Annotated in this window: 49 protein-coding genes and 3 pseudogenes (1 of these 52 cut by a window edge); 26 read left to right on the forward strand and 26 right to left on the reverse strand. The window is 62.6% G+C overall.

Translation table 11 applies throughout. From position 1 onward, the window contains the following. On the forward strand, window positions 1-923 hold the 3' portion of the coding sequence (atzF, locus tag NKH19_RS03530; RefSeq protein ID WP_352981829.1) for an allophanate hydrolase. 895 nt of this gene lie to the left of the window's left edge; 923 of the gene's 1818 nt are visible here — the last part of the coding sequence; its start codon lies off the left edge, out of view; it ends in the stop codon at window positions 921-923. A 100-nt stretch (window positions 924-1023) separates the two neighbouring features. On the opposite strand, the gene NKH19_RS03535 is transcribed toward atzF, so the two are convergent. After that, the gene (locus tag NKH19_RS03535; protein WP_352981830.1) at window positions 1024-1206 is read right to left on the reverse strand and encodes a hypothetical protein; all 183 of its coding nucleotides are present in this window, start codon (window positions 1204-1206) and stop codon (window positions 1024-1026) included. Window positions 1207-1950: 744 nt separating this feature from the next. Between NKH19_RS03535 and NKH19_RS03540 the strand changes: the two genes are divergently transcribed. Next, window positions 1951-2382, forward strand: a complete 432-nt coding sequence (locus NKH19_RS03540; protein WP_352981831.1) for a hypothetical protein — start codon at window positions 1951-1953, stop codon at window positions 2380-2382. A 351-nt stretch (window positions 2383-2733) separates the two neighbouring features. Continuing rightward, window positions 2734-3108 (forward strand): annotated as a pseudogene (locus NKH19_RS03545) (thiamine pyrophosphate-binding protein); the annotation flags it as partial. A gap of 860 nt (window positions 3109-3968) precedes the next feature. Here the strand turns inward: NKH19_RS03545 and NKH19_RS03550 are convergent. After that, window positions 3969-4889 (reverse strand): LysR family transcriptional regulator, encoded by a 921-nt coding sequence (locus NKH19_RS03550; protein WP_352866642.1) that lies wholly within the window; start codon window positions 4887-4889, stop codon window positions 3969-3971. A 160-nt stretch (window positions 4890-5049) separates the two neighbouring features. Here NKH19_RS03550 and NKH19_RS03555 point away from each other — a divergent pair, with 160 nt between their 5' ends. Next, window positions 5050-5799 (forward strand): SDR family oxidoreductase, encoded by a 750-nt coding sequence (locus NKH19_RS03555; RefSeq protein ID WP_352866640.1) that lies wholly within the window; start codon window positions 5050-5052, stop codon window positions 5797-5799. Between the two features lie 161 nt (window positions 5800-5960). Here NKH19_RS03555 and NKH19_RS03560 read toward each other — a convergent pair whose 3' ends face one another. From NKH19_RS03560 to NKH19_RS03570, 3 genes are all read right to left on the reverse strand, one after another. Then, window positions 5961-6341, reverse strand: coding sequence for a DUF4267 domain-containing protein (locus tag NKH19_RS03560; RefSeq protein ID WP_352981832.1), 381 nt, complete (start codon window positions 6339-6341; stop codon window positions 5961-5963). 71 nt (window positions 6342-6412) lie between these two features. Further along, complete coding sequence (locus NKH19_RS03565) at window positions 6413-6637, reverse strand: putative quinol monooxygenase (RefSeq protein ID WP_352981833.1); 225 nt, start codon at window positions 6635-6637, stop codon at window positions 6413-6415. A gap of 200 nt (window positions 6638-6837) precedes the next feature. Continuing rightward, window positions 6838-7779: an alpha/beta hydrolase family protein gene (locus NKH19_RS03570; protein ID WP_352981834.1), complete on the reverse strand. Its 942-nt coding sequence runs from the start codon at window positions 7777-7779 to the stop codon at window positions 6838-6840. Between the two features lie 118 nt (window positions 7780-7897). On the opposite strand from NKH19_RS03570, the gene NKH19_RS03575 reads away from it, so the two are divergent. Beyond that, window positions 7898-8806 (forward strand): LysR family transcriptional regulator, encoded by a 909-nt coding sequence (locus NKH19_RS03575; protein WP_352866628.1) that lies wholly within the window; start codon window positions 7898-7900, stop codon window positions 8804-8806. Between the two features lie 151 nt (window positions 8807-8957). Here NKH19_RS03575 and NKH19_RS03580 read toward each other — a convergent pair whose 3' ends face one another. Beyond that, window positions 8958-9752 (reverse strand): MmyB family transcriptional regulator, encoded by a 795-nt coding sequence (locus tag NKH19_RS03580; RefSeq protein ID WP_352981835.1) that lies wholly within the window; start codon window positions 9750-9752, stop codon window positions 8958-8960. Between the two features lie 90 nt (window positions 9753-9842). Here NKH19_RS03580 and NKH19_RS03585 point away from each other — a divergent pair, with 90 nt between their 5' ends. Next, the gene (locus NKH19_RS03585; RefSeq protein ID WP_352981836.1) at window positions 9843-10451 is read left to right on the forward strand and encodes a glutathione S-transferase family protein; all 609 of its coding nucleotides are present in this window, start codon (window positions 9843-9845) and stop codon (window positions 10449-10451) included. Between the two features lie 69 nt (window positions 10452-10520). Next, window positions 10521-10805, forward strand: coding sequence for a putative antibiotic biosynthesis monooxygenase (locus tag NKH19_RS33520; protein ID WP_502910876.1), 285 nt, complete (start codon window positions 10521-10523; stop codon window positions 10803-10805). A 256-nt stretch (window positions 10806-11061) separates the two neighbouring features. Here the strand turns inward: NKH19_RS33520 and NKH19_RS03590 are convergent. From NKH19_RS03590 to NKH19_RS03610, 5 genes and pseudogenes are all read right to left on the reverse strand, one after another. Beyond that, window positions 11062-11420 (reverse strand): annotated as a pseudogene (locus NKH19_RS03590) (Arm DNA-binding domain-containing protein); the annotation flags it as partial. Between the two features lie 318 nt (window positions 11421-11738). After that, window positions 11739-13301, reverse strand: a complete 1563-nt coding sequence (gene guaA / locus NKH19_RS03595) for a glutamine-hydrolyzing GMP synthase (protein ID WP_352866622.1) — start codon at window positions 13299-13301, stop codon at window positions 11739-11741. A gap of 152 nt (window positions 13302-13453) precedes the next feature. Beyond that, complete coding sequence (locus NKH19_RS03600) at window positions 13454-14089, reverse strand: 5'-methylthioadenosine/S-adenosylhomocysteine nucleosidase (protein ID WP_352981837.1); 636 nt, start codon at window positions 14087-14089, stop codon at window positions 13454-13456. 4 nt (window positions 14090-14093) lie between these two features. After that, window positions 14094-14552, reverse strand: coding sequence for a PaaI family thioesterase (locus tag NKH19_RS03605; protein ID WP_352866618.1), 459 nt, complete (start codon window positions 14550-14552; stop codon window positions 14094-14096). A gap of 140 nt (window positions 14553-14692) precedes the next feature. Next, complete coding sequence (locus NKH19_RS03610; RefSeq protein WP_352981838.1) at window positions 14693-15982, reverse strand: RsmB/NOP family class I SAM-dependent RNA methyltransferase; 1290 nt, start codon at window positions 15980-15982, stop codon at window positions 14693-14695. A gap of 316 nt (window positions 15983-16298) precedes the next feature. On the opposite strand from NKH19_RS03610, the gene NKH19_RS03615 reads away from it, so the two are divergent. After that, entirely contained in the window at window positions 16299-16976 is a 678-nt protein-coding gene (locus NKH19_RS03615) for an MIP/aquaporin family protein (RefSeq protein WP_352866614.1), read from the forward strand. Between the two features lie 129 nt (window positions 16977-17105). Here NKH19_RS03615 and NKH19_RS03620 read toward each other — a convergent pair whose 3' ends face one another. After that, window positions 17106-17630, reverse strand: coding sequence for a DUF8737 domain-containing protein (locus NKH19_RS03620; protein WP_352879487.1), 525 nt, complete (start codon window positions 17628-17630; stop codon window positions 17106-17108). 101 nt (window positions 17631-17731) lie between these two features. Between NKH19_RS03620 and NKH19_RS03625 the strand changes: the two genes are divergently transcribed. From NKH19_RS03625 to NKH19_RS03635, 3 genes are all read left to right on the forward strand, one after another. Beyond that, window positions 17732-18640, forward strand: a complete 909-nt coding sequence (locus NKH19_RS03625; RefSeq protein WP_352981839.1) for a LysR substrate-binding domain-containing protein — start codon at window positions 17732-17734, stop codon at window positions 18638-18640. A 411-nt stretch (window positions 18641-19051) separates the two neighbouring features. After that, a complete protein-coding gene (locus NKH19_RS03630; protein WP_352981840.1) occupies window positions 19052-19690 on the forward strand; it encodes a hypothetical protein in 639 nt (212 codons plus the stop codon). Further along, complete coding sequence (locus NKH19_RS03635; protein WP_352981841.1) at window positions 19687-20385, forward strand: hypothetical protein; 699 nt, start codon at window positions 19687-19689, stop codon at window positions 20383-20385. The genes NKH19_RS03630 and NKH19_RS03635 overlap by 4 nt, the downstream gene beginning before the upstream one ends. A gap of 556 nt (window positions 20386-20941) precedes the next feature. Here the strand turns inward: NKH19_RS03635 and NKH19_RS03640 are convergent. The 5 genes from NKH19_RS03640 to hisS form a co-directional block, all read right to left on the reverse strand. Further along, window positions 20942-22045 carry a calcium:cation antiporter gene (locus tag NKH19_RS03640; RefSeq protein WP_352879494.1) on the reverse strand — a complete coding sequence of 368 codons (1104 nt, stop codon included), beginning with the start codon at window positions 22043-22045 and terminating at the stop codon, window positions 20942-20944. A gap of 43 nt (window positions 22046-22088) precedes the next feature. Continuing rightward, entirely contained in the window at window positions 22089-23861 is a 1773-nt protein-coding gene (locus NKH19_RS03645) for an AMP-binding protein (protein WP_352981842.1), read from the reverse strand. 230 nt (window positions 23862-24091) lie between these two features. Further along, entirely contained in the window at window positions 24092-24793 is a 702-nt protein-coding gene (hisG, locus tag NKH19_RS03650; protein ID WP_352981843.1) for an ATP phosphoribosyltransferase, read from the reverse strand. Beyond that, window positions 24790-25911, reverse strand: a complete 1122-nt coding sequence (locus NKH19_RS03655) for an ATP phosphoribosyltransferase regulatory subunit (RefSeq protein ID WP_352981844.1) — start codon at window positions 25909-25911, stop codon at window positions 24790-24792. The genes hisG and NKH19_RS03655 overlap by 4 nt, the downstream gene beginning before the upstream one ends. Before the next feature lie 178 nt (window positions 25912-26089). Then, window positions 26090-27595, reverse strand: a complete 1506-nt coding sequence (gene hisS / locus NKH19_RS03660) for a histidine--tRNA ligase (RefSeq protein WP_352981845.1) — start codon at window positions 27593-27595, stop codon at window positions 26090-26092. A 256-nt stretch (window positions 27596-27851) separates the two neighbouring features. Here hisS and NKH19_RS03665 point away from each other — a divergent pair, with 256 nt between their 5' ends. Continuing rightward, window positions 27852-28103 (forward strand): hypothetical protein, encoded by a 252-nt coding sequence (locus tag NKH19_RS03665; protein ID WP_352981846.1) that lies wholly within the window; start codon window positions 27852-27854, stop codon window positions 28101-28103. A gap of 3 nt (window positions 28104-28106) precedes the next feature. Here NKH19_RS03665 and NKH19_RS03670 read toward each other — a convergent pair whose 3' ends face one another. Continuing rightward, complete coding sequence (locus tag NKH19_RS03670) at window positions 28107-28745, reverse strand: DNA-3-methyladenine glycosylase I (protein WP_352981847.1); 639 nt, start codon at window positions 28743-28745, stop codon at window positions 28107-28109. A 212-nt stretch (window positions 28746-28957) separates the two neighbouring features. Here NKH19_RS03670 and NKH19_RS03675 point away from each other — a divergent pair, with 212 nt between their 5' ends. Together NKH19_RS03675 and NKH19_RS03680 are read left to right on the forward strand one after the other, a co-directional pair. Next, window positions 28958-29686 (forward strand): L,D-transpeptidase, encoded by a 729-nt coding sequence (locus NKH19_RS03675; protein ID WP_352981848.1) that lies wholly within the window; start codon window positions 28958-28960, stop codon window positions 29684-29686. Window positions 29687-29954: 268 nt separating this feature from the next. After that, window positions 29955-30876: pseudogene (locus tag NKH19_RS03680) on the forward strand (bifunctional 5,10-methylenetetrahydrofolate dehydrogenase/5,10-methenyltetrahydrofolate cyclohydrolase). A 17-nt stretch (window positions 30877-30893) separates the two neighbouring features. Here NKH19_RS03680 and glcF read toward each other — a convergent pair. The 4 genes from glcF to NKH19_RS03700 all read right to left on the reverse strand — a co-directional run bounded on the left by glcF (window position 30894) and on the right by NKH19_RS03700 (window position 36758). Continuing rightward, window positions 30894-32219, reverse strand: coding sequence for a glycolate oxidase subunit GlcF (gene glcF, locus NKH19_RS03685; RefSeq protein WP_352981849.1), 1326 nt, complete (start codon window positions 32217-32219; stop codon window positions 30894-30896). Window positions 32220-32229: 10 nt separating this feature from the next. After that, window positions 32230-33435: a glycolate oxidase subunit GlcE gene (gene glcE, locus NKH19_RS03690; protein WP_352981850.1), complete on the reverse strand. Its 1206-nt coding sequence runs from the start codon at window positions 33433-33435 to the stop codon at window positions 32230-32232. A 224-nt stretch (window positions 33436-33659) separates the two neighbouring features. Next, on the reverse strand, window positions 33660-35156 hold the full coding sequence (locus NKH19_RS03695; RefSeq protein WP_352981851.1) for an FAD-linked oxidase C-terminal domain-containing protein: 1497 nt from the start codon (window positions 35154-35156) through the stop codon (window positions 33660-33662). A 279-nt stretch (window positions 35157-35435) separates the two neighbouring features. After that, window positions 35436-36758, reverse strand: coding sequence for a DUF3422 family protein (locus NKH19_RS03700; RefSeq protein ID WP_352981852.1), 1323 nt, complete (start codon window positions 36756-36758; stop codon window positions 35436-35438). A gap of 210 nt (window positions 36759-36968) precedes the next feature. On the opposite strand from NKH19_RS03700, the gene NKH19_RS03705 reads away from it, so the two are divergent. Genes NKH19_RS03705 through NKH19_RS03715 form a run of 3 tightly spaced genes read left to right on the forward strand, consistent with a single transcriptional unit; the run spans window position 36969 to window position 39746 of the window. Further along, complete coding sequence (locus NKH19_RS03705) at window positions 36969-37772, forward strand: FCD domain-containing protein (RefSeq protein WP_183445146.1); 804 nt, start codon at window positions 36969-36971, stop codon at window positions 37770-37772. A 19-nt stretch (window positions 37773-37791) separates the two neighbouring features. Beyond that, a complete protein-coding gene (locus NKH19_RS03710; RefSeq protein ID WP_352981853.1) occupies window positions 37792-38928 on the forward strand; it encodes an alpha-hydroxy acid oxidase in 1137 nt (378 codons plus the stop codon). A gap of 38 nt (window positions 38929-38966) precedes the next feature. After that, a complete protein-coding gene (locus NKH19_RS03715; RefSeq protein ID WP_352981854.1) occupies window positions 38967-39746 on the forward strand; it encodes a metallophosphoesterase in 780 nt (259 codons plus the stop codon). Between the two features lie 57 nt (window positions 39747-39803). On the opposite strand, the gene NKH19_RS03720 is transcribed toward NKH19_RS03715, so the two are convergent. Next, complete coding sequence (locus NKH19_RS03720) at window positions 39804-39935, reverse strand: hypothetical protein (RefSeq protein WP_352871709.1); 132 nt, start codon at window positions 39933-39935, stop codon at window positions 39804-39806. 293 nt (window positions 39936-40228) lie between these two features. After that, a complete protein-coding gene (locus NKH19_RS03725; RefSeq protein ID WP_352981855.1) occupies window positions 40229-40927 on the reverse strand; it encodes a type 1 glutamine amidotransferase in 699 nt (232 codons plus the stop codon). A gap of 87 nt (window positions 40928-41014) precedes the next feature. Here NKH19_RS03725 and NKH19_RS03730 point away from each other — a divergent pair, with 87 nt between their 5' ends. From NKH19_RS03730 to NKH19_RS03750, 5 genes are all read left to right on the forward strand, one after another. Next, window positions 41015-41662, forward strand: coding sequence for a hypothetical protein (locus NKH19_RS03730; RefSeq protein WP_352981856.1), 648 nt, complete (start codon window positions 41015-41017; stop codon window positions 41660-41662). 31 nt (window positions 41663-41693) lie between these two features. Then, entirely contained in the window at window positions 41694-42428 is a 735-nt protein-coding gene (locus tag NKH19_RS03735) for a 16S rRNA (uracil(1498)-N(3))-methyltransferase (protein ID WP_352981881.1), read from the forward strand. A gap of 245 nt (window positions 42429-42673) precedes the next feature. Next, entirely contained in the window at window positions 42674-44047 is a 1374-nt protein-coding gene (locus NKH19_RS03740; RefSeq protein WP_352871631.1) for a glutamate--cysteine ligase, read from the forward strand. 101 nt (window positions 44048-44148) lie between these two features. Further along, window positions 44149-45087, forward strand: coding sequence for a DUF937 domain-containing protein (locus NKH19_RS03745; protein WP_352981857.1), 939 nt, complete (start codon window positions 44149-44151; stop codon window positions 45085-45087). Window positions 45088-45158: 71 nt separating this feature from the next. Next, window positions 45159-45380, forward strand: coding sequence for a type II toxin-antitoxin system HicB family antitoxin (locus NKH19_RS03750; RefSeq protein WP_352871705.1), 222 nt, complete (start codon window positions 45159-45161; stop codon window positions 45378-45380). A gap of 145 nt (window positions 45381-45525) precedes the next feature. Here the strand turns inward: NKH19_RS03750 and NKH19_RS03755 are convergent, their stop codons facing one another. Continuing rightward, complete coding sequence (locus NKH19_RS03755) at window positions 45526-45816, reverse strand: DUF1127 domain-containing protein (protein WP_352871633.1); 291 nt, start codon at window positions 45814-45816, stop codon at window positions 45526-45528. A 178-nt stretch (window positions 45817-45994) separates the two neighbouring features. Between NKH19_RS03755 and NKH19_RS03760 the strand changes: the two genes are divergently transcribed. The 3 genes from NKH19_RS03760 to NKH19_RS03770 all read left to right on the forward strand — a co-directional run bounded on the left by NKH19_RS03760 (window position 45995) and on the right by NKH19_RS03770 (window position 49788). Then, a complete protein-coding gene (locus NKH19_RS03760) occupies window positions 45995-46951 on the forward strand; it encodes a LysR substrate-binding domain-containing protein (protein WP_352981858.1) in 957 nt (318 codons plus the stop codon). 82 nt (window positions 46952-47033) lie between these two features. Continuing rightward, a complete protein-coding gene (gene xseA, locus NKH19_RS03765; protein WP_352981859.1) occupies window positions 47034-48665 on the forward strand; it encodes an exodeoxyribonuclease VII large subunit in 1632 nt (543 codons plus the stop codon). Between the two features lie 4 nt (window positions 48666-48669). Continuing rightward, a complete protein-coding gene (locus NKH19_RS03770) occupies window positions 48670-49788 on the forward strand; it encodes a DmpA family aminopeptidase (protein WP_352981860.1) in 1119 nt (372 codons plus the stop codon). Between the two features lie 198 nt (window positions 49789-49986). On the opposite strand, the gene NKH19_RS03775 is transcribed toward NKH19_RS03770, so the two are convergent. Then, window positions 49987-50241 (reverse strand): hypothetical protein, encoded by a 255-nt coding sequence (locus NKH19_RS03775; RefSeq protein ID WP_352731361.1) that lies wholly within the window; start codon window positions 50239-50241, stop codon window positions 49987-49989. A gap of 467 nt (window positions 50242-50708) precedes the next feature. On the opposite strand from NKH19_RS03775, the gene NKH19_RS03780 reads away from it, so the two are divergent. Continuing rightward, window positions 50709-50922: transposase family protein (locus NKH19_RS03780; RefSeq protein ID WP_352981861.1), on the forward strand; the 214-nt coding region annotated here is incomplete at its 3' end.

Here is a 50922-nt window from a genome sequence, read left to right on the forward strand (position 1 = left end):
ACCTTCTCTATGAGGGCGCCTGGGTGGCCGAGCGCTATGCGGCGATCCGCGATTTCATGGAGGCCAACGAAGCGGCCCTGCATCCGGTGACACGCAAGATTATCGGCGGCGCGCGCAACCTTTCGGCGGCGGACGCTTTCCGCGGTCTCTATGCCTTGCAGGCCTACAGGGCGAAGCTTGCTCCCGTCATCGCCTCGGTCGACCTGTTCTGCGTGCCGACCGCGCCGACGCACTACACCACCGCCGCCGTGCTCGCCGATCCGATCGAGACCAACAGCCGCCTCGGCACCTACACCAATTTCGTCAACCTGCTCGACATGTGTGGCATCGCCGTGCCGACAGGCAAGCGCGACGACGGCCTGCCGATGAGCGTCACCTTGCTGGCGCCGGCCGGCCGCGATGCGCTGACAGCGGCGCTCGCCCGCGACCTGCATGCGGCGAGCGGCCTTTCGCTCGGCGCAACCGGCTGGCAGCAGCCGGGTTTTCTGCCTGCAGCTTCATCAGCAGATGATGGCATGATCGATCTCGTGGTTGTTGGCGCGCATCTTTCGGGGATGCCGCTCAACGGCCAACTGAGCCAGCTCGGCGCACGGTTTTCGCGCTCGGCAAAGACATCCGCCGCCTACAGGCTCTATGCGCTGGCTGGCCAGTCCGTGCCCAAGCCGGGGCTGCTCCGTGTCGCCGAGGGCGGCGCTGCCGTCGAGGTCGAAGTCTGGCGACTTTCGGCCGATGCCTTCGGCCGCTTCGTCGCGGCCATCCCGCCACCGCTCGGCATCGGGACCATCGAGCTCGAGGATGGCAGTTCGGCCAAGGGCTTCCTGGTCGAAACCGCTGGCCTCAGCGGTGCGTCCGACATCTCGTCCTTCGGCGGCTGGCGCCGCTTCGCCGGCCCCAGCAAGAACTCGGCCCGGGCAAGAACATAGCAGACCAAAGCGATCAGCACCGAAAAGGCCACTGCCCGTCGCTCACACCCCAGTTGTTAGACTGGACGGATAGCGCCGCTCTTTAGGCTGAAGAGAGCTGTCAATCGCGTTGCCGCCAGCCCTCAGAGCCCTCGGCCTCGGAATTTTGCGTCGGGTGGCTCGGCAATACGCGCGGTTTGACACTCGTCACGCCATCGTTTTCGCGACCATGGTCGCTACGCACATATTGCCCTTGGGCGTCGTTCTCGACTTTCTTGCGCAGGGTCTCTTTCGCTTTCGACATTGGCGCATCCTCCTGCCAGTCTGTCGTTTGGTCGAAAAAATACAAAGCCGCGGACTCAACCCCCGCCCTGTTTAAGAAGCCGGGCCTCGCGCAGGATCGATGCCCTGTCCGTCCCGACCAATGAAACGATCTCACGGATTTGGCTCTCCGTCACTCCGCACTCGCGCGCCAGTGCCCGCACGGCTTGCGGGGTTATGACCGGGCGTCTGGTTTCTTCGTCAGCCACTGCTCATTCCTTTCAGTTCGAAAGGGAACGCTCCAGTTCATTCGGCAGGGGTGGGTTGCCGGATGAACCTCTCCTATAACTTGACCCTCGCTGTTACCTTCCGCAACCTGGTGCAGCTCTCCATCCCTGCCCTCGAACAAGGGCTTGGTCGTGGATCGTCGCGGCATTGGGATTGGGGGGAGTTGCTTTGCGCGCCATGCGGTCCTCCTTTGGGCCTGCTTTGCGACGGGTTGCTGAGCAACCCGCGGTAAGCCGACAGGTTCCATCGAACCGGGATTCCAAGCCAATTTCTTCGACGGGAGCCGCTTGTTTCGCGCTGCCGCGGTCCTTCGCCGAGTTTTTTAGGGTGTTTGCAAATGGGGACGCCGCAACGCACGACGTCCGAGTGCTGGAGGTTGTCTTGGGACCGACTGTTACGCGGTTAACGGAACTCCTTTTCGGCGACGCCCTTGTCAGGACATCCCGTCGCGATAGTTCGTAGAAAAAGGGGGAATGCCGCGACCAACAGGAGCCAAACCATGAAACACCAGACCCTCCACGAACTGCAGACAATCGCAGATGTTAAACCCACGGCGCAAAGCGCCGTCATGACCAAAACACAGAGGATCGAACGTTGGGCGGAGCTTCTCGAGCGGAACCCCTCGCGATCCCTTGGAGCGCTTGTTGGCACTGAACATCTTCATCCCAAGGTCCGTGAGGAAGCACGCACGGCTGGATCGGCTATTACCGTTGCATTCGAGGATCCGCTGCTGCGTGCATCGGGTCTCCAGGATGACAGCTATGGGGAGGCAAAACGCTTTTTCCAGCTGGGCGACTGGCAACTGCACGAAATCGTCTGCAGCTGTCACGTCGGGACTACGATGCAAGCGAGTTGGGCCGCCGTCAGGGTGCGCAGGACCATTCGCGGAAGCAGGTTCACGGCTTGGCTGAGAACTGTTCTGCTGCACTGAACCGGATGCGCGGCGTTTTCACGGACGTTCGGCGACCTGCCAAGGGAAGGACAGTTCCCTGCACGTTGTGACCCCCGGATGTCCTGCACGGGCCCAGAGCGACGAAACGGAACGCGGCAGAACCACCCGTTGGTTGATAATGAACCTGGCTCTCTAGGCGGCTCTCGTCGGGACCGTCATCCGGATGCAGGTGCCGCGGGCCGGACAGCCCTGCTGGTGATAACGCGCGGGATGGCACACGGGCGCATTGTCATCCTGTGGTTGGTTGGGCGGCGGCACAGACCAGCGGCACGCCGATACCGTCAGTGCACAGCGCGCTCGGGTTTGGCAAGCGACAGAGTGGAGGTTACGATGCCCAACACCGCCGAGATACTTGTCGACACGCTGATCGCATGGGATGTGCGCGTGATCTTCGGTCTTCCTGGAGACGGCATCAACGGGATCATGGAGGCGCTGCGCACCAGACAGGACAAAATCCGTTTTGTTCAGGTGCGGCACGAGGAGTCGGCGGCGTTCATGGCGACGGCCTATGCAAAATGGACCGGCAAGCTCGGTGTCTGTCTCGCCACTTCCGGACCGGGTGGCAACCATCTGCTGACCGGCCTCTACGACGCAAAGCTCGATCAGGTGCCGGTTCTCGCCGTAACCGGAATGCAGTTCCATGACCTGATCGAGACCTTCACGCAGCAGGATGTCGATCTGACCCGCGTCTTCAACGACGTCAGCGCGCCTTGTTGAAGATCCCGATTTGGCGCGGCGCGCCTTGTTGGGAATCAGTCTCCACCCGTTGGCGTGAAGACCGCGAACAAATTCCTCCAGGTAAGGGAGCAACTCGAACAAAAGAACGAGGATCATAATCGTGGCAACGTAACCAACGGGCAGTGGCTCGGGTTTCCAGGCAATCCCGAACCGAGCAGGTTCTTCTCCAAAACCGAACAACGCCTGAAACTGCACCCAGTGAAGCGATATCACGCTGACAATTCCAATCAACGGAATCATCTCTAGAAAACTATGCACGTGCTGCTCAACTGGCGAGACGGTTCGGGCCGTGGTCGCATAGCTGACGTCAAACATGGCAGTTGCCTCATGCACAACGAAAGCCACCAGCCGGCAGATGGCTTCAAAACGCGACGGCTGGGCGCAGCTCGGCATGCAGGTCGAGCGACGGCAGCGACTTCAGGTGCCTGCCCCATGGCTGTCATGTTGGTTGTTTGACCTCCTCATGGTGTCAACCTTGATAAGCGGCGTGCTGGGGCCTGCCCAACAAGGTCGGGAAGTCCCCGCTTTCCGAACCAACGACAGTTCGACGCGGGTCAGTTCGGACGTTTGGGGCTCGGCCCCCCTCTCCAGATAGGTGGAAAGGGCGATATAGCTGCGGGTCAAAGTAAGGGCATGCGGCACGGTTTGGCCCGGACCATGCCAACGCGCTCTGCCACAAACTCGCGCTGCTTCGTATGGCGTTCGGGGAAGCATTCGGCCGTGACCACCATTGCGAGGGCCACATAACTTTGCAGCCAGAATCTCAAGATGTCTCCGGCGGTCGCCGGTCATCTATTGTCAACGCCGGGAAATCTCCAATCCGTCATTCACCGGCCTTTATCAGAGCTCGGAGAAAGAAAGCGTGGCTCAGACTGCAGATCGCCGAATACATCTACGAGCCAGTTGATGAATATCCGAAGACGTCGTGAAACGTGACGCTGGCCGGGATAAAGAACCGAGAGCGGTGTCGGCGTCGGCGGATTGTTGGGCAGGATGTCAATCAGGGATCCTGACGCGAGTTCCTCCTCGAAACGAAATCGGGGAGCCTGCACAAGTCCGAATCCGGCGCGCGCCAATGCCGCGCTGGTATCGGAACTATTGACGGTCAGAGGCGACGAAAGGGTCACGTGATGGACCGATCCGTTGTCGGTGAATTCGAGGGGCAACACTATCCCTGCCCGGGACGATACGAACCCGATCATCCGATGTCCCTGAGAGTGGAGATCTTCCAGGCAGGCGGGCGTGCCGTGCTTTGCAAGATAGTCCGGGCTTGCCACCGTGACTTCTTCGAGCAGCGCAAGACGACGTACAACCATGCCGCTGTCGTCGAGCTCTCCCGCTCTCACCACGCAATCGACGCCTTCGCGAACAAGGTCCACCAGCCGGTCGCCATCGCCGATATGCAGCGTGAGCTCGGGATATCGGGCCGTGAACTCAGAAAACCGTGGCAGGAGCAATTGGCGAAAAAGATTGCCGTGCACATCGATACGTAAGTGCCCCTTTGGAGGCGAGGCGGCGAACTCGTCTTCCATAGCTTCCAGATCGCGGATCAATGCGCGGCACCTGTGGTAGTAAGCGTCCCCGTCCATCGTGGGAGCGACGTGCCGCGTCGTTCGCTGCAGAAGCGACACGCCAAGCCGGCGTTCGAGCGCCTTGATAGTGTTGGTCGCGGTGGCCCGGGGAATACCGATGTCGCCTGCGGCGGAGCTGAAGCTGCCGCGCTCAACGATCCTCACGAAAAGGCGCATGCTATTCAGTAGGTCCATTCTAACATTGTTATCGCCAACGGAATTATCTTGTCAATTTAGCTCTGATTATTAATGCGAGGCGTGAGCCTAGACATAGGCTCTCATAAGATAGGAGAGACGGCTGACCTCCGAGCATCTCTCAGAAATAAAGGAAGCAGAAGTGAAGTTCTCCAACGCAACCATCCTTATCACCGGAGGCAACTCGGGCATCGGCCGCGGCCTTGCAGAAGCCCTCGCTACTCTCGGCGCAAAGATCATCATCACTGGGCGCAACAAGGATCGGCTTGAAGAGGTGGCCGACGCCAATCCCGGAATGTCCGCCTATCAGCTCGATGTCGCCAACGTCGTTGACCTCAAGGCATTCGCCGCCAAAGTCATTGGGAACCACCCTGACTTGAATGCCGTCATCCACAACGCCGGCATCCTGCCGTACGAGAATGTCCTGGCAGAGCGCTACGACATGGAAATCGTAGACAAGGTCGTTGTTACCAACCTACTGGCTCCGATCCGGTTGACCGCCGAACTCCTGCCGCACCTCCGCTCCAAGGCGGAAGCAGCAATCGTCACAGTATCATCCGGGCTGGCCTTCGTGCCCCTCGCGTCCGCGTCCGCATACAGTGCGAGCAAAGCCGGCCTACACTCCTGGACCCAGAGCCTTCGCCACGAGTTGCGGAACACAAGCGTCTCGGTCGTCGAGATCGCCCCTCCGCTGGTGGCGACGGAACTGACGCCTGGGCAGTCGAGCAATCCACATGCGATGCCGCTTGATGCCTTTGTCACGGAAACGGTCGGGCTATTGTGTGCGGATGTCACCCCGAAGGAAGTGCTGGTTCAGCGCGTCTTGCCGCAGCGCACCGCCGAACAGACCGGCAGCTTCGACAAGGTGTTCAATCTCATCAATCCGTCGTGATCACTCCGCAGTCACAGGCTCTGTCCCGGACTGGCTTGTCTCGTTTGGGCAACCGCATCGTCGGCGCTCGGCGGACCCCGACGCGCGCGGATGGTGTTCGCCATCATTCCCGGCATCAACCGGCTGCGCCGTCCAAGCGCCTCGCCCGATGGGTGAACGCGTCACGCCAGCCCCATGACCAGGGGAATGCCTGCCGCGATCATCAACAGCGCGGTTACGCCGTGGATCGAGAGCGCCGCTCGCGTCGAACCCTTTGCGCCGAGGATGAGCGACATGTCGCCGAGGGGGATCAGCGCGTCGACCAGCAACGCAATGCCGACGATCTGCGGGGTGCCGCGGAGCATCAGCGCCAGGACGAGCAATCCCGCCGCGATGTCGCGGACGCCTTTCAGGCGAAGCCACCACATGGTACTCTCGCCGTCTCCGGGAAGCGGCAAGCCGAAGCTGCGCATAGCGGTCGCGGGACGGGCGAGATACATCGCCCCAATTGCAATGATGCCGATCGAGACCAGCAGCGCCGCGCTCATTGAAAACCAGTACATATGGACCTCCTAGCTCCGGTGTGGTGGGGCTCCGCGGCGCGAGCCGTCCTCGCGTTCGATGTCGCCCGACCTCAAGCCGGACGAAATGGGCGAAGGAGCCGGATCCCGGCCTCAATCGACCCCTCCATGAGTTCGAGAAGCTGCGGCACCAGTTCCTGCATCCTCGGCGCGTGAAGGTGTGCTTCGAGCGCTTCCCGGCTTATCCAGCGCTCATAGATGATGAAGGTGCCGGGCTGACCTTCCATCTCGTGCGGCTCGTAGTCGATGCAGCCGGCATCGTGCCTCGATGGCGTCACCGCTGCAGGAAGTCCTTCATCTCGGCCTCGCGGCCCGGCTTCGCCTTGGCTTCCCACAGCACGACGGTGAGAGTGTTGTTAATGTTGGACATCTTGTCCTCCTTTTCAGATAGCTCTTGCGAATAGGATGGTCCGGCCGGAGCTGCCGCTCGGGATCGTTTGACCCGATGCGGCAGGCACGCGGCCGACCGGCAGGTGCTTCACTTCATGAATCGTTCGAACCAGTCGAGCATCGGCTTGGGGTTGGCGGGCAGGTAGTTGTAGCCGTCGAAGCGCCGGTTCGTGCCGTCGATCCAGATCAGGTCCTTCTGGTCGGTTGGCATGGCGTCATAGATCGCCTGCACGTCGGCGGGCGTGGTCAGCGTGTCGTCGCGGACCTGCAGGAGCAGCGTCGGAATATCCACGGCCGTTGCATAGGGCGGCATGTCCATGTCCTTCAACTCCATGCTGGTCATGCGGCGCAGGGCGTCGGCGACCTCTGGCAGCGCATCCGGCATCCCCATGTGGTCGAGGATCGTGCGGTAGAAGGAGCTGAGCGAGATCGGCTGCGGCGCGACGATCGCCCGAACGTCGTCGAACTCCTCGCGGTGCTTGGAGATGGCAACCATGGTCGCGTTCATGCCGCAGCAGCGGCTGAGCAGGCCGAGCTTCAGGTTCTTGAGATCGGGGCGTGAACGGACGTAGCGCAGCGAGCCGATCACGTCGCGATACTCGCGGATGCCGTTGCCGATCACGCCGCCGCTGCCGGCGCCGCTCTGGCCAAAGTTGCGCAGATCGTAGGCGAGGATGTTGTAGCCCGCCTCGTGCAGGTGCTTGTAGTCCGGCATGAAGTTGACTTCGATGTTGTTGCCGCTCGCTTCCCAGGCGTCGCTGTAGGGCTTCAGATGGCCGGGGTAGCCTTGCCGGTTAGCCCAGATCGGATGGTTGGCGATGATCAGGCGATCACTGTCGCCGGGGATGAACCAGCCCTCGATCGTCACCCCGTCCATCGCGGGGAAGAAGACGTCCGAGAAGGCGATGCCGTCGCCAGCCGGCGAGCGGAGGATCGGCGAACGCGCCGGGTTCGCCATGGCGGAGACCAGACCGGCGATGAGCTCGGCGCGGGTCGGTTGTGCTGTTGCAGCTTCCGTTACCTGGGTCATGTCAATTTCCTTTCAGAGCTCAGCCGGGTTGGAAGGTGGCTGATGCCCAACATGTACCCCTTGCGGATCATAGCGATAATCCGGCATTATCAACACAGGCTGTACGGATAACTGGACATTGGTTGCGAACATCGACGATCTCACGGCGTTTGTCGCCGTCGCGAGGGCGCGTGGTTTCCGCGAAGCCGGGCGCTTACTCGGCGTCAGCCCGACGACGCTCAGTGAAACCGTGCGCCGCCTGGAGGACCGGCTGGGTGTGCGCCTGCTTCACCGCACCACCCGCAGCGTCTCCCCGACCGAAGCCGGCGGGCGGCTTGTCGAGCAATTGGCTCCTCTCCTCACGCAGATGGATGCGGCGCTCGCTAGCCTCAATGACCTGCGCGACACGCCGGCGGGCACGCTCCGGCTCAACGTGCCCGTAGGTGTCGCGCGATTGGTGCTCCCGACACTCCTGCCGGAGTTTCTCACCCTCTACCCAGACATTCAGGTCGAGGTCGTCGCCGAGGACACCATCGTCGACGTGCTCGCGGCCGGCGCTGACGCCGGGATCCGCTACGACGAGAAGCTGGAGCAGGACATGATCGCGGTGCCGATCGGTCCGCGGGTGCAGCGGTTCGCGATGGCCGCCGCGCCGGACTATCTCGCCCAGGCGGGCAATCCAGAGCATCCGCGGGATCTGCTGCAGCATCGATGCCTGCGTGGACGGTTCGACAACGGGTCGCTCTTCAGCCCATGGGAGCTTGAACGCGGCGACGAGACGGTCCGGATCGAGCCGAAGGGGCCGCTCACCGTGAGCATCAGCGGCGCGATGGACCTGGCGGTGGACATGGCGGTCGCCGGTGTCGGGATCATAGGCCTGTTCGAGGAATGGCTGCAGCCGCATATCGAAGCCGGAAAACTGAACCCTGTTCTGCCTGAATGGTGGACGCCTTTTCCCGGCCCTTTTCTCTATTATTCCGGACGCCGTCTTGTTCCGCCCCCACTGCGGGCATTCCTCGATTTCATAAAGTCAGTGAAATCGGCGTGAGGCTTTACAGCCCGGCAAGCCAAAACACTCTATGGAAAATCGCCAACCAGACCTCCTATAACTGTGGGCGGGTTCGCGGCCCAAAGGCATCTGCCGGTCTTGAACAACCATCTTCTGCATCTGGCGTCCACCACGCTGTAAGGCTGTGCGCTCAAGCTGCTACTTTTTCATCGTAGAAGGCGATGCGAAGTCCGGGCCTGTCCTCGGAGACGAGGATATTGAGGCGATAGCTTCGCCACCTGCCCTGTCCATCGCGGAGCGTAATGTCCGTATCGCCGATTCGGAGGATTTCGGGCTCATCCCACCATTCCATAGTTTGTGGAACGGCTTGAAGTACCTCGTTGAGGATGGACCTTAAAATCGGGCTCTTCCCGCCCGTCAGATAGTCATGGCGTGCCTTGAGCAGGACAAGCCTCGCGGCGAACTGCCAGTTTTGAATCCTCTGCCGGTAGTGGTCGGAAAAGAAAACGATGCGGAGTATATTCGGTCGCGGCAATTTGAAGTCTTCAAACAGGATCCCGGCCGCCTCGTTATGGGCCAGGACATCCCAAGCGCTGTTCATTATGTAGGCGGCTTGATCGAGAGCATTGATCATCCTTACGAGTGACTGAGGAAACTCGGCACTTTCAGCGCCATCCGCAAATGTCTCACGGCCAGCCAGTGCAAAAAGGTGCTCCCGTTCGGCTCGGTCGAGGCGAAGTCCTCGCGCCAATCGATGGAGGAAATCATCCGATACTGCTATGTCGCGTCCCTGCTCGAACCAAGTGTACCACGTCAAACCGACACCAGCCAACGCGGCGACTTCCTCACGACGAAGGCCTCTGGTTCGACGGCGGCGCACCTGCGGCAAGCCAAGCGATTCAGGCGAAGTGCGTTCGCGACATTGGCGGATGAAGTCCGACAGCGCCTGTCTGGCCGGCACACGCGTTAAACGATCAGACGCCACGTCTCACCTCGCAAAGCATCACTTTAGTAATAGCATAAAAGCTCCATTGTAACACGATAAATTTGCCCGTAGATTTCTGAGACATGGCTAGTGATCGAATTGCCCAAGGTCGGAAGGTTGGATGGTATGCTGCTCTACCAGTTTCAAAGGGGGACAAATCCTCGGCGCGTTATCATTTACCTGAACGAAAAAGGGATCGACGTTCCGCGATATGAACTCGATTACGCGGGAGGGGAGCACAAGTCGCGTGAATACCTCGCGATCAATCCCAGCGGACGAGCCCCGACACTCGTGACGGATGAGGGTATGCCGATCACAGACTCGGCTGCCATAGTCGAGTATCTGGAGGAGTTGTATCCCGACACGCCAATGATGGGGACAGATCCGGTTTCCCGAGCGAAAGTGCGCTCGCTTGAGCGCCTGGGAACTGATCTGGTGGTCCGGTCTCAGCTTTGGCTGTGGAACGTTACTCAATCCTTTCCCGCCAAGGAGCCGTCGCCATCACCGGAGGTTGCTGCCAAACTCTTTGGGTATGTCACCGAAATACTGGATGTCCTGGAGGTGACGATCGGAGATAACGAGTTTCTGGCAGGAGATAGGCCTACGATCGCGGACTGCACGGTATTTTCAATTTTTCAAACATGCCGGGAGAGGTTCGACCAACCCTTCGGCTCCGCCCATCCGCGCCTTGACGCCTAGTACAAGAAGTTTCGCCAGCGACCGAGCGCCGAATACTAAGGGGTTAGTGATTTGAACAAGCCCAAGGCTATGACCTGCGATTTGAATAATCTGAAGGCATGCGACGGCCCCGTCGTCGCTCCGATCAGACCATCTAAAATCAGAATGACAGTCGTCATGATTGTATTCGTCTACCCGATCGTGACACTCCTGCTCTACGCATTGAGTCCGCTGGCCGACAACTGGGCTGTGTGGCATCGAACACTGGTTCTAACGCCGATCACAGTAAGCCTAATTGTCTTTGTTGTGAGCCCGTTGATAGCAAAACACTTCGACTGGTTCCTGCGGCCTCGCTCAGCGCCGTGGAGTCGGTAAAGGCGGAGAGGTCCGGCATCAGCCATCTATAATGCGCCTTCCGACCGACTGATCCTCTCAGAGGACGGCGCGAACACACTCCTCTGAGGCCGAACCTAATCCCGAGAAACAACCCGCCCGGTGCCTGGAGGTGGACGATGAAGTCGGCCAAAGCGAGCCATCGGCAAACATGAGCAGCATTAAGGATGCCGGGAACGCATGCCAAATATGTCTCTCGACCTTCGATACCTTCGTTACGCGATGATCGCGGCCGAGCACGGGGAGCTTTCGCCGCGTCGCTCATGCGCGACTCCTGGAACCACTTCTCGCCGAATTCGCCGAACCGCTTCGCCTCCTTCAGTCGCCGCTTGTCGTGCTGCTTCTCTTGAGCAGGCGACCGTCCATCTGAAATGGCCCGCTTTGCATCGATCAGCTTCTCGCGAGCCCTGGCAAGCGAGAGGCCGTCTGGGCCGTATCGGCCGAGCGTCAGCGTCTCTCGACGTCCGTTGAGGCGGTAGTCGTACCGAAACACGATCGCCCCGACGGCTGCGCTACAACGTACATACCGTCACGATCGCTCACCTTGTACAATTTCTTCTGTGATCTCAGCGCCTTAATCGCTGTGTCAGTTAGCATGAGGGCCTCCAAAAACCGTTCAAGAACTGGAGAGAGGCACCGATTATACCGTCAGGCCAAATAGGCGATGCTGGAAGCATAAATCCCTTTTGGAATCAGCCTGTTAATACCAAAAATAATACCGTCAGCAGCTCTCTTAGCCATGACGGTATAGCGAAACTCCAGATCGAACAAGTTTCCCCATACCGTCTGCTATACCGTCAAATCGAAGCACTGCCCCTCGATAGACGGCAATAGATGCCGTCACGATTATCGTTATGTTTCAATGCCTTAAGGCGTACTAGAGCGTACAGACGGATACCGCCGGACGGGCAAAAATCATTCCCACTCGATTGTTCCCGGCGGCTTCGAGGTGACGTCGTAGACGACGCGGTTGATGCCGCGGACTTCGTTGATGATGCGGGTGGCGGCTGCGCCGAGGAAGGCCATGTCATAGTGGTAGAAATCCGCCGTCATGCCATCGACCGAGGTGACGGCGCGCAGGGCGCAGACGAATTCGTAGGTGCGGCCATCGCCCATCACGCCGACGGTCTGCACCGGCAACAGAACGGCGAAGGCCTGCCAGATGGCGTCGTAGAGGCCGGCCTTGCGGATCTCGTCGAGATAGATGGCGTCGGCCTCGCGCAGGATCTCCAGCTTTTCGCGGGTGATGCCACCGGGGCAGCGGATGGCGAGACCCGGACCTGGGAATGGATGCCGGCCGATGAAGCTTTCGGGCAAACCGAGCTCCTTGCCGAGCGCCCTCACCTCGTCCTTGAACAGTTCGCGCAGCGGCTCGACCAGTTGCATGTTCATGCGCGCGGGCAGGCCGCCGACATTGTGGTGCGATTTGATCGTCACCGACGGGCCGCCCGTGAAGGAGACGCTTTCGATGACGTCGGGATAGAGCGTGCCTTGCGCCAGGAATTCGGCGCCGCCGAGTTTCTTGGCCTCCTCCTCGAACACCTCGATGAACAGCCGGCCGATGGTCTTGCGCTTTTTCTCCGGATCCGACTCGCCCTCCAGGGCGTCGATGAAACGGTCCGATGCGTTCACCAGAATGAGCGGCAAATTGTAGTGCTCGCGGAACATCGCCACCACGCCCGCGGCCTCGTCCTTGCGCATCAGGCCGTGGTCGACAAGAATGCAAGTCAGCTGGTCGCCGACCGCCTCGTGGATCAACAGCGCGGCGACCGAGGAGTCGACGCCGCCCGACAGCGCGCAGATGACCTTGCCCTTGCCGACCTGCTTGCGAATGGCCTCGACCGCGTGCTCGCGGTAGGCGCGCATGGTCCAGTCGCCTTCGATGCCGGCGATGTTGTGGACGAAGTTTCGCAGCAGCCGGGCGCCATCGGGCGTGTGCACCACCTCGGGATGGAACATGATGCCGTACATCTTGCGCTCGATATTGCCGAAGATGGCGAAGGGCGAGCCTTCCGACTTGCCGAACACTTCGAACCCCTGGGGCAAGGAGATGACGCGGTCGCCGTGGCTCATCCACACCTGGTGGCGCTGGCCGGGCGCCCACAGGCCCTCGAACAGCGGGCTGTCCTTTTCGATCTCGACGAAGGCGCGGCCGAATTCGCGATGGTCGGAGCTTTCGGCGACGCCGCCCATCTGCACGCACATGGCCATCTGGCCATAGCAGATGCCGAGCACCGGCACGCCGGCGTCGAAGACGATCCGCGGCGCGCGCGGACTGCCGATATCGCCGGTCGAAGCCGGGCCGCCGGACAGGATGACAGCCTTCGGATTGATGCGCTTGAACGCCGCTTCGGCCGACTGGAACGGCACAATCTCGGAAAACACTCCGGCCTCGCGGACGCGGCGGGCGATGAGCTGGGTAAACTGGCTGCCGAAATCGACAATCAGGACGGTGTCGGGATGATTGGCTGTTTTCATGGCGAGCGTTTAGAGAAAGAAATGAGTCGGCGCAATGGGTTGCGAGGCCTAGCTGTCACTTCGATTCCACGACTTCACCTTCAGCGCCAGCGTCTTCATCCATTGCAGCAGCCTCTCCGGCCGCAAGCTTGGCGGCTTGATCCGATTTGCGGTCAGGCGCCGAGCAGACCGTGGCGGATTGCCTGTTCCAGCAGCCCGACCGCCCCGGCCAGCTTCTCGTCGATGACGTGCAGATATTCGGTCCAGTCGTTGACGTGCCGCAGATCAGCCGCGCCGTCGGAGATGCCGCGCAGTCCGATCAGCGGCACATCGAACAACTGGCAGGCGCGCAGGCAAGCGAAGGTCTCCATGTCGACCATGTCGGCGGCGATCGCATCATAAGCCGCGCCGGTGACGATCGCGCCGCCGGTCGACAGCGTCGCCTCCCTGATTTCAGGAATTTTGAACGGCAGTGGCACCGTCACCGGCAGATCGAGAAACGGCGTCGCCCCTTTCTCGAAACCGAGCGGCGAGGCGTCGATGTCGCGATAGCTGACCGACGCCGCCTGGTAGATTTCCGTCTGCTCCAGCGTCCGGCTGCCGGCCGAGCCGAGCGACACGACGAGGTCCGGCAGCGCCTTCCGCGACTTCAGCCAAGAGAGCTCGGCGCCCAGCCTGACGCCGGCCTCGACCGGCCCGACACCGGTCATCAGCGGCGTGAACAATTGCTTGAGGTGCGGGCCGTATTCGGCCTGTGCCGCCATGACGAAGAGGACGTCCTTGCCGCCTAGTCGCGCAACGTTGCCCATCGGATCACCCTTCGATGCCGTCCCGCCCGACCACCGTCATCATCGTTCCGGTCATGGTGGCGATCAGCTTGGCTTCGCCGTCGGCGGCGAAGGCATAGGCCTGGCCGTCGGCAACGATGATGGTGCGGCCGGGTTTGGTCACGGAGCCGCGGAACAGGAAGCGCTCGCCTCGGCCCGGCGCCAGCAGATTGACCTTGAACTCGATGGTCAGCACGCCTGAGTTTTCCGGCATCAGCGAAAACGCCGCATAGCCGCAAGCCGAGTCTAGTGCGGTCGAAATGACGCCGGCATGGAGAAAACCGTGCTGCTGGGTGAGCGCCGCCGAATAAGGCATCTCGATCTCGATGATACCGGGTGTCACCAGCGTCAGTTCGGCGCCGATCGTGGCCATCGCTTTCTGACGCGCGAAGGATGTCCTGACGCGGTCGTCATAGTCCGGGGCGGGTACGATCTTTGCTGCCATGGCCGCTGCTTTCCTTTATGCGGATAAGCTTATTGCAGAGGCATGGGCGGCAGGCAAACGCTTTTGCTGCACTGCAGCAATCGGTCTCGTCTGCCGGCAAGGGTTACGCATCCGCCGGGATTGGCGGTATCCAATGAGGTTCAGGCCGACCTGCGCAACGCACAGAAGTAGAACCCGTCGGTGCCGCTCAGCGCCGGCGACAGCGAGATGTCGCCTTTGGCACCGATGCGTGCGGCTGCCGCATGGCCGGGAAAACGGCCGTCCCAGAGCGCGCGATGATCGACCGGGACAAAACCGCTGTTGCGGTCGCGGAAGGCCGCGACCTGCTCGCCATTCTCCTCATCGAAGACCGAGCATGTGATGTAGACCAGCAGGCCGCCTGACTTGACATAGGCTTTGGCCGCATCGAGAATCGCCGATTGCTCACCCTTGCGGGCGTCGAGCTGTCTTTGCGTCAGCCGCCACTTGGCATCGGGACGGCGCCGCCAGGTGCCGCTGCCGGTGCAGGGCGCATCGACCAGCACGATGTCCATGTGGTTGCCGAGCGGGGCGAGTTCGGTCGGCTTGGTGACGATCTGGATATTGCGGTTTTCCGAACGACGGATGCGGTCGAAGATCGGCGCCAGCCGCGCCTTTTCGGCATCGTGGGCGAAGATCTGGCCCGTATTGCCCATCGAAGCCGACAGCGCCAGCGTCTTGCCGCCAGCGCCGGCGCAGAAATCCAGCACCTGCATGCCGGCTTCGGCCCCGGCAAGGGCGGCCGCCACTTGCGAGCCTTCGTCCTGGACCTCGAACCAGCCTTTCTGGAAGGCCGGCTCGGCCTGGACGTTCGGGTGCCTGCCGTCGCCGTCGATCGGCGGGATGCGGATACCGTGCGGGGCGATGGCGGCGGGTTTCGCGCCGGTTCCCGACAGTTCGGCCAGCACCTTGTCGCGATTGGCCTGCAACGTATTGACCCTGAGATCGAGCGGCGGGCGTGTCGCCAGCGCCGCTCCCTCGTCGACCCAAGTGGGGCCAAAGGCTCGTTCGAAAAGCGGCGCGCACCAGTCGGGAACATCCGCCCGTACCGCGTCCGGCGCATCGGCAAGCCGGCGTTCGGCGATTGCCTGAAGCTCGGCGGCGGTCAGCAGCGGCGGTGCGAACTTGTCGCCTTCGAGCGCGTCGTTGAGCGATTGCGCGGTCTGGCCCCATTCGAGCAGCAGGGCGCCGAAGCCGATGGCGCGCGGCGTGTCCTCGCCCAGCAGCCAGCCGGCGGAACGCTTGTGACGCAAGGCATCATAGACGATGTTGCCGATCGCCGCGCGGTCACCGCCGCCGGCGAAGCGATGCGACAGGCCCCAATCCTTCAGCGCGTCCGCCACCGGCCGGTGGCGTCGGCCGATGTCTTCCAGCACTTCGATGGCCGCAGCCAGCCGTCCGCCCAGTCGCATTCGTCATTCCATCAAATCGAGCACGTGATCTTGGCCTGCTCTTAGAGCCTTTCGCGCCTGGATTGAACCCCGCTTCCGACTGGCGACGACGAGGTAATCCAAACCGAGACCAGCGAGCCAACCAGTATATGCCCTAAGCCGGCGGCAGCAGATCGATCAATAGATGAACGGTCTCTAATATTCGTGACCGGCGACTTCAAGCATGGCATGTGACGCAACCGCTCTGCTTCCCAAGTTTTTCAGTTGAGAATACTCTTGGCGCCATGATTCGCGGCGCGGAAAAGGCGGACCGGCGGATCGCTACGAGGAGAGGGCAATGAAAACTTATCTGGCGGAAGTTCTAGGCACATTTCTATTGGTGTTCATCGGTACGGCTTCTGTGGTGACGGGCGGCTTCGGCGGTGCGCTGCCGCTTGGCCAGGAAGGCATCGGTCTGGCGTTCGGCATCGGCCTCATTGCGGCGGCCTATGCGATCGGCCCGATTTCGGGCGCGCATCTCAATCCGGCGGTGACGCTCGGCGTCTTCCTTGCCGGCCGGCTGCCGGCCAAGGACGTCATCCCCTACTGGATCGCGCAGGTCATCGGCGCCATCCTCGCCTCGCTGGCGTTGTGGATCATCGTCTCCGGCCAGACCGGCGGACACACTGGCGGCTTCGGCGCCAATGGCTGGGACGTGACGAAATGGGGCGTCAGCTCGGCGTTCCTGTGGGAAGTGATCGGCACCTTCACCTTCGTCACGGTGATCCTGGGCGTCACGGCTGAAAAGCACTCGACGGCCTTTGCCGGGCTGGTCATTGGCCTGACGCTGGCAGGATTGCATTTCGCCATCATCCCGGTGACCGGCACGTCGCTCAACCCGGCCCGCTCGATCGGCCCGGCGCTGTTTTCGGGAACTGCCGCGATCGGCCAGCTCTGGCTCTTCATCGTCGCACCGTTGATCGGCGGCGCCATCGCCGGCGTCGTCGCCAAGGCGCGCATCTTCGAGAAGGACTGAGCTTCGAAAGGCTGAACGAGAAAAAGGCGCGGGCCCGGGTCCGCGCCTTTTTCCTTGGTGGATGCTCTTGCCGTCAAAGGCACAGTGGGGCCGGTAGTCGTTAGGACCCGAAACGGACCTCCGGATGCTCTATGAAACAGCCGCATCGTCTGCAATGGCTCCGGTCGCGTTCTGGTGAGGACGCAGCAGAAAATAGAATGCGGCGATGTGCGTGATCATCAGCAGCGGCACGTAGATGATCGGGATCGCGTAGGCGGCGCCCAGTTGTTCCGCGTGCGCGGGGAGGCCGACCTGGATGGCGTGGTAATAATCGACGACGAGCTCGGCCATTCCGACAAGGTTGAAGGCGACGACGAGCGGCCAGAAGAGCGGTGGTATCCTCACCGTGAGCAGCGCCAGCATCGCCAGCACCCCTGTCGCGAAGTCGCCATAGGCGGCGAACACGGCGAAGCCGGCCGGCAGATCGCGGCTAACGACGCCCGGCAGGATGAACACGAGGCCAAAGAAGCGGAAGCTGTGCAGGGTGGCGATCGCACGTTGCGCGGCGACCCGGTCCATTGAGCTCAGCCACGGCAGACCATATGCGCCAAAGCAAAGCAGCCACGCGACATAGCCTAGAACGAGATGGGTCTGGAACAGCATTTCCGTGGACATTTGGCCTCCTGTCAGCGGCTGGTTCACGCAGCCTCCCAGCCAGTCGGTTACATCTAAGCCAGCTTTCATAGTTCGACTAGCCGGTGTAATCACCACAACCTATGAAGCAGAACTACACAGTTCGACACGGTGCGCTGGAAGGCGTCGAAGCCTTCCTGGCCGTCGCCAGGCGGCGCAATTTCCGCCGTGCCGCCGCGGACCTCGGCGTGACGCCGTCGGCCGTGAGCCAAGCGGTACGCACGCTGGAGGCCCGCACGGGTGCGGCGCCGTTCGTGCGCACGACGCGGAGCGTCGGTTTGACCGAGGCCGGTCAGCGGTTCCTCGACCGTGCGGGCCCTGCCTTCGAGGAACTCGTCGCGGCAGGCGAGGCCGCGCGCGACCTCGGCCAACGGCCGACCGGGTTGCTGCGCCTGTCCGTACCCCGCGCCGTCGTGCCGTTGATCCTGGAGCCGATGATCGCGTCTTTCTGCCGAACCTATCCCGAGATCGAACTGGAGATCGCCGCAAGCGACGAAATGGTCGATCTCGCCACCGGCGGGTTCGATGCCGGCATCCGCCTCGGCCAGTTCATCGCGCCCGATATGGTCGCTGTGCGGCTGACGCCGTCGTTCCCGTTCGTGGTTGTCGGCAGCCCGGACTATCTCGAGCGCCACGGCAGCCCCGAGCGTGTGGACGACTTGCGCCACCACGCCTGCCTGCGATTGCGCCGCTCGAACGGCGCCATCGCGCCCTGGTCCTTCGTCGACGGCAACGAGGCAATCGAGGCGATGGTCTCCGGCCCGCTGATCGCGCACGACTATCCGACGTTGCTCGGTGCGGCGATACAAGGCATCGGCCTGGCACAGACGCCTCGACCCGTCGCCGTAGCCCCTATAGAACAGGGCAAACTCAGATCGGTGCTGGACGGCGTCGCCGCCACGACGCCGGGCGTCTTCCTCTATCATCCCGGCAAACGCCAGATCCTGCCGAAGCTGCGCGCCTTCATCGATCACCTCAAATCCGGCGCGTGAGCGTCTCGGTGACCGGCGGCACTCGCGTCGCGGCGAGACGATGGGCCAGACCGTTGCGGCAATCGCGACATTTGCCTATCATTGCGTGGGTTCAGGCGCATGCTGAAGCGACAATCGCTGCTCCGGAGGTCTCTGGCTGCATGAGCCGAAATTCCGTCATCTCCCCCTGGGTTGGAACATGCAATCTTCTGTCTGCGACGTCCTGGTTTGTACGGTCGCCACCGCGACGAGGTGATGCGCTTACTTCGGTTCTCCAGTGCTGCAATGCACGAGTAAATTCACATCCAATTATAGAGTTGCCACATGATACCAATCTACATTGGGTATGATCCACGCGAAGCCCGAGTCCTGGACGTAGCGCGATGGAGCGCCTACCGGCGGACAAGTAAGCCATTGCAGATACGGCCACTCGTGCTCAAAGACCTTGAAGCCAAAGGAATCATGAAGCGACCGATGGAGATACGTGATGGTAGGCTCTGGTGCCCGATTTCCGAGGCACCGATGGCGACCGAGTTTGCCATATCGCGCTTTGCAGTTCCGTTTGTGCGGCAAGGCGGCTGGGCCATGTTCTGCGATTGTGACGTCCTGTTTCTAAAGGATCCGGTCAAGCTGCTCGACCTGGTCGATCCTTCCTACGCGATCATGGCGGTTAAGCACCAGCAACGAGAATCCGAAGCGGTCAAGATGGACGGACAAACGCAGACGTTCTATCGCCGCAAAAACTGGTCATCGGTCGTTTTGTGGAATCTAGATCATCCCGCCAACAAACGGCTGACCAACGAAATGCTTAACACGTGGCCCGGGCGTGACCTCCACGCCTTCAAATGGCTTGAGGACCATGAGATCGGGGAATTGCCTCTCGCATGGAACTACCTCGTTGGGGCTTCGGCTTCCGAACTCGACCCCGCCGATGTCTCGCTGGCGCACTACACGCTCGGCGGCCCTTGGTTTGCGGGCTGGCCCGGCGCCACGCACTGGGACGAATTGTGGAGCCGAGAAGAGAGCATTCTGCGTGCGTTTGAGGAACATGCTGTTCAGATTCCCGCATGAAAACTCCGCTTTCGAATCTGTTGCCAGTCTTCACAAAGCCAATTCTTCGCTTGCCCAGCGTCACGGGTCCCGCCTTGGTAATGGGGTCGGCGCCGAATTTTCGCCTCCCGGAGGGACATAATGCCGATTGGGCACTTGTGACTGTCAATGCTTCCCAGCTTTTGGCGGAAACCTTCAGCCTCCCCGTTCCTGATATCGCCCTGATCCGCCGCGGCATTTTAGTCGGCGAGGGTGAGCAGGATTATTACAAGCGTGATTTGTTAAAAGGACGGCGGGCAAAGCATCTGATCATCCCGGTTTGGCCGGACGTCGAGGACAAGCTGAAAGCTGGTTGTCGCACCTTCAACTATCGTTATGACACCTTGCAGGCGCTTACCAAATGGCAGCTTGCCAACATCGTCTGGCGGCTCAGCGGCAAATATCATGTGTCCCGTGGTTGGCACCGGAAAATCTCCACCGGAGCCTTCGCGATCATGCTGGCGCGGTTCGCCGGTTTCGCTCCTGTTGTCGTCAGCGGGTTTTCCCTGTCCCAAGCCGGGCATGGGTACGACAGCCGAAATGCCTTTCGATATCATGCCGACGAAGATGCGGCTTTGCTTCGACGGGTGGTGAGAAGAGGTGAGCCGATCTACGCCGAGGATAGAGACTTCGCTGCAGAAAGTGGATTGCCCTTGTGGCAGGGACAAATGCGATGATGGGCCGGGCGACGACAGTGGCCAAGGACTTGAGGCCACGTCCTTGAGCTGCATTTACCTTTGCTTGTTATCGGAAAGGCACCGTTCACAGTGAAAGACAGTGGGATATCTTAGGAGGCTCGCAATATGGCGGACCGTCCCGAATTTTAAACGAGGGTGACCTTGCTTCGGTGTTGAGAGATATCCCTTAGCCGAAACCGTGAGCCCGCGCGCTGGTGCCACCAATGACCAACCTTACCCGCCTTTCGTGAGTTCGACGTGCTGAATATCTCGACGGCTGATCGGCTGCAAATCAAGTCCATTCTCGTTATCCAGACGAAATACATCGGGGATGTCATTCTGACCTCGGCGCTCGTGCGAAATCTGCGCGTTGCCTACCCGAATGCTTTGCGCTCCTGGCCTGCGAGACTTCGTGGTCAGCCAGAATATCGCAGACGTAGCCATCGGATTCGACCGTCGAGGCGCCGGTAGGCGGTCATCCGCTGCCCGTCTTCGAATGAATGACTATAGTGGGCCGGAGGTCGCCCGTCCGCGACCACGATGCAAGATTAAGCTTTCATGGTACAAATATCAGAAATACGTAAGTAAAAAATAATACAAGATGGACCATGCCGGTCAGGAATGTCGTTCTTTCATTGCTAAAGCTTACGCTACATATGAAAAGCGCCAAAATCAAAAGCACTGTGTCGGTCGCCGGGAGCCCCAGGGTCAAACCCCTTCCCGTCAGCAGGCTGGCGGCTGCGACCGCAGGTATTGTCAAACCAATTGTAGCGCAAGCCGAACCCATCGCGACATTCAAGCCGCGCTGCAGCTCATTGTTGAGTGAAGCACGAACCGCCGAAATGGCCTCTGGCATCAAAACCAACCCCGCGATCAATGCTCCCACAATAGCGTCAGCTTGGGTCACCTGGTAGGTAACGAGCGCATCTTCAACGCTTGCGGCGACTTGCTCGGCGAGCATGACAATTCCGATCAGCCCGATTAACAGGAGCAGAGCGCTGGCAGAGATGCTTTCGTGCGGGGCGGTTCGCATTGAAACATCGTGTGCTTGTCCTTCGATGAAGTCGTCGCGATGCCGGACAGTCTGCGCGAACACGAAACCTGCATAGAGCAGCACTGAAAGTACGCTCACGAAACCAAGTTGAGCTGCTGAAAATGTGCCAGGCTCCGTAGTTCGTGTGTAGGTCGGCAGAATAAGCGTCATGACGGTCAGCGCGGCCAGAACCGCAAGATATGCGCTGGTCCCTTGTCGAACGATTGCCTGCTTGCGATGGCGCCAGCCGCCAAGCGTGAGACACGTGCCGACAACGCCGGTAGATGTAATCATCACCGTCGAGAAGACGGACTCACGTGCAAGCGTAGGGTTGTTCTCTCCATGCAGCATCATGGAAACGATGATCGACACTTCGATTGCCGTCACGGCAAAAGTCAGCACCAACGTACCGTAAGGCTCCCCTACTCGCCGAGCTACCGCTTCGGCATGGTCGAGCACCACGAAAATGGTGATAAACATGATCGCACTCGAAAGCGCTCCGACAAGGATCTTGACGCTCGGCGAACCTTCATCCACCGACAGCCCGCTGGCTCTGACTGCGATAGCCATCGCCAAGGCGACCAACGGCATCGCATAAGAAGTCACCGATCGCGCGAAACCACTCATGCAAGCCCTGTGTGTTTCTGCGAACCTTGCGGAAAGCCTATACTCACGCCGTCCTCTGCGTCACCAACCCAAGTTCCTCGATCATCGCATTGCGCATCAAAAACTTCTGCGGCTTGCCGGTCACCGTCATCGGCAATTCGGTTCGGAAGCGGATATGGCGCGGGATCTTGTAGTGGGCGATTTGGCCGGCGCAGAAGTTTTTGATTTCCTGCTCGGTGACGATCTGGCCGGGCTTGAGCACGATCCAGGCGCACAGTTCCTCGCCGTATTTGGCGTCGGGAATGCCGAAGACCTGCACCTCCTTGACCTTGGGATGGCGGTAGAGGAATTCCTCGACTTCGCGCGGGTAGACGTTCTCGCCGCCGCGGATGACCATGTCCTTGACCCGGCCGACGATGTTGCAATAGCCCTCGGCGTCGATGGTGGCGAGGTCGCCGGTGTGCATCCAGCCGTCGGCGTCGATCGCCTCGCGGGTCTTCTCCTCGTCGTCCCAGTAACCCTTCATCACCGAATAGCCGCGCGTGCAAAGCTCGCCCGGCGCGCCGACGGCGACGGTGACGCCATCGGCATCGACCGCCTTGACCTCGACATGCGGGTGGATGCGCCCGACGGTCGAGACGCGCTTTTCCAGCGGGTCGTCGACGCCGCTCTGGAACGAGACCGGGCTGGTCTCGGTCATGCCATAGGCGATTGTCACCTGTTCCATATGCATCAGCGACACCACCTTCTTCATCACCTCGATCGGGCATGGCGAGCCGGCCATGATGCCGGTGCGCAGGCTGGAGAGATCGAAGGATGAAAAGTCCGGGTGATCGAGCAGCGCGACGAACATGGTCGGCACACCATAGAGCCCGGTGCAGCGTTCCTGAGCCACCGCCTTCAGCGTGGCGCCCGGGTCGAACCCCTCTCCCGGGAAAACCATGGTGGCGCCCTTCGACACGCAGCCTATCGTCCCCATCGACATGCCGAAGCAGTGATAGAGCGGCACCGGGATGCAGAGCCGGTCGTCGACGGTCAGTTTGATCGCCGAGGTGACGAAATTGCCGTTGTTGACGATGTTGTTGTGGGTCAGCGTCGCGCCCTTGGGGGCTCCTGTCGTGCCCGAGGTGAACTGGATGTTGATGGCGTCGCCCGGTTTCAGCCCCTCCGAAATGCGGTCGAGGCTGTCATGCTCGTCGCGGCCTGCCATGGCCAGCACATCACCGAAATTGAACATGCCGGGTGAGTTGTCCTCGCCCATGCGGATGACGATCTTCAGCGCCGGCAGTTTCTGCGCCTTGAGTTTGCCGGGCGTCGCCTTCGCGATCTCCGGCGCCAGTGTCTCGATCATGCCGAGATAGTCGGAGGTCTTGAACTTGGCCGCGGTGACCAGTGCCTTGCAGCCGACCTTGTTCAACGCGTAGTCCAGCTCGGTCAGCCGGTAGGCCGGGTTGATGTTGACCAGGATCAGGCCGATGCGGGCGGTGGCGAATTGCGTCACCAGCCATTCCCATCGGTTGGGCGACCAGATGCCGACGCGATCGCCTTTTTCCAGGCCAAGCGCCAGGAAGCCGGCGGCCAGCGCGTCGACCGTGTCCGACAGTTCGCTCCAGGTGAAGCGCTTGTCCTGGTCGACGAAGACGGCGGCATCTTGCGTGGCATATTTGCTGGCAGTGTCGGAAAACAGCGCGGGGATAGTCTTGTTCAGCAGCGGCACGGTGCGCTCGCCGGAGACATGCGCCTTGCCGTCGACGGGCGCTACGAAGACACCGCCATTGCGCGATCCATGTCCGCGCAAATTGCTGGCATTCTTCAGCTCGTCGAGATTGACTGGCATCGCTCTCTCCTCCCGGGACTGGTCGAGCCTATCAGCCTGCCGCGACGGTGGAAATCCCGCCGATGGTACTGGACGATCCCCTCCCCCTTGAGGGGAGGGTGCCGGGCGAAGCGAGGCGGGTGGGGTCGTCTCAACTGCCTCGACCTCTATCTGGCTTTGCCTGAAAAGATGGAGTGCGTCACCGCGGACCCCACCCGTCCATCCGCCTTCGGCGGCTGTCCATCTTCCCCTCAAGGGGGAGGGAGGGCGCTCATCTTCGCGGCAATGTCGCGCAATACGGCTTCATCCGCAGCGGAACGATCTTTCCTCGACGCCACGAGACAGGCCTGCGAGCGCAACACGAGGCCGTCGCCCAGCACCTTGAGATGGTTGGCGCGCAGCGTCGAGCCCGTGGTGGTGATGTCGACGATGACATCGGCCAGTCCCGCCGCCGGCGCGCCTTCTGTAGCGCCGAGGCTCTCGACGATGCGATAGACCTGGATGCCATGCTTCTGCGAGAAGAATTGCTGGGTCAGCCGCCAGTATTTGGTGGCGATGCGCAACCGCCTGCCGTGGCGCTGGCGGAAATCGGCGGCGACGTCATCAAGGTCGGCCATGGTGTCGACGTCGAGCCATATGTCCGGCACGGCAACCACCACATCGGCACTGCCAAAGCCGAGACGGGCGACGATTTCGGCGTGGGTCTCCCAGTCAGCGAGGTTCTCACGCACCAAATCTTCGCCGGTGATGCCGAGATCGACCGTGCCCTGGCCGATCTCGCCCGCAATCTCGGAAGCCGACAGGAAGACCACTTCGACATTGTCCAGGCCCTCGACGCGGGCGTGGTACTTGCGCTCGTCGCCGGGCAGGCTGACGGCGAGGCCGGCTTTGGCCAGCACGTCCAGCGCTTGCTCCTTGAGGCGGCCTTTAGACGGGATCGCCAGCGTGATCATGGCGCCATCTCCCGCAACGCCTCGATGCGGTCGAGCCAGACGGAAAAGCCGACGCCAGGGATCGGCGTCTTCGCGCCAAGCAAGGTCAGCAGCCGGTCGTAGCGGCCGCCACCGACCAGCGGCCGGTCGCCATTGCCAGCCGCGATTTCGAAAACCAGGCCGGTGTAATAGTCGAGCGGACGGCCGAAGGCGGCATCGTAACGGATTTTTCCGGCCGGCAGGCCGTGCGCCTCGATCGCCTTGGCACGGGCGGCGAACTTCTCCAGCGCGGCATCGAGCGAAAGCCCGGCACCGCTGGCGAAGGAGGCCAGCGCCTCGGCCGCACTGTTAAGCGGCACGTCGATCGCCAGAAAACCCTTCAGCGCCGCAAAGGCCTCGTTCGACAGCCGCACGCTGCGCAGTTCGGCCTTTTCGATCAGCCGCCGCGCGATGTCGGATGGCGGGCGTCCGGCGGACGCCGACAGTCCCGCCTCTTCCATGCCGCCGGCGATGTGGGCCGAAAGACCGTCCAGATCACCGTCGAGGACGAGGGCAGCAACCGGGCCGGAGAGCTGGCCGTTGCGCGGCGGGTTGGCGAGATCGGCGAGTGCCGCCTCAAGCATCGGCGCCGAGCCGAAGGCGCGGGCAAGGCGCATGCGCCAGCCGCGCGGCAAGCCAAGGGCGGCCAGCACAGCCTCGAAAATGGTCTGGTCGCCGAGCGTGATCGCCAGCGCCTGCTCAGGCAACACAAGCGACAGCAGCGCATACGCGTCGGCCAGCGAGCGGGCATCGGCTTCCGCCGTGTCGCTGTCGCCGAGGTCCTCGATACCGGCCTGGAAGAACTCGTTGCCGCCCTCGCGACGCTGGCGAAAGACCTCGCCGAGATAGGAATAGCGGCGCGGCGTGCCGGCCTGCGAACTTATGTGGTCGAGACAGACCGGAATGGTGAATTCCGGCCGCAGGCACAATGTCTGCCCCGTCTCGCTTTCGGTGAGGAAGATACGGCGGCGCAGATCCTCGCCGGCCATGTCGAGGAAAGGATCGGCCGGCTGTAGCACCGCGACCTCGACCGCGTGGGTGTTGCGGGTGGCGAAGAGGTTGGTGATGTCGGCCGCGATGGCGGCATAGCGGGAGGTCATCGATCGGATGGGCGCGAGGCACCCCCCTCTGGCCTGCCGGCCATCTCCCCCGCAAGGAGGGAGATCGGCAGCTTGAGGCTCAGCGCCTCTCGTTCAACGCTGGAGATTGGCGAAAGCCCACGTGACATCCAATCTCCCCCCTTGCGGGGGAGATGGCCGGCAGGCCAGAGGGGGGTGTTCAAGCGCCACCTTTCGCGCGGTCAGCGGCCTGCGCCGCCAGGATCTTCTTCACTTCCGCGACCAATTCGCCCTCCGCCACCGTCACTTGCGCCGGGCGCGCGGCGCGCCATTCGGCGTTGTCGGTGATTTCGGCCGACATGCGCGCGCCTTCGATCAGGTCCTTGATCTGCAGCTCGCCCTTGGCGCGCTCGTCGCCGCCCTGGATGATTGCGACCGGGCAGTTGCGGCGGTCGGCATATTTGAGCTGCGCCTTCATGCCGGCGCCGCCGAGATACATTTCGGAGCGGATGCCGGCGGCCCGCAGCTCCGACACCATCTTCTGATAGCGACCGAGACTGTCGATATCCTTGTCCATCACCAGCACCACGACCGGCGCGATCACGTCCGAGGCGTCGAGCTTGCCGAGGTTCTTCAGCGCGGTCATCAGCCTGGAGACGCCAATGGAAAAACCGGTTGCCGGCACCGGCTCGCCGCGAAAGCGCGAGACCAGGCCATCATAACGGCCGCCGCCACCGACCGAGCCGAAGCGCACGATCTGGCCGTCCTCATTGGGGATTTCAGCCAGCAGCTCGGCCTCGAAAACGGGGCCGGTATAGTATTCGAGGCCGCGCACGACCGAACGGTCCATGGCAATACGGTCTTCGCCGTATCCCGCCGCCCTGACCAAGGCTTCAATCGTCGCGAGTTCGCCGACACCTTCCTGGTAAACTGCGTTCGAACTGACCATGGCATCCTGGCCAGCCTGTGTATTCCTCGCCGTCGCGAGAAGGACTGCCTCGGCTTGCCCGTTGTTCAACCCGGCGCCCTTGGCGAAGTCGCCTTCGCCTTCCTTGCCGCCATCCCAGCGCCCCGGCCCAAGCAGAAGCCTCACACCTTCCGGCCCGAGCTTGTCCAGCTTGTCGATCGCCCGCAGCACCGTCAGCCGGCGGCCGGCATTCTCGTCGCCGCCAAGACCGATCGCTTCCAGCACGCCGTCCAGCACCTTGCGGTTGTTGACGCGAATGACGTAGTCGCCGCGCTTGATGCCAAGCGCTTCCATCACGTCGGCCATCATCATGGCCATCTCGGCGTCCGCCGCCACGCCCGGTGTGCCGATCGTGTCGGCATCGAACTGCATGAACTGGCGGAAGCGGCCGGGGCCTGGCTTCTCGTTGCGGAACACCCAACCGGAGCGATAGCTGCGATAGGGTTTGGGCAGGCGCTCATAATTCTCGGCGACAAAGCGCGCCGTCGGCGCGGTCAGGTCATAGCGCAGCGACAACCACTGGTCATCGTCATCCTGGAAGGAGAACACGCCTTCGTTGGGCCGGTCCTGGTCGGGCAGGAATTTTCCGAGCGCATCGGTGTATTCGATCAGCGGCTGGTCGGCCGGTTCAAAACCATAAAGCTCATAGACCGAGCGGATCGTCGCCATCATCTTCTCGACGGCGCGGATGTCCTCTGCGCTGCGGTCGGCAAAACCGCGCGGCAGTCGCGCTTTCGTCTTTTCCGATTTGTCGGCCATGAGCTGGATCTTTTTTTGTTGGTAAATGCGGACTTGTTTCAAGTGCGCGTGTCCTAGCCGAAGCGGCTTTGTGCGGCAAGGCCGCCGAGGCGGAACCCATCTCCGCTCTCTGAGCAAGATGGGCGCGAGCGCCCGCCTTCGCTTCAACCGCCTCTGAAACAAACCGCACCGAAAATGAAACAATCCCGCCATGCGCGCGGCATCGTGCCGACACAATCGCAAGAGATAAACGCGCCGAATTGAGGGGTTCGCGGCCATGACCAGCATAGCAAGATTCCATGCCATCGACAGCGGTGCCGAACTGCCCGCACGCCTGCGCCCGGCCGACAGCCATGCTCCGAAAATGGTCAGTCAGGCTGCTGGCCCGTTCGAAGTCCCGGCCGACACCGGCAAGGGACCATCCATGCGCGACGCGTTGATGACCGGCCTGCTGGTGATCTATCCGACAGTGGCCACGGTGGTGGCGATCGTCGCCGGCCTGGTGCTGGCCAGCGCCAACGGCACCTGAGCCCTACTTCGGCCGCTTGAAAGCCTTCCGCTGTTTCTCGACCTCCTTGCGGCAGACGCAGCCCTCGAGATGGTCGTTGACCAGACCCATCGCCTGCATGAAGGCGTAGACCGTGGTCGGGCCGACGAAGCTCCAACCGCGCTTCTTCAGCTCCTTCGAAATCCGCACAGAGACGGCCGTGGTCGGGTTGGCGCGCAGATGCGCGAGATCGACGATCACGGGCCGTTCATCCTTGCCGGGTTCGAACTTCCAGAACCAGGCGGCCAGCGAGCCGAATTCATCCACCATTTCGCGGGCGCGCTTGGCGTTGTTGATGGTCGAGACGATCTTGCCGCGATGACGGATGATGCCGGCATTGCCGAGCAGGCGCTCGACGTCCTTGTCGGTGAAGGCGGCGACCTTGTCGAATTCGAAATTGGCGAAGGCCTCGCGAAAATTCTCCCGCTTGCGCAGGATTGTCAGCCACGACAGGCCCGACTGGAAACCTTCGAGGCAGATCTTTTCGAACAGCCTGCGGTCATCGGCGACAGGCCGTCCCCACTCATGGTCGTGGTAGTGCAGATAGTCCGGCAGATTGCCGTGCCAGAAACAGCGCGCGACGCCGTCGGGGCCTGCGAGCAGGCCGGTGTTTTCCTTGTCCATAGCCCAAAATCCGTTCGTTAATGCGCCCTTGCGCTGCATTTACCGCGGCTTTACCAGATTCCTGAACCCGGCGGTAACCACACCAAAAGGTTTACTGACACTCGCGCATTTTACGCATTCCGATTCATGTTTCGGTTGCTGCTTCCACGCCAATGATCGCCGAACCGGGAGGACGTTTCCACCCGTTTATCAGACGATCAAGGTGCGTTCCGATGAAGACAATCCTGTTTCCCATGCTCGGCGCCGTGTTTGCCGCAGGCGTCACGCCCTCAACCGCTGGCGACCGCTATGCCGACAGGCCGCCGGTGATGGTGAGCCCCGACCTTTCCGCACCTTGGGTGCTGCAGCTTGGCCGCGCGCCCGGCATCGTGCGCCGGCAGGCCGTGCAGCAACAGCCGCGCCTGCGCACCGCGCAACAGCCCGACGGGGTGCGGACGGCAGCGGTGCAGCTACCGGCGAAACGTGTGGCCATGCGCCCGCAGATCAACCCGATCTACCTGCCGCAGGAAGTCGACTATGACGGCCCGCAGAAGCCGGGCACAATCGTCATCGATACGACGCAGAATTTCCTCTTCCTGATCGAGAAGAACGGTAAGGCGCGGCGCTATGGCGTCGGCACCGGCAAGCCGGGCTTCGAATGGTCGGGCACGCACAAGATCACCAACAAGCGCGAGTGGCCGGACTGGCGCCCGCCGGCGCAGATGATCAAGCGCGAAGCCGCCAAGGGCCGCTACCTGCCGACCTATCTGGCCGGCGGCATGGAGAACCCGCTCGGCGCCCGCGCGCTTTATCTAGGCACGACCGAGTACCGCATCCACGGCACCAATCAACCGTGGACGATCGGTGGCGCGGTGTCGTCGGGTTGCATCCGCATGCGCAACGAGGACGTCGTCGACCTCTATGAACGGGTCAATGTCGGAACCACGGTCGAGGTGATATGATAGTTCTTGCGAATCACTTGGCCGGCAAAGCAGCCAGCTTTTCGAGGCCAGTTCGGAGATAACGGGGGACGGGCCGTATGGGGATGCGGCCAGTCAGAAAGGGCAGTGCGGGAAACCGTGCTGCCCTTTCCGTTTTGACCACGGCCTGAGGCACAACGAAACACTGTTTCCTGGCGCGTCGCGCAAAAACCATGGTGGTTCGCTTTCGTGCTGCCCTTGCCGATGTTCTTTTGCTATGTGGGCGGCAACCAGACAAAAGAGTCCACCCATGTCCGTGTCAGACGACAGCCGCTATCTCAAGGGCGGCCCGGTTGCCCAGCGCATCATCGCCACTGTCCGCGAGGACGCGGCGATCGCCAAAGCCGAGGGTTTTCCGCCCAAGCTTATCTCGATCACCGTCGGCGATACCGATGCGGTGGACGTCTATGTGCGCAACCAGCGCGCCAAGGCGCAATTGGCAGGCATCGATTTCGAGGAACGGCGCTTTCCCGCCACCATCAGTTCAGGCGAGCTGGAAGCGGCAATCCACGGCCTGAACGCCGATCCGCGCGTCACCGGCATCATCATCCAGCGGCCGGTGCCGGCACACATCCCGATCAGGACGCTGCAGGCGGCGGTGCATCCGCTGAAAGATGTCGAGGGCATGCATCCGGCTTCGATCGGCAACATCGTCTACAACCAGCTCGATCTCGCCCCCTGTACGGCGGCCGCGTCGGTCGAACTGCTGAAAGAGACCGGCCTCGACCTCAAGGGGCTGGAAGTCGTGATCGTCGGCCATTCGGAAATCGTCGGCAAGCCGATCGCGTTCCTGCTGATGAGCGAAGGCGCGACGGTGACGGTCTGCCACCACATGACGCGATCGGTCGCCGCCCATGCAAGGCGCGCCGACGCGCTGTTCGTCGCCGTCGGCAAGCCGCGGTTGATCAAGGCCGACATGGTCAAGCCGGGTGCCGCCGTCATCGACATCGGCATCAATTCGGAGATCGGCCCCGACGGCTCCAGCCGCATCGTCGGCGATGTGGACACCGAAAGCGTGCGCGAGGTCGCCTCCTGGATCACGCCGGTACCGGGCGGTGTCGGCCCGATCACGGTCCGCCATCCTGCTGCGCAACACCATGGTGGCGCTCAGCCGGCAGCGCGCGCTCTACGAGGCGACCTACGGCACGGCCGACCGGCTGGCGGCGGAGTAAGCACCGGGACGAGCGCCCTATTCCGCGGCGATCAGGTTCTCGTCCAGCACGCCTTCCGGCTTTGGCCCGCCATACGCCCAGTCGAGCAGCTTGATCGTGTGCACGACCGGCAGCTTCGCCGCCGAGGCGATCTGCGTGATGCAGCCGATGTTGCCGGTGGCGACGATCGAGGCACCCGTCGCCTCGATGTTTTTCACCTTGCGGTCGCGCAGCTTGGCTGAAATCTCGGACTGCAGGATGTTGTAGGTGCCGGCTGAGCCGCAGCACAGGTGGCCCTCGCGCGGCTCGCGCACGATGAAGCCGGCCTTGGCCAGCAGCTCCTTCGGCTGACGGGTGATCTTCTGGCCGTGCTGCATCGAACAGGCCGAGTGATAGGCGACGACGGTGCCCGGCTTGCGCAACGGTTCGGGCAGGTCAAGGCCGGCCAGATATTCGGTGATGTCCTTGGCCAGCGCCGAGACGCGCGCCGCCTTCTCCGCATAGGCCGGATCCAGCCGCAGCATGAAGCCATAGTCCTTGATCGTGGTGCCACAGCCGGACGCCGTGATGACGATGGCGTCGAGCCCGCCTTGCTCGATGGTGCGCGTCCAGGCGTCGACATTTTGTCTCGCCGAGGCAAGCGCGGCTTGCTCTCGACCCATATGGTGGACCAGCGCACCACAGCAGCCCTCGTCCCGCGGCACCACGACCTCGACGCCGAGCCGCGTCAGCAGCGAAATCGTCGTCTCGTTGATGGCGGGATCGAGCACCGATTGCGCACAGCCGGTGAGGATGGCGACACGGCCTTTTTTGGCCCCCTGCCCGGCATGGATGCCAGGTGAAGCGTTTGGCGAGGCCGCCGGGATCGAGGCCGGCGCAAGCTTGAGCATCGCGCCGAGCGGCCTCAGTGCCGGGACGTTTTCGAAGAGGCCAATGAACGGCTTCCCGAGCTTCGCCAGCTTGAGCGCAGCGCGAAAACGCTTGGGATAGGGCAGCACGAAGGCGAGCATGGCGCGGGTCAGGCGGTCGGGCAGCGGCCGCTTGTAGGTCTCCTGGATATGGGCGCGGGCATGGTCGACCAGATGCATGTAGTTGACGCCCGACGGGCATGTCGTCATGCAGGCGAGGCACGACAGGCAGCGGTCGATATGGGTGACGATCTCCTTGTCGGCGGGGCGACCGTTCTCCAGCATGTCCTTGATCAGGTAGATGCGCCCGCGCGGTGAATCGAGCTCGTTGCCGAGCGTCACATAGGTCGGGCACGTCGCGGTGCAGAAGCCGCAATGCACACATTTGCGCAGGATCTTTTCCGATTCCGCGACATGCGGATCGGTGAGCTGGGCAAGCGAAAAACTGGTCTGCATCGCGTTGGTCCTAAGCCATGCGGCCGGGATTGAGGATGTTCTTCGGGTCGAATTCCTGCTTCAGCCGGTGGCTGAGTGCCGCCAGCGCCGGCGCTTGCGGCTCGAACACCGGCAAGGCGGCGCGATGCGAAGGTACCGCGCGCACCAGCGTCGCATGGCCGCCGCCGTGTTTCCGCAACAGCCCGCGCAGCAGAGCGGCTTCCGGATCGCCTTGTTCCATGCGCAGCCACACCAGCCCGCCCTGCCAATCATAGAAGGCGCTGACGGCGGCCTGCATGCGCAAGGCCAGCACCATCTGGTGGCCCGCTCCCGGCGTCATCGACACGCGCCACACCGGTTTCTCGCTGCTGTCGACGAAGGGCCTGCAATCGCGCACATCACGCCAGATCAGCCGTGAAATTTCTCCGGAAATCTCCTCCAGCGGCCCGGCATTGCCGAGCAGCGTTTTCAGTGCGGCGATGCGGTAGGCGACCGACGGGCCAAAACCCTCGACACGCAGCAGCGTGGCGGCCTCGTTGCCAAGCGCACCGGCGGCCACACGCGCGGCGATGCGCTCCGGCAGATGGGCGGCACTCGACACTTCCGCGCTGGAACCGAGCGCCATGGCCATGGCCGCGGCGGCCGCGTCGTCGAGCAGACCACGGATGGCGAGCGTGATTTCGGTCTCGGCGGCCGGCAGCACCTTGAAGGTGACGTCGGTGAACGCCGCCAGCGTGCCCCAGCTGTTGGCCATCAGCTTCGACATGTCATAGCCGGTGACGTTCTTGACCACACGGCCGCCGGACTTGAAGGCCTCGCCGCGGCCGGACACCACATTGATGCCCAGAATATGATCGCGCGCCGCGCCCGCCTTCAACCGGCGCGGGCCGGAAAGGTTTGCCGCCAGCACACCGCCGATCGTGCCTTTGCCAGGCTCGCCGCCGAGCAGCGGGCCGTAATCCATCGGCTCGAAGGCGAGTTGCTGGCCATTTTCCGCCAACAGCTTCTCGATGTCGGCCAGCGGTGTGCCTGCTTTGGCCGACAGCACCAATTCGGCTGGTTCGTAGAGCGTGACGCCTGAAAGCTTCGACAGGTCGAGCGTGTGTTCGGTTTGCAGTGGCCGGCCGATGCCGCGCTTGGACCCATGGCCAAGGATTTCGAGCGGCGTCTCTTCCGCCACCGCCCAGGCGACGGCGGACAGGACCTCGGCTGAAGTGGTTGGGGTAAAGGTGGTCATGAGGAGAACGCGCCATTCGCGAGTGCCGAAGTGCCGCGATCCTTGGCACCCCCCTCTGGCCTGCCGGCCATCTCCCCCGCAAGGGGGGAGATTGGCAGCTTCAACGCCGCATCAGCCTTCCAAGGTTGGTGGTTGGCGAAAGACGCGCTAGCAGCCAATCTCCCCCCTTGCGGGGGAGATGTCCGGCAGGACAGAGGGGGGTGTTCAAGCGCTGACATGCCGGCTCAAAACCTCGGAATATCCGGGAACGGCAGCTTGCCGCCGGAGATGTGCATGCGGCCGAGTTCGGCGCAGCGGCGGAGCTGCGGGAAGACCTTGCCAGGGTTGAGCAGATGGTTGGGATCGAAGGCGCATTTGACCCGCATCTGCTGATCGAGGTCGATCTGGGTGAACATCTCCGGCATCAGGTCGCGTTTTTCCACGCCCACCCCGTGTTCGCCTGTCAAGACGCCGCCGACCTTGACGCAGAGCCGCAATATGTCGGCACCGAAGCTTTCCGCCTTGTCGAGTTCACCCGGCACGTTGGCATCGTAGAGGATCAGCGGATGCAGATTGCCGTCGCCGGCGTGAAAGACATTAGCGACGCCGAGACCGTATTTCTCCGAAAGCTCGCGCATGCCGGCGAGCACACGTGGCAGTTCCTTGCGCGGGATGGTGCCATCCATGCAGTAATAATCGGGCGAGATGCGGCCGACCGCCGGGAAAGCCGCCTTGCGGCCGGCCCAGAAGCTCAGCCGCTCCTGCTCGGACCGCGAGATGCGACAGGTGGTCGAGCCGTTCCTGTAGGCGATGGCCTCGACAAGGCCGATCAGATGATCGACCTCGACGCCCGGTCCGTCGAGTTCGACGATCAGCAGCGCCTCGACATCGAGGGGATAGCCGGCATGGACGAAATCTTCCGCCGCGTGGATCGCCGGCCGGTCCATCATTTCCATGCCGCCCGGAATGATGCCGGCACCGATGATGTCGGCGACGCATTGGCCGCCCTGCTCGCTGGTCGGGAAGCCGATCAGCAGTGCACGGGCCGTCTCCGGCTTCTTCAGGATGCGAACGGTGACCTCGGTGACGACGCCGAGCAGCCCCTCCGAACCGGTCATGACGCCAAGCAGGTCATAGCCTTCCGCATCGAGGTGACTTCCGCCCAGCCGCACCACCTCGCCGTTCATCAGCACCATCTCGATGCCGAGCACATTGTTGGCGGTGAGGCCGTATTTCAGGCAGTGCACGCCGCCGGAATTCTCGGCGACGTTGCCGCCGATCGAGCAGGCGATCTGGGAGGATGGATCTGGGGCGTAGTAGAAGCCCTCGTGCTCGACGGCGTTGGTGATGCCGAGATTGGTGACGCCCGGCTGGGCGACGACGACGCGATTGGGAAAATCGACCGCGAGGATGCGGTTGAAGCGGCTCATGACCAGCAGCACCGCGTCCTCAAGCGGCAGCGCGCCGCCGGACAGCGAGGTGCCGGAGCCGCGCGGTACGACGCGGATGTTGCGCTCGTTGCAATATTTCAGCACGCGGGAAACCTGAGCCACCGTTTGCGGCAAAACGACAACCAACGGCAGTTGCCGGTAGGCTGTCAGGCCATCGCTCTCGAAGGCTCGCATGGAATTGGCGGCATCGACGACGCCCTCGCCCGGCACGATGATGCGCATGTCGGCGACGATCTCGTCGCGCCGGCGCATCGTCGCGTCGTCTGGTTTCGGCATGGCCAGGCCGGACATCAACAGCCTCGTTTCGCTTGACTGGTCAAAATCTTTTACCAGTGAAGCGCGCTGGTTGCAAATCCTGCCTTGGTGGGAAATCCAGCCTCATGGACGAGACAGGCTTCCGCAGCGGCAATCTGCCGCTGTCTTACCCTCCCCCTTTTGGGGAGGGTCGCGAACGAAGTGAGCGGGGTAGGGGTCAGCGCGGCGCTTTACGAGGACCCCCACCCCGTTTCACGATCTTCGCTTCGCTGCGATCATGAGCCGACCCTCCCCGCAAGGGGAGGGTCGGCAGTCCTACTCGCCAGCCAGCTTGCCGGGTTCGGAGTGCATCCGGCGCACACGGCGCACGCCCCACCAGACCAGCAGGAGGGCGACCGGCACCGAGGCGGCGGTGATGACCTCCGGAGCGAAGGCATGGCCGAAGATCGAGGCGCCCTTGGCGACATAACCGATGAGGCCGACCACATAATAGGAGACGGCGGCGACCGACAGGCCTTCGACGGTCTGCTGCAGGCGCAGCTGCAGGCGGGCGCGGTTGTTCATCGAGGCGAGCAGGTCGCGGTTCTGCTTCTCGACCTCGACATCGACCCATGTGCGCAGCAGCGTCGTGGCGCGGGTCAGTTTTCGCGACAGATTGGCCTGCCGCTCCTCGACCGAGCGGCAGGTGCGCATGGCAGGTGCGACGCGGCGCTGCAGGAAGCCGCCCCAGGTGTCGTAGCCGGGCACGGCTTCTTCCTCGAGCGCCTCCAGCCGCTCGCCGACGATGCCGTCATAGGCGCGGCTGGCGCCGAAGCGATAGAGGCTCGACGCCGCGTCGGCTTCCAGCTCCGCAGCGAGTTCGGTCAGATCGGCCAGCAAGGTCTGGCTGTCGCGAGTCTGAGCGACCTTCATCTCCAGCGTAGTCTGCGCCAGCCGGTCCTCGATGCGGCGGGCGCGGCCGGACAAGTTCAGCGCCAGCGGCAGGCCGAGCATGGCCAACGTGCGATAGGTTTCGATGTCGATCAGCCGTTGCGACAGCGCGCCGGTGCGCGCCGGGGTCAAGCCGCGATCGAGCACCAGCATGCGCGTCATGCCGTCACCGTCCTGGCGAAAGTCGGTGACGATGGCTGCGTTGCCGCGCTCGACCAGCGAGTAGCACAGGCTGGTCGGGTCGAAGCCGGCGATCAGCCTTTCGCTGACCTGCGTCCATTTGCGGATTTCGAGCCGGATGCCCGAAATGACGGTTCCCGGCGGCGAAAACCCGTTGCCGAACGGCGAATCTTCCTGCGTCCTGCCGCTTTCGGAGAGCGGCCCTTCCCACAGATAGGTCGAGAATTCGGTGTGCCGTTCCCAGCGCAGCGAACCCTTGCCCCACTTCATGGCGTGGTGGCGGGCCTGTCGATCGGGCGCGGCGATGCCGAGGCGTCGTGATAGTTCGGAAAGCACGGCATGATCAACGCCGGAGCCACCCTCGGTCATGAAGGCGAGCTGCACCAGGACGCGCGGCTTTTCGATCAGCGGATGCGGCCGGGCATGGACCTCGCCGAGCGCGCCGGGCCGGCCCTCATGCGCGGGAAACCCCATGACGCTGCCCTTGGCGCGCGGCTGGAACTCGAGATTGGACGGGTCGTCTGACACGGCTTGTCCCCCGGGTTTCTCTGAACCCTCTTGCACTCGCGTCCCTCTAGAGCCAATAGCCTGATGACGCAAACAGCAAAGTTTAGACGAAGACGATATGGCGTCGGGCGGCAAAATCGACACGCTTCGACCAATTGGATAAATAATTTGACCAGTTGGCGACGCAGGCTTTATCCTGCGCGACACCGGTTCACCTTCCAGGCATTTGAATTGAGCGACATTTTTTCCAGGATCGAGCATTCGCGCACCGCCGACGAGGTGGTGCAGCAGATCGAGAGCCTCATCCTTGAAGGCGTGCTGCGCACCGGCGACCGGTTGCCGGGCGAGCGCGAGCTCGCACGCCAGTTCGACGTGTCGCGGCCGATCCTGCGCGACGCACTGAAGGCGCTGGAAGGGCGCGGCCTTTTGACGACAAGGCCCGGCGGCGGCACGCATGTCGCCGATGTCATCGGCCAGCTGTTCACCAAGCCGGTGACGGACCTGATCTCGATGCACCGCAAGGCTGTGACCGACTATCTGGAATACCGCCGTGAGATCGAAGGGGTGGCGGCTGAATACGCGGCGCGGCGCGCCACTCCAGACGACATGGCGCTGCTCGACAAGATCATGGCACGCATGGACGATGCGCACCGGACCGGCGATTTCGACGACGAGGCTGAAATCGACGTCGAGTTCCACCATGCGATCTGTGAGTGCGCGCACAACATCATCCTTTTGCACACGCTGCGCTCCTGCTACCGGCTGTTGTCGGAAGGCGTGTTCCAGAACCGGCTCCTGGTGTTCACCGTGCCCGGCGCGCGCGAGGCGCTGCTTGCGCAGCACCGGGCGATCCATGCGGCGGTGAAGGCCGGCGACCCGGCCGCTGCCCGGCAAGCGGCGATGGACCACATCACCTATGTCGAACGGTCGATGGCGGAGGCCGAGCGCAGCGGCGACTGGCAGCGCGTCTCGCGGCTGAGGCTGAAGCAGCGTGTCGACGCCACCGACACCGAACCTGCACGCAAACGCTCCTAGCAATCGAAAACGGGAACCCATGAGCCAAATCCTGACCATCGCCGACCTCAAGGACCTCGCGCGCCGGCGCGTGCCGAAGATGTTCTTCGACTATGCCGATTCCGGTTCATGGACCGAAAGCACGTATCGGGCCAACGAAGAGGATTTCCAGAAGATCAAGTTCCGCCAACGCGTTCTCGTCGACATGGACAACCGCTCGCTGGCATCGACGATGATCGGCGAAAAGGTGTCGATGCCGGTGGCGTTGGCGCCAACCGGCATGACCGGCATGCAGCACGCCAATGGCGAGATGCTGGCGGCGCAGGCGGCGGAGGAATTCGGCGTGCCGTTCACCCTGTCGACGATGAGCATCTGCTCGATCGAAGATGTTGCCTCGGTGACAAGCAAGCCGTTCTGGTTTCAGCTCTATGTGTTGCGCGACAAGGATTTCGTGCTCAACCTCATCGACAGGGCGAAGGCGGCGAAATGCTCGGCGCTGATGCTGACGCTCGACTTGCAGATCCTCGGCCAGCGCCACAAGGACATCCGCAACGGGCTTTCGGCGCCGCCCAAGCTGACGCTGACGAACATCGTCGACATGGCCATCCGCCCGCGCTGGTGCGCCGCCATGGCCGTCACAAAGCGGCGGACCTTCCGCAATATTGTCGGCCACGCCAAGGGCGTCGGCAACATGGCCTCGCTGGCATCGTGGACGACGGAGCAGTTCGATCCGCATCTGTCGTGGAAGGACGTCGCCTGGATCAAGGAGCGCTGGGGCGGCAAGCTGATCCTCAAAGGCATTCTCGACAAGGAAGACGCGCTTATGGCGGCCAAGACCGGCGCCGACGCGATCATCATTTCCAACCATGGCGGGCGCCAGCTCGATGGCGCGTCATCGTCGATCGGCGTGCTGGAAGAGATCGCCGATGCGGTCGGTGACACGATCGAGGTGCATATGGATGGCGGCATCCGCTCCGGCCAGGACGTGCTGAAGGCGCTCTGCCTCGGCGCCAAGGGCACCTATATCGGCCGGCCATTTCTTTACGGCCTGGGTGCGCTCGGCAAGGAAGGAGTTACCAAGGCGTTGGAAATCATCCGCAAGGAGATGGACATCACGCTGGCGCTGTGCGGAAAGCGTCTGGTCACCGACATGGGCAAGGACCAGCTCCGGCGCTAGAGTTCCGTGACAGCCCTGACCACGGAGACGACGAGACCTTGGCGGAACCCGGTATCCATTTTCTCGACGCGCAGGGGCCGGACGGTGTGCGTCTCTACGCGATTGGCGACATGCATGGCCGGCTCGACCTGCTGGCCGCCATGCATCAACGCATCAAGGCCGAGATCGAGCAGGACGCGCCCGCCGACTGGCGCGTCATCCATCTTGGCGACTATGTCGACCGCGGACCGGATTCAAAGGGCGTCATCGACTTCCTGATCGAAGCGCGCGAGCGCGACCCGCGTCATCTGATGCTGGCCGGCAACCACGACATCGGCTTTCTCGATTTTCTCAAGACCCCCGACCCGGAAGGGCTTTTCATCCGCTTTGGCGGTATCCAGACCGCGCAGTCCTACGGCGTGGCGATCAGCGAAGGCGCCAGCGCGTGGTTCGGCAAGGCCGAGACCGCCGTGCGCAAAGGACATCAGGCCTTGGTCGAGGCCGTGCCGCAGGGTCACATCGATTTCCTGCGCTCGCTGCCGTTTTCGGTGACGCTGGGCGATTTCTTCTTCTGCCATGCCGGCATCAGGCCGGGCATTCCCCTGGATAGGCAAAACCCGCAGGATCTGATCTGGATCCGCGACGTCTTCCACAATCACACCGGCCTCTATCCGAAGATCGTGGTGCATGGCCACACGCCGGTACCGGAGGCGGAAGTGATGGCCAACCGCGTCAATGTCGACACGCTTGCCTGGCAATCAGGCATGCTGACCGCGCTCGTCGTCGACGGCTCGGACAAACGCATCCTGACAATGACGATCAAGGGACCTGGACAATAAAGGAAGCTTGAGCGCTGCGCGTCCGAGGACGCTCCAGTTCGTGGCGCGGCCCCGGCTTTAGCGCAGCGAGGCGGTGACGCCGTAACCGTCGACGGCGTTGTGGTTGTTGGCCGCGTCGGCGGCGTAGATACCCAGACCGCAAAGCACGATGGCGGACAACATGGCAAAGGACAGAAGCGTTGCTTTCACGGAGGTCATCTCTTGTTGAGCTTTGTGCATCTGTGCACGAGGCGGTTACCAATGCGTTGAAACGGAGAATTCGCTTCAAAGTTTCGACGATTTCGCGCTTCTAGGCATGTTCTGTATCAACGGTGTGTCGCGCGGGTCACACAAAAGGTTCATCGCGGTTGCACAGGAGATGCGGAGCGCGCGCCTTCTAGGATGGCGGACGGACACAAGCCAAGGATGAAACCGGTTTTCCCCAACGGTTTCGCCGCCGCGTGCCAATTATGTCACGCGGCAAGGCGCCAAGGCGCGGACGCTCAGATCGTCGCCACCCAGGCACGGGCAATGGCAAGGCCGGCGGCATCCGCGTCAGGCCCGTTGCGGGCCATTTCGCCATCGAGCTTGCCGGCCCAGTCGGGATGGCGCGCGGCAATGGTCGGGGCAAAGGACGTGCTCCAGTCCTTGACCATCGGCCGGTCGGCCTCAAAATGGAACTGGAAGCCGTAGACGGCGCGGCCGACGCGAAAAGCCTGGTTCTCGGCGACATCGTTGCCGGCGAGCCGCACGGCGTTCTCGGGCAGCACGAAGGTGTCGTCGTGCCACTGGAAGATCGGGAATTTCTCCGGCAGCGCGCCCAGCACCGGATCGGCCTTGGCGTCCGCCGTCAGCGAGACGCCGTGCCAGCCGAACTCATTGGCGCCGCCAATGCGGTTCTCGCCGCCGAAGGCACGGGCGACAAGCTGGCTGCCGAGGCAGATACCGAGCACGGCGCGATCCTTGCCGGCAAAATCGCGGGTCAGTTCGAGCAGTGCCGGGAAATAGGGGTACTCGTCGTCAGCCAGTGCATTCTGGCCACCGCCGAGCACCACCATGGCATCATGCCCGGCCGCGTCATCCGGCAGGAGATCGCCCTTGTAAGGGTAGCGAACATCGAGATCGGCGCCCGCCTCCGCGAGAGCGGCGCCGACCTGGCCAAGGCCGGTATTGTCGTAGTTCTGGACCACCAGCACCCGCATGAAAAACCCTGCTGACAGGAAAAAGATGCGACGAGCGATACCATGCCATCTGTATTGCAGCCAAGATGCGCGTTCGGAGAGAAAGATATGCCACTGCAAAACAGGGTCGATCCGTTCGGCGCCATCCAGGCCGTGCCCGAGCGTGGACTGTTCACCGGCAATCGCGGCATCATCCACGATCCCGAGACGAAGACGCTGTTGAAGAAGCGCTGGGCGCTTCAGGCCTGGATTATCTGCGTCTGCCAATTCCGCGATGTGCGGCGCGAGCCGATGGGCCGCAACCGGGAGGGCGGTAAAGCGGGCTGGACCGAGCTTTTCTTCCTCGACGAGGTGACGGCATTGGCTGCCGGGCATCGCCCCTGTTTCTTTTGCCAGCGCGAACGGGCCAAGGATTTCGTCGGCCGCTTCGGCGAAGCTTTCGGCATTGCCGAGCCGCGCGCGCCGCAAGTCGACAAGCGGCTGCACAAGGAGCGGCTGGCGTCGGGCGGCAGGCTGGCGATGCTGGCCTTTGAAGAGCTTGCCGACCTGCCGGACGGCGCCTTGGTCGCGGATGGCGGCAACGCTTATGCCTTGTGCGGCGGCAAGGCACTGCGCTGGTCTTTTGCCGGATACGGCCCGCCCGCCGATTTCGACCTGCTCGAAGGCAAGACACTCTCGCTGCTGACACCGGCCACGACGCTCGCCGTGCTGCGGCATGGCTTTCGGCCCGTCTGGCATCCGTCCGCCGAGGCTTGACGCCGGCGGCCGGCTCGCTCATTCCTCGCCAATGCGCGCCAACTACAAGATGCAACGTCTCTTCGTGCCCGACGATCTGCGGCCAGACCTCGAGTTCGACGCCGGCCAACAGCAGAGCCATTATCTCCTGCATGTGCTGCGGCTCGGCGAAGGCGCCGAAATTCTGGTGTTCAACGGCCGCGACGGTGAGTGGTCGGCGGCTATCGTGGCGAAAACGAAAAGGGCGGTGCGGCTGAATGTGTCCGTGCTGCAACGGCCGCAGCCGCCGTTGCCCGACCTCATCTACTGCTTCGCGCCGCTGAAGCAGGGCCGACTCGACTATCTCGTGCAGAAGGCGGTCGAGATGGGCGCCGGCATCCTGCAGCCGGTCATCACCCAGCACACGCAAGTGGCCAAGCCTAGCATCGATCGCCTGCGCGCCAATGTCGTCGAAGCCGCCGAACAATGCGGCATCCTGGCGGTGCCTCAAGTGCTCGAAGCGGAAAAATTCGAGCGTTTGCTGACCGGTTGGGACAAGGAGCGGCGGCTGATCTTCTGTGACGAGGACGCCTCGACCAACAATCCGCTGTCCGCGCTGCGGGCGGTGAAGGAAAACAAGCTTGGGCTGCTGGTCGGGCCGGAGGGCGGCTTTTCCGACGACGAGCGCAAGATGCTGCGCGCGCTTCCCTTCGTCACCGCCATTCCACTCGGCCCGCGCATCCTGCGCGCCGATACGGCGGCGGTGGCGGCGCTCGCGGTGATGCAGGCAACAATCGGAGACTGGTGAGACTTCATCTCTTGCAAGGGATCGACAGGGCGGTAACGTTCAATTCCCGTTCACCTGTGGCTCAGGATTTTTCGCTTGCTCGTCTGCCGACATTTCGTCCATTTAGCGCCGGCGATCGTCCGATCGTCCTACAGCGCCGCGCGTCCTTTCGGACACGCAAAGGACGCTGTAGCATTTCATTGGGTTCATGGCTCTTTCCGAAAATCGAAAGCAGATTTTCGGGGTCATGTGCTAAGGGCTTACAAATGGCGCGCGATACTACCGATTTCCGCCCGATCGAAGGTGTCGACGAACTCGTCGAGCATCTGGCCGAAGGCAACAAGCCGCGCGACAAGTGGCGTATCGGCACCGAACACGAGAAATTCCCCTTCTACGTCGACGGCAACGCGCCCGTGCCCTATGGCGGCGAACGCGGCATCCGCGCCATCCTCGAAGGCATGCAATCAAAGCTCGGCTGGGATCCGATCATCGATGATGGCCGCATCATCGGTCTGGTCGAACCGACCGGCCAGGGGGCGATTTCGCTGGAACCCGGCGGCCAGTTCGAGCTGTCCGGCGCGCCGCTGGAGACGATCCATCAGACCTGCCGCGAGGGCAATGCCCATCTGGCGCAGGTGCGCGAGATCGCCGAGCCGATGGGCATCCGCTTTCTCGGCCTCGGCGGCAGCCCGAAATGGTCGCTGGCCGAGACGCCGAAAATGCCGAAGTCGCGCTACGAGATCATGACGCGCTACATGCCCAAGGTCGGCACCAAGGGCCTCGACATGATGTACCGCACCTGCACGATCCAGGTGAATCTCGACTTCGAGAGCGAGGCCGACATGCGCCGCAAGATGCAGGTGTCGCTGAAGCTGCAGCCGCTGTCGACGGCGTTGTTCGCCAATTCGCCTTTCACCGAAAGTCACCCGAACGGCTTGCAGAGCTGGCGCGGCGACATCTGGCGCGACACCGACAACCAGCGCTCGGGCCTGCTCGAATTCTGCTTTTCGCCCGATTTCGGTTTCGCCGACTATGTCGAATGGGCGCTCGACGTGCCGATGTATTTCGTCATCCGCGACGGCCGCTATCACGACATGACGCACATCACCTTCCGCCAGTTCATGGCCGGGGCCGCGCGCAATGAAGTTCCCGACGGACTGCCGACAATGGGCGACTGGGCAAACCATCTGTCGACGCTGTTCCCGGACGTGCGGCTGAAGCGCTTCCTCGAGATGCGCGGCGCCGACGGCGGGCCGTGGCGGCGCATCTGCGCGCTGCCGGCCTTCTGGGTCGGATTGCTCTATGATGAGGCGGCACTCGACGCCGCCGAGGCGCTGACCTCGAGCTGGACGTATGAAGAAACGCTGGCGATGCGCAACGCCGTGCCGGAACAAGGCATTTCCGCGCCCTTCCGCAACACTACGCTGCGCGAAATCGCGCGCGACGTGCTGGTCATTTCGCGCATGGGACTGAAGAACCGCGGCAAGAAGAACCGCGACGGCTACGACGAGACATCCTTCCTCAACACGCTCGACGAGGTCGTCGCGCGCGGCACCACCAGCGCCGAGGAGATGCTGTCGGCCTATCACACGCGCTGGGGCGGCTCGATCGAGCCGGTGTTCATGGAGTATGCCTATTAACCCCTCGGATTTGACGCAGCCGATCGATCGGCAAAAGTCGCTTCAATCGGAAGTGGAAACGAACTAGGCTTCTTCGGCGAGGATTTCCGGAGGAGACGCCGATGCCTACCTTGTTCGACATGCTGACGCAGGCGCAGAACGGCAACGGCATGCAGGCCCTTGCCCAACAATACGGGCTTTCGATGCAGCAGACGCAGGCGGCGGTCGCCGCGCTGCTGCCGGCCTTTTCACAGGGGCTGCAACGCAACACCGCCGACCCCTACGGGCTCGGCGCCTTCATGACCGCGATGGCCAGCGGCCAGCACGCCAAGTATTTCGAGGACGCAACCCGGGCCTTCTCGCCGCAGGGCGTCGATGAGGGCAACGGCATTCTCGGGCATCTGTTCGGCTCGAAGGATCTGTCGCGCGCCGTGGCCAGCCAGGCGGCGCAAGCGAGCGGTGTCAACCAGCAGATCCTGCAGCAGATGCTGCCGGCGATCGCCTCGATGCTCATGGGCGGGCTGTTCAAGCAGACGACAAATCAGATGCAGGCCGCCGGCGGCTTCGGCGGTGGCGGCAACAATCCACTCGGCGAGATCATCGAGCAGATGATGCGGCAAGGTGGCGGCATGCAGGCCCCGGCACCACAGCCGCGCCCGGCGCCGCAGCCCCGGAACCCGATGGACAACCCGTTCGGCAAGGTTTTGCAGGACATGTTCGGCGGCGGGACGCCGCAGCCGCAAAGCCAGCCGCAACCTCAGCAGACGCAAAGCCCTTATGGCGATAATCCGCTCGGCAAAATCTTCGAGGAGATGCTGCGGCAAGGCGGCGGTGGCGGCTTCGGCATCCCGGGCGGCCAGCCGGCGCCGCAACAGCCTCAAGCGCCCCCGCAGCAGCGACAGGCATCTCAGCCACAGGCCAATCCGAGCGGTCGGCCGAGGAATCCCTTCGACGACCTGTTCGGCAAGATGTTCGAAACCGGCGCACAGCAGCGTGACGACTACCAGAAAAGCGTGGAAACGATCTTCGACCAGTTCAAGCGGGACATGGACCGGCGGTAGTCGAAATCAGTGGGTGAGAGACTGGAGCAGATGAAAGCTCGTGGCATTGATCGTCGAGGCAAAGAGACATGATGGACAGACTTGAATATCCGGTCGTCATTGCGCCACTTTCTGCAGAGGACGGAGGGGGGTTTTCGGCTTTGGTGCCTGATCTGCCAGGCTGCGTGAGTGACGGCGACACCCCTGAAGAGGCCATCGCGAATGTCCAGGACGCCATAGCATCTTGGATAGGGGCTGCGCATGAGCTCGGCAGGTCGATACCAAGGCCATCGCGAAAGCTGGCATTCGCCTGACTGCCAAAAGAAAAGCCCGGTCCTGGGAGGACCGGGCAGCGTGCAGGCGGCCGGCGGGGATCCGGCAGGGAGTCGGGGCCCGCATACTTCTCAGTCGCGCCGAACCTCGAAAAGGTTCACGGCAACCTAAACGACAAGCGACAAATCAGGCTACCTTGCGGGCGATGTCCTCGATCGTCTCGATGCGATCGCTGGCGATTTCGCGCAACATAGCCGTCGGGTCGCGGCCGAACGGCACGTCGATGGCGACATGCAGGTCGGCGCGCGTCAGGCCGATATCGGCGAGCTCGGCATCCGACATCTCGCCTAGGCGGTAGAAGGCGCGGCGGTTTTTCCAGGCGCGGTAGACGTTGGAAATGGTGTTTGCCACGCGCGTCGCAACGGCCGGACGCGAGGTGATGCGCGAGGTCTCGGTGGCGAAATCAAACGTGGTCATTGTCGGTCTCCTTCAGACTCGAACGAGCAAGGCCAGGCAATCGGCGCTGGCGACAGCGGCCGTTCCGGTCCCAATTCACATGCCTTCATGTGGACAATGCGAATTTGCCATGATGCGATTGATTAATCCAACGAATGTTTCTAATCCTAGGCATCAACACTAGTGATGGATCATATCGATGAAATCGCCGCTCGATCTGGATCAATTGCAAACTTTCATCTCGATCGCCGACACCGGCAGCTTCACCAGAGCCGCCGAAGAGGTGCACCGGACGCAGTCGGCGGTGTCGATGCAGATGCGCCGGCTGGAGGAGCGGATCGGCAAGCCGCTGTTCGAAAAGGACGGGCGCACCAACAGGCTGACCGAGGAAGGCGACAAGCTGCTCTCCTACGCGCGCCGGCTGCTCTATCTCAACCGCGAGACGCTGGCGGCTTTCGACGACCGGCGGCTCGAAGGCACGATCCGCATCGGCACGCCCGATGATTATGCCGACCGTTTCCTGCCGGAAATCATGGCGCGGTTCACGCGCTCCAATCCGCGCGTCGAACTGACCGTCATCTGCGAGCCGACGCCGGGATTGGTCGAACATATCAAGCGCGGCAATCTCGACCTGGCGCTGGTGACGCACAACGACGTTCGCGGCCAGTCGGAGGTGGTGCGGCGCGAACCGCTGCTGTGGGTCACTTCGGCCAACCATGCGACGCACGAGCAGGAAACGCTGCCGATGGCCTTTGGGCGGCCGAACTGCATCTGGCGGCGCGCTGCCGTCGAGGTGCTCGACCAGCAGAACCGCGACTATCGCATCCTGTTCACCAGCTTCTCGGCCACCGTCATCACCGCTGCGGTGCTTTCGGGCCTGGCGATCTCGGTGCTGCCGGAATGCGCGCTACGGCCGGGCATGCGGGTGCTGGGTGAAGCCGACGGCTTCGGCGCCTTGCCCGATTGCCGCATCGGCATCATGCGCGGCCAGACGTCGCGACCGGAGATCGTCGATGCGCTCGCCCGCCATATTTCGGAAAGCCTGGACAATATTTCCGTGCCGCTCAGCGAAGACACCGGGACATTCGATTTCGCAGCGCTCGCCTTCAGCAAGCTGCGGCGAACCAAGCCAAACCAGATTCTGCCCGGTTGGTAAGCGGGTCGGGCATGCGGGTTATGAACGCCTGGCCTGACGCGGCCACCTTGACGCGGGCGCCCAACCGTTCCCCAATCGGCCGATGAGCGACGCACCATCCGAATCACGCACCAACGCCGCCGAATACACGGTGAGCGAGATTTCCGGCGCGCTGAAGCGCACGGTCGAGGACGTCTTCGGCAATGTGCGGGTGCGCGGCGAAATCTCGGGCTATCGCGGGCCGCATTCCTCAGGTCATGCCTATTTCGCGCTGAAGGACGACCGTGCCCGGCTGGACGCCGTGGTGTGGAAGGGCACGATGAGCCGGCTGAAGTTCCGCCCCGAAGAGGGGATGGAGGTGATCGCCACCGGCAAACTCACTACCTATCCCGGCAAGTCCAACTACCAGATCGTCATCGACAATCTGGAGCCGGCCGGCGCCGGCGCCCTGATGGCGCTGCTGGAAGAGCGCAAACGGCGGCTGCAGGCCGAGGGCCTGTTCGACGCCGGCCGCAAGCGGCTGCTGCCGTTCATGCCATGCGTCATCGGCGTCGTCACCTCGCCGACAGGGTCCGTCATCCGCGACATCATCCACCGCATCAAGGACCGGTTTCCGCTGCATATCCTGGTCTGGCCGGTGCGCGTGCAGGGCGAGACGTCTGGCGCGGAAGTGACCGCCGCGGTCAACGGTTTCAACGCGCTGGCCCGGGATGGCGCCATCCAGCGCCCCGATCTGCTGATCGTGGCGCGTGGCGGCGGCAGCCTCGAAGACCTCTGGGGCTTTAACGACGAGGCGCTCGCCCGTGCCGTTGCCGCCTCCGCGATTCCGGTGATTTCGGCCGTAGGCCACGAGACCGACTGGACGCTGATCGATCTCGTCGCGGATGTGCGGGCACCGACCCCGACCGGTGCGGCCGAGATTGCAGTTCCGGTGAAGGCGGACCTTGAAGCCACGCTTGCCGGCCTCGGCGCGCGGCTCAAGGCGGCGGTCCTGCGCAATTTCGAACGCAAGCGGCAGGCCGCCCGTGCGGCCGCCCGTGCTCTCCCCTCGCCCGATCAATTGCTGGCGCTGCCGCGGCGACGCCTCGATGATGCGACAAGCCGGCTCGGCCGCGGCCTGATGGTCTCCACCGAACGAAAGCGGGCACGGTTCTTCGCTGTAAAGCTGACACCGGCGATGCTGTCCCAGCGGATTGCCGAGGCGCGGCGCACCAACGAGCGCAATCTTTTGCGGGCACAAGGAGCGCTACGCGCGTTGGCAAGATCCCGACGTGCGGAATTAAATCGTGCGGCGGACCAGTTGCCAAAATGCGCCAGGGCATCGCTGCAGCGGCACAGGCAGCAGCTGGCTTTGCTGCAAGGCCGCATCACGATCGAGCCCACAGCGCGGCGGCAGCGGGTGCAGAGGGATTTGCTGACAGCATTAACCAGACGCGGCACGCAAGCCGTGGTGCTCAGGCTGGAGCGTTTGCGCGGCCGCGTTGTCCAAGCCGACAGGCTGATGGCGACGCTGTCGCACAAGGCGGTGCTGGCACGCGGCTTCGCTTTGGTGAAGGACTCCGACGGAGCGGTGATCAAGCAGGCGTCCGAGGTGGCGTCGGGAATGGCGCTTTCGCTTGAGTTCGCGGACGGCACCGCCGATGCGATTGCAACCAGCGGCACGGCAAAACCGAAAGCGGTGGGCAAACCAGCAGCCAGGACCAAAGAGCCCGGCAACCAGGGATCGCTGTTCTGAGACCATGACCGACAATCCGAACCATCTGGCAACGCCTTCCGGCAAGCCGCGCGCGCGGAGTTTTGGCATCGGCTTCGACGGGACACCCGGGCCGCTCAACGCGATCACCGATGTGCCCGGCGTTGCGGTCGGTTACGCGACGGTGATTTCCGGCGACGGCGCGCTCGTCGTCGGCCAGGGTCCGGTGCGCACCGGCGTGACCGCGATCCTGCCCAGGCCGTGCGCCGACCTTGCAACGCCGGTCTTCGCCGGCATCTTCAGCCAGAACGGCAATGGCGAACTGACCGGCTCGCACATCGTCGAGGAAACCGGCGCTTTCAACTTTCCGATCACCATCACCAACACGCATTCCTGCGGTGTCTCACGCGACGGCACGCTGCGCTGGATGCAAAGCGTGCTGCCGGCGGCGCTCGACAGCGCCTGGGGCCTGCCGGTGGCGGCGGAGACCTATGACGGCTTCCTCAACGACATCAACGGCCACCATTTGACTTTTGAGCACGTCGCCCAGGCCCTCGACGGTGCGACCAGCGGACCGATCGAGGAAGGCAGCGTCGGCGGCGGCACCGGCATGATCACCTTCGGCTTCAAGGCAGGTTCAGGGACCGCGTCGCGCGTCGTCGAATGGCAAGGCCATGCCTATACCGTCGGCGCCTTCGTGCAGTCGAATTTCGGCAAGCGACACAATTTTACCATTCGTGGCCTGCGTGCCGGGCCGGAACTCGTCGAACCGGCGATCCGCGAAGGTGCGCCGCGGGCCGAAAAGGGCTCGATCATCGCCGTCATCGCCACCGATGCGCCGTTCCTGCCGCACCAGATGAAGCGGCTGGCACGCCGGGTGCCGCTCGGCGTCGCCATGACCGGCGGCTTCGGCTATCACAGCTCCGGCGATATTTTTCTCGCCTTTTCGACCGCTAATCCCGCAGCGGCTCTGGCGCCGTCAGGCCGCATCGCCAGTGCCGACTTCATCCCTGACACCGACATCGATCCGTTTTTCGACGCGGTGATCCAGGCCGTGGAGGAAGCGATCCTCAACGCATTGGTCGCCAATGACGACATGAGCGGACGCGACGGCAATTTCGTGCCGGCGCTGCCGAAGGCCTGGCTGAAAGAAAAATTTGGCTGAAAGCGATCGTTGAAACGAAAACGCGGGCCAAACAAAGCCCGCGTGTTTCAGATGGGGGTCGCCCCCTAGAGCAGTTCACCGTTCACGGAAACGGCGAACCGCTCCAATTTCTTGTCTCGACGCAATTCCCAAGGGAAAGCGCTATGCGCTATTCCCGGGAAAACCGTTTTACATTTTTCCTGGAATTGCTCCAAGCGGTCATTCCGCGGCTTTGCTGGACGCCTGCTGCTGCTCGTCGGCCTCGGCCGCTTCCTCGAGCCTGGAGGCGATGAGTTCCTTGATATCGCCGACTTCCTCCTGGATATCCTCCAGGGGTATGCCGACTTCGGCTGCCTTGGCGGCGCATTCCTTGGCCAGTGTCTCGGCCTGCTTCTCGATCCGGGCCTCGGAAGGCTGGCAGTGGACCTTTTCGCCGATCCATTCCTGCAAGAATTCGATCGCGTGTTCACTCATACTGCTATTCCCTTGCGGCAAAGCCGGTTGGTAATCATAAACGTCGGCACCCAGTAAAGGATGCATGTCCCCATTCCAGCCGAGTCGCGGTCACTCGGCAAGCCGATACCGTCCAAGGTCCACAGAGCCATAGGAAATCGAAGGGTCAAGAACATTTTCTGATTCTGGAGGAGTCGGTACCGTTGGCTGGTCACACCCAGCGTTGCGCCACTGTTTCTATTTGCTTTTTTCCGGTTTCCGAGCCGATTTTCGTCACAATAGATGGCGCAACACACAACACATTTACAGTTGCTTCGGGGTGCTGCCCTCAGGCGCGCGGATCGAAGCCGCCGCTATATAGTGACATCCTCATGCAAAGTCGACTCTGCTCGCCATCCTGCCCAGGGCAATCGGGTGAGTTAACGCGTGACAAGGGGTTTAGGAGCTGAATCTGTCGAGAGCATCTGATTCTTTGGAGGATGCACTGGATGGACGATGTGGCTTGCGATGCCGGTGCGTTGGCGGAAACGGTTGTTTTTCTGGGTCATTTCAAGGATCTGCCTGATGGTCGGCAGAGTGCGAAGGTAAGATATCCGCTGGATGAGGTGCTGCTGCTATGTCTTGTGGCGGTGATCGCCGGGGCGGAAACCATCACCGACATCGCCCGCTTTGGTGACAAGAAGCTTGATCTCTTGCGCCGGT

Source organism: Mesorhizobium sp. M1338, from assembly GCF_040318045.1.
Lineage (GTDB): Bacteria > Pseudomonadota > Alphaproteobacteria > Rhizobiales > Rhizobiaceae > Mesorhizobium.

Excerpts from the sequence above, each read along its gene's own strand:
- NKH19_RS03665 (WP_352981846.1), top strand. The coding sequence starts at position 27,852 with ATGACCAGCATAGCAAGATTCCATGCCATCGACAGCGGTGCCGAACTG.
- NKH19_RS03655 (WP_352981844.1), bottom strand. The coding sequence starts at position 25,911 with ATGACCTCCCGCTATGCCGCCATCGCGGCCGACATCACCAACCTCTTC.
- NKH19_RS03610 (WP_352981838.1), bottom strand. The coding sequence starts at position 15,982 with ATGCGACTGGGCGGACGGCTGGCTGCGGCCATCGAAGTGCTGGAAGAC.
- NKH19_RS03755 (WP_352871633.1), bottom strand. The coding sequence starts at position 45,816 with ATGACCACGTTTGATTTCGCCACCGAGACCTCGCGCATCACCTCGCGT.
- NKH19_RS03605 (WP_352866618.1), bottom strand. The coding sequence starts at position 14,552 with ATGGCAGCAAAGATCGTACCCGCCCCGGACTATGACGACCGCGTCAGG.
- xseA (WP_352981859.1), top strand. The coding sequence starts at position 47,034 with ATGAGCGACGCACCATCCGAATCACGCACCAACGCCGCCGAATACACG.
- glcE (WP_352981850.1), bottom strand. The coding sequence starts at position 33,435 with ATGACCACCTTTACCCCAACCACTTCAGCCGAGGTCCTGTCCGCCGTC.
- NKH19_RS03750 (WP_352871705.1), top strand. The coding sequence starts at position 45,159 with ATGGACAGACTTGAATATCCGGTCGTCATTGCGCCACTTTCTGCAGAG.
- NKH19_RS03760 (WP_352981858.1), top strand. The coding sequence starts at position 45,995 with ATGAAATCGCCGCTCGATCTGGATCAATTGCAAACTTTCATCTCGATC.
- NKH19_RS03740 (WP_352871631.1), top strand. The coding sequence starts at position 42,674 with ATGGCGCGCGATACTACCGATTTCCGCCCGATCGAAGGTGTCGACGAA.
- NKH19_RS03600 (WP_352981837.1), bottom strand. The coding sequence starts at position 14,089 with ATGGGCAACGTTGCGCGACTAGGCGGCAAGGACGTCCTCTTCGTCATG.
- NKH19_RS33520 (WP_502910876.1), top strand. The coding sequence starts at position 10,521 with ATGACCTGCGATTTGAATAATCTGAAGGCATGCGACGGCCCCGTCGTC.
- NKH19_RS03635 (WP_352981841.1), top strand. The coding sequence starts at position 19,687 with ATGAAAACTCCGCTTTCGAATCTGTTGCCAGTCTTCACAAAGCCAATT.
- NKH19_RS03570 (WP_352981834.1), bottom strand. The coding sequence starts at position 7,779 with ATGACCCAGGTAACGGAAGCTGCAACAGCACAACCGACCCGCGCCGAG.
- NKH19_RS03775 (WP_352731361.1), bottom strand. The coding sequence starts at position 50,241 with ATGAGTGAACACGCGATCGAATTCTTGCAGGAATGGATCGGCGAAAAG.
- NKH19_RS03620 (WP_352879487.1), bottom strand. The coding sequence starts at position 17,630 with ATGTCCACGGAAATGCTGTTCCAGACCCATCTCGTTCTAGGCTATGTC.
- NKH19_RS03615 (WP_352866614.1), top strand. The coding sequence starts at position 16,299 with ATGAAAACTTATCTGGCGGAAGTTCTAGGCACATTTCTATTGGTGTTC.
- NKH19_RS03710 (WP_352981853.1), top strand. The coding sequence starts at position 37,792 with ATGAGCCAAATCCTGACCATCGCCGACCTCAAGGACCTCGCGCGCCGG.
- NKH19_RS03695 (WP_352981851.1), bottom strand. The coding sequence starts at position 35,156 with ATGTCCGGCCTGGCCATGCCGAAACCAGACGACGCGACGATGCGCCGG.
- NKH19_RS03640 (WP_352879494.1), bottom strand. The coding sequence starts at position 22,045 with ATGAGTGGTTTCGCGCGATCGGTGACTTCTTATGCGATGCCGTTGGTC.
- NKH19_RS03770 (WP_352981860.1), top strand. The coding sequence starts at position 48,670 with ATGACCGACAATCCGAACCATCTGGCAACGCCTTCCGGCAAGCCGCGC.
- NKH19_RS03560 (WP_352981832.1), bottom strand. The coding sequence starts at position 6,341 with ATGTACTGGTTTTCAATGAGCGCGGCGCTGCTGGTCTCGATCGGCATC.
- NKH19_RS03535 (WP_352981830.1), bottom strand. The coding sequence starts at position 1,206 with ATGTCGAAAGCGAAAGAGACCCTGCGCAAGAAAGTCGAGAACGACGCC.
- NKH19_RS03735 (WP_352981881.1), top strand. The coding sequence starts at position 41,694 with ATGCGCGCCAACTACAAGATGCAACGTCTCTTCGTGCCCGACGATCTG.
- NKH19_RS03670 (WP_352981847.1), bottom strand. The coding sequence starts at position 28,745 with ATGGACAAGGAAAACACCGGCCTGCTCGCAGGCCCCGACGGCGTCGCG.
- NKH19_RS03725 (WP_352981855.1), bottom strand. The coding sequence starts at position 40,927 with ATGCGGGTGCTGGTGGTCCAGAACTACGACAATACCGGCCTTGGCCAG.
- hisS (WP_352981845.1), bottom strand. The coding sequence starts at position 27,595 with ATGGCCGACAAATCGGAAAAGACGAAAGCGCGACTGCCGCGCGGTTTT.
- hisG (WP_352981843.1), bottom strand. The coding sequence starts at position 24,793 with ATGATCACGCTGGCGATCCCGTCTAAAGGCCGCCTCAAGGAGCAAGCG.
- NKH19_RS03645 (WP_352981842.1), bottom strand. The coding sequence starts at position 23,861 with ATGCCAGTCAATCTCGACGAGCTGAAGAATGCCAGCAATTTGCGCGGA.
- NKH19_RS03745 (WP_352981857.1), top strand. The coding sequence starts at position 44,149 with ATGCCTACCTTGTTCGACATGCTGACGCAGGCGCAGAACGGCAACGGC.
- NKH19_RS03550 (WP_352866642.1), bottom strand. The coding sequence starts at position 4,889 with ATGCGCCTTTTCGTGAGGATCGTTGAGCGCGGCAGCTTCAGCTCCGCC.
- NKH19_RS03540 (WP_352981831.1), top strand. The coding sequence starts at position 1,951 with ATGAAACACCAGACCCTCCACGAACTGCAGACAATCGCAGATGTTAAA.
- NKH19_RS03730 (WP_352981856.1), top strand. The coding sequence starts at position 41,015 with ATGCCACTGCAAAACAGGGTCGATCCGTTCGGCGCCATCCAGGCCGTG.
- glcF (WP_352981849.1), bottom strand. The coding sequence starts at position 32,219 with ATGCAGACCAGTTTTTCGCTTGCCCAGCTCACCGATCCGCATGTCGCG.
- guaA (WP_352866622.1), bottom strand. The coding sequence starts at position 13,301 with ATGAAAACAGCCAATCATCCCGACACCGTCCTGATTGTCGATTTCGGC.
- NKH19_RS03625 (WP_352981839.1), top strand. The coding sequence starts at position 17,732 with ATGAAGCAGAACTACACAGTTCGACACGGTGCGCTGGAAGGCGTCGAA.
- NKH19_RS03675 (WP_352981848.1), top strand. The coding sequence starts at position 28,958 with ATGAAGACAATCCTGTTTCCCATGCTCGGCGCCGTGTTTGCCGCAGGC.